Genomic DNA, 53779 nt, shown 5'->3' on the forward strand with positions numbered 1-53779 from the left:
TGCCTGCCGGGCGTGATGACGCCGACCGAGGCCTGCGGCGCGCTCGCGGCCGGCGCGACCGGGCTCAAGCTGTTCCCGGCCGAACTGGCTTCGCCCGCCGTGGTGAAGGCGCTATTGGCCGTGCTGCCGGCCGGCACGCCGGTGATGCCCGTGGGCGGCATCACGCCCGCGAACATGGCCGAATGGCGCGCGGCTGGCGCGGCCGGCTTCGGCATCGGCTCAGCGCTCTATAAGCCCGGCAAACAGGCCGCGGCGGTGCGCGACGATGCGAAGAAATTCATCGCGGCCTGGACGGGCACAACCCTCGCCTGATCTACGCCCTTCCTCCGCAACAAGAAAAATGGAGAGCCCCTCGATGTCCGCCGATGCCACCTACGCCAGCCCTGCCGTCCGCAAGCTGCGCGAAGACCTCGCCCTGGCCCTGCGCGCCGCCGCCCATCACGGGCTGTCCGAAGGTGTCTGCAACCACTTCAGCGTGATGCTGCCGGGCGCGCAAGACCGCTACCTCATCAACCCGCGCGGGCTGCACTGGAGCGAGATCGGCCCCGACGACATCGTGCTGATCGACGTGCATGGCGAGGTGCTCGCCGGGCGCCATCGCGTGGAGCCCACAGCCCTCTTCATCCACGGCGCGGTGCATCGCATCACGGGTCATGCGGTCGTGCTGCACTGCCACATGCCGTACGCCACGGCGCTCACGATCACGGTCGACCGCGCGCTCGACCCGACCGCGAGCCAGAACGCGATGCGCTACATGAACCGCATCGCCGTCGATGCCGAATACAACGGCCTCGCGCTCGACGACGCGGAGGGTGAACGCATCGCCCGCGCCATGGCGGGCAAGGACGTGGCCTTTCTGGCGAACCACGGCGTGATCGTGGCCGGCGGCAACATCGCCCACGCCTACGACGACCTCTACTACCTGGAGCGCGCCTGCCTGCACCAGGTGATCGCGCAGTCGACCGGGCGCCCGCTGGTGCCGGTCAACGCGAAACTGGCCGCGCACGTGGCGGCGCAGATCCAGGGCGAGCGCGAGCAATCGGACCTGTTCTTCGAAGCCCTGCGCCGCATGCTGCCCGCCCCGCGCGGCTGAACTTCCGGCCGATACGGCCAATGGCCTATCCGCGGGACATGTTCCGCGGTGCAAACTCCATTCACAATTGTGTCTTGGCCTTGCTACGTCCTGCGCGCAAGGCGCTTACAGCTCTTCATCCGATTTCGCTCCAGCCTTACACCAACTTCACACAAGGCCGCGAGGATGGGGCTTCCAACCACAACCGGGGGATCACATGAAACAGCTTTCTTTTGCATTCGGCGCCGCGGCCCTTCTGTCGCTGGCCACGCTCACCGTTCCGGCCCAGGCCCATGCGAGCGGAAACTTCATCCAGGCGCAGGTGTATGTCGTGCCCGCACCGCCGCCTCCGCGCCGCTACTACGCACCGCCGCCTCCGCCGCGTCACTACTACGGCCCCGGCTATCGCCGCGACGGCTACTACGACCGCCGCTGGGATGACCGCCGCCACCATGGCGGCCGCCGGGACAACGACGGTGACGGTGTACCCAACCGTTACGACCGCCGGCCCAACAACCCCTATCGCTATTGATGAAGACCCGGGCCGCTTGCCCGGGTTTTTCGTTCAGGTTGCGGAACCCGCATAGGGCGGCGTCGCGCTCGACAGGGTCTGCTTGAGCTGCCGCGAGACTTCGTCCGCCAGCACCTCGGGCTGCCCCGCCTCAATGCCCGCCAGCGCCTGGCGCGCCACGTCGTCCGGCGAAGACTTGTCGCCCTGCACATGCGCTGCCATGTCGGTGTCCATGTAGCCCACATGCAGGCTCGTGACCTGCGTGCCCTGCCCGGCCAGTTCGTTGCGCAGGCCGTTGCTCAGCGACCAGGCCGCCGACTTGGTTGCGCTGTAGGTTGCCACGCTCGGGAAGGTGGTCCAGCTCAGGGCCGACAGCACGTTGATCACACCTCCGCCGCCATTGGCCGCGAGCACGGGCGCGAAGGCCTGCGTCAGCGCCCAGGGGCCGAAGAAGTTGGTTTCGAATTCGGCGCGAGCTGCAGCCAGCGCATCGGGCGAGCCGAGGAAGCTGGAGCCGCGCGAGATGCCCGCGTTGTTGACGAGCAGCGTGACGTCGCCGCAGGCACGCACGGCCGCTTCGATCTGCGCAGGCTGCGTCACGTCGAGAGCCACCGGCATCACGCCGGGCAAGGTGATGCTCTTGGGGTCGCGCGCCGCGCCATAGACCTTGCGTGCGCCTGCTGCCAGCGCTGCCTTCGCAAAGGCGAGACCGAGGCCGCGATTGGCGCCAGTGATGAAGACCACGGAGTCCTTGATTTTCATGATGAGTCTTTCGTTGATGGAAATCGTTGAAAACTGTTCTCAAGCCTGCGCCACGCGCCGCAGCAGGCCGCTGGTGGTGCGCGGCCAGCCCACGCGGCCGAACCAGGCGCCGCCCGCGATGGCCGATGCGATCACGATGCCGTACACCACGAGTGCCACGCCCTGCGCCGCGAACACGCCGGTGAGCCCGCCGCCCCAGCGCAGCGCCAGCCAGCCGCCCGTGCCGGCAACCGCCAGGCGCGCGATGTTGCCCAGCACCGGCCACAGCAGCCGCCCCGCGCCCTGCGACGCGAAATACAGCACCAGCCCGACACCGAAGAAGCCATACAGCGGCCCCACCACGCGCAGGTAGTGCGCGCCGGTTTCGAGCATGGCCGGGTCGTTGCCGAACAGCAGCAGCCATGGGCGCGGGAACAGCGCGGCCGCAATGCCGATGGTCTCGGTCAGTGCAAAGGCCAGCGCCGCGCCGGCCCAGGTGGCACGCAGCGCACGCTCGCGCTGCCCGGCGCCCATGCAGGTGCCGACCATCGCCACCAGCGGCGCGCCCAGCCCGAACACCAGGGGCACCAGCAGGTATTCGAGCCGCGAGGCCGTGCCGTAGCCGGCCAGCGCACCCGAACCGAAGTGCCCCGTCAGCGCGGTGGCAATACCGATCGACAGGTTGGTCGCCACCGTCGACACCGCGCCCACCAGCCCGATGCGCAGGATGTCGCGGAACAGCGGCCAGCGCAGCTTGAGCGCGGCCAGCGTGGGCCGCAGCAAGCTGCGCGGCGAGCGCAGGTAGATGATGAGCGCGATGGAACCCAGCAGGTAGTACAGCAGCAGCGCCATCGCGCCGCCCGCGATGCCCATGCCCGGCAGCGGCCCGACGCCGAAGATCAGCAGCGGCGACGCCGGAATGAGGAACACCACGCCCACCACCGTCACGTTGGCCGGCACCGACATGTTGCCGGTGCCGCGGATGATGGCCGAGAGCGAGTTGAAGAGCCACACCAGCGTCGCGCCCGCGAACACCCAGTTCGAATACGTGAGCGCCGCGTCGAGCGCGGCCCCGGTGCCGCCCATGATTCCGTACAACCAGCGCCCGCCCAGCAGCAACGCCAGCGTGAAGCACAGGCCGAAGCCCAGCGCGATGACGATGGCGTGCCACACCAGCGCGTCGGCATCGGCGCGGCGGCGTGCGCCGAGCGCACGGGCGATCGACGAGGCAATGCCGCCTCCCATCGCGCCGCTCGATGTCATCTGCATCAGCATGACGATGGGGAACACCAGTGCCATGCCCGCGAGCGCATTGGTGCCGAGCTTGCCGACGAAGTAGGTTTCGATGAGGCCAACGGAGGCCTGCGCCACCATCACCAGCACGTTGGGCGCGGCGAGGCGCAGCAGCGTGGGAACGATGGGCGCCTCGAGCAGGCGGCGCGTGCGCGGGTCGAGTTCGGCGGTGCTGTTTGAAGCTGTCATGGAGGGAGCCTCGATGCGTTCAGGCACGTGCCGCTGCGGAAGGCGTGACCGGCGTGCCGGCCTTCGCCGCCGGGCGGCGGATCATCATCACGATCAGCGCCGCCACCAGGCAGGCCGCGCCAGCCGCGTAGAGCGCCGGTGTGTAGGTCAGCAGCAGCGTGCGAGCAAAGCCGGCGCCATAGGCAGCCGTGGCGGCGCCCAGCTGGTGCGCGGCAAAGACCCAGCCGAACACCAGGCCCACCTTGGCGGGGCCGAAGGCGGCGCCCGCGAGCTTGACGGTCGGCGGCACGGTAGCGATCCAGTCGAGGCCGTAGAACATCGCGAAGATGCCCAGGCCGTAGATGGTGAATTCCGAATGCGGCAGCCAGAACAGCGACAGCCCGCGCAGGCCGTAGTACCAGAACAGCAGCTTGCGGTTGTCATAGCGGTCCGACAGCCAGCCCGAGAGGATGGTGCCGACGAAGTCGAAGGCGCCCATCATCGCGAGCACCGAGGCAGCGGGCACCGCGCCCATGCCGTTGTCGCCGCACAGCGAGATGAAGTGCGTCTGCACGAGTCCGTTGGTACTCAGGCCGCAGATGAAGAAGGTGCCGGCCAGGATCCAGAAGGTGCGGTTGGTCGACACCTCCTTCAGCACGCGGAACGGCGTGGCGAAATTCATCGCCGGCGCTGCTGCGGCGGGCGCTGCCGGCTGCGTGCCGGGCAGTTCACCGTAAGGCAGCAGGCCGATGTCCGAAGGCCGGTTGCGCATGAGGCACAGCGCCAGCACGCCGATGAGGATGCTGCCGATCACGATCGGCACGATGGCCGAGCGCCAGCCCCAGTGTTCGATCATCCAGGCCGCGAACGGCAGGAAGGCCAGCTGCCCGGTCGCCGAACTCGCAGTGAGCATGCCGATCACCAGCCCGCGCCGCGCGACGAACCACCGGTTGGCCACCACCGCGCCGAGCACCAGCGCCGTCATGCCGGTGCCCAGGCCCAGCATCAGGCTCCACAGCACGAACAGCTGCCACAGCTGCGAGGCCATGGTGACCAGCGCCATGCCCATGCCGACGAGCGCCAGGCCGGTGCAGATCACCGCGCGCAGGCCGTAGCGTTCCATCAGCACCGCGGCGAATGGGCCCATGAGGCCGAACAGCGCGAAGCGCAGCGCAAGCGCCGACGAAATCTGCTCGGTGCTCCAGCCGAACTCCTTGCCCAGCGGCTGCAGCATGGCGCCCGGCAAGCCCAGCGCGGCCGACATGGTCAGCATGGTCAGGAAGGTGATGGCGGCGACGATCCATCCGTAGTGGATGCCGCGGCGCTGGAGCCATGCGGAAACGGGGGTGGCGAACATGGGACCTCTGCTGTTGGAATGAGATGTGGAGGAGAAGAAAAAAACGGGAGCCGCGCGCGACGGAACGCGTGATGGGATGGGGTCGGGAAAGCGGTTGGAGGCGGGTCAGTCGTCGCCGTCGGGCACGTCTTCGGCGCCCAGCAGTTCCATCGACTCGTCGATCAGCAGGTGCAGCGCCAGCACGCGCTCCACACCCAGCAGCGCATTGAGCTTTTGCTGCGCGGTCTTCCAGTGGGCCAGCGCCTCGCGCCGTTTTTCTTCGCCCTCGGGCGTGACATGCACCAGCCGGCTGCGCGCATCGGCGCCGGCGGTCTGCGCGACCAGGCCCGCGACGATCAGCGGCTGCAGGTTGCGGCTCAGGGTCGAGGCGGTCATCTTGAGTTCGCCCGCCAGGTCGACCGGCCGCGAAGGGCCGAGCCGCGCGAGATTCGACAGCAGCGAGTACTGCGTGGTCTTCAAGCCGCTCTTCGACACCTCGGCGTCGTAGAACTGCGAAAGACGGCGCGAAAGCTGGCGCACCTTGAAGCTGGTGCAGCCGCGTGGCTTGGTGGGGGTGTCCATGGGATATTATTGTATGTGCAACTATTGCATATGCAACTACCACCCTCCGCCAAAGCCCCCAGAAGGAACACAGGCATGACACAAAACCCCAACCAGCTCGAAACCTGGATCGCCGAAGAACGCCGTATCGCCGAGCGCCTTGATGCCGGCCCAGGCCCCGGCCTCGCCCGCCCCGAACAGATCGCGGGCAAGACCGGCCTCGAAGTGATGCAGGCGATGCTGAACGGCGACATTCCCTACGCGGCCATCGCCAAGACGCTGGACTTCACGATCCTCGAAGTGCGCCAGGGCGTGGCCATCTTCCAGGGCACGCCGCTGCCGCAGCACCTGAACCCGCTGGGCACCATCCACGGCGGCTGGGTCGCGACGATGCTCGACTCGGCCCTGGGCTGCTCAGTGCACACGATGATGCCGCCCGGGCGCGCCTACACCACCGCCGAGCTGAGCGTGAACTACGTGAAGGGCCTCACGCCCAAGGTGCAGCGCGTGCGCGCCGAAGGAAAGGTGATCCATTGCGGCAAGCAGCTCGCCACCGCCGAGGCCCGCCTCTACGGACCCGACGGCACGCTGTTCGCGCACGCCACGACTACCTGCCTGGTGTTCGAGGTGCTGCCAGCACGCTGAGCCCCTGCGCCCGGATTGCCATCGGGTTGGGCGAGAGGGCGTCAGCAGGAGGAAGCGGACGCCATCACATGCTGCTGAGCAGCGCAGGCACCGCACTTTGCAACGAGGCAGTAGGCCTTCGACCTGTAAGTCCAAAGGCGTCGCAACTCACACCTCCAGTGATAATTATTCTCATCCGAGATCTGCAACAGGCCTCGGAGCTTTCCAGAACACCCGCCCCCGGAGGATCCTCATGACCGAACGCTCAAGCGTCCAAGGCCGCGCCGCGCGCGCATTGTTCGCCACCAGCGCCGCCTGGCTTGCCGTCGCCGCCCTGCCCGCGCAGGCTGCCGCAGCCGACGAACTCACGCTCTACACGACGCGCGAACCCGCGCTGATCCAGCCGCTGATCTCGGCCTTCAGTGCGCAGAGCAACATCAAGGTCAACACCGTGTTCGTGAAAGACGGCCTGCTGGAGCGCGTCAAGGCCGAAGGCGCACGCTCGCCGGCCGACGTGCTGATGACGGTGGACATCGGCAACCTCATGGACCTGGTCGACGGCGGAGTGACGCAGCCGGTGAAATCGGCCGCGCTCGAATCGGCCATTCCGGCCAACCTGCGCGGTGCCGACGGCCAGTGGTTCTCGCTCTCGCTGCGCGCGCGTGTGCTGTATGCCGACAAGAGCCTGCCCCTCACGAGCTTCCGCTACGAGGACCTGGCCAACCCGAAGTACAAGGGCAAGGTCTGCATCCGCGCCGGCCAGCACCCCTACAACACCGCGCTGGTCGCCTCGCTGATCGCGCACGACGGCGAAGCCAAGGCCGAGCAGTGGCTGCGCGGCGTCAAGGCCAACCTGGCACGCAAGGCCACGGGCGGCGACCGCGACGTGGCGCGCGACATCCTCGGTGGCATCTGCGACGTGGGCCTGGCCAACTCGTACTACGTCGGCCAGATGAAGAGCGCCAAGGAAGGCACCGACGCGCGCAAGTGGGGCGACGCCATCAAGGTCGTGCGCCCGACCTTCGCCAATGCAAAAAGCGGCGGCACGCACGTCAACATCAGCGGCGCGGCTGTGGCAAAGAACGCGCCGCAGCGCGCCAACGCGGTCAAGCTGCTCGAGTTCCTGGTGTCGGAACCGGCGCAGTCGCTGTACGCGCAGACCAACTATGAATACCCGGTGCGCAAGGGAGTGGCACTCGACCCGATCATCGGCCAGACCATCGGCGAGCTGAAGGTCGATCCGCTGCCGCTGACCGAGATCGCGAAGTACCGCAAGCAGGCCAGCGCCCTGGTGGACAAGGTCGGCTTCGACCAGTGACATGGATGGCGGGGCACGCCTTGCCGGCGACTGAATGCTGACAGCGCGGCGCCTGCCGCCGGGCCTGCGCGCCGCGGGCCCGGCGTGGCGCTGCGCGTCGTTCCTGATCGCCATCGGCGTGCTCGCGCCGGTGCTCACGCTGGCTTGGCTCGCGTTCGGTTCGGGCGTCGGCCACTGGGGCCCGCTGTTCGCACATGTACTACCGCAGGCGGCGCTCAACACGGCCTTGCTGCTTACGGGGGTGGGCGCACTGGTGCTGGTGATCGGCACCGGCTGCGCGTGGCTGGTAACGGCGCACGACTTTCCAGGGCGCGGCGTGCTGCACTGGGCGCTGCTGCTGCCACTGGCCATGCCGACCTACATCGTCGCCTTCGCGTACCTCGACTTGCTGCACCCCATCGGCCCTGTCCAGGGCGCGATCCGCTGGGTGCTGGGCTTCGACAGCCCGCGCCAGTTCCGCCTGCCCGACCTGCGCTCGATGCCTGGTGCGATCTTCGTGCTGGGCTTCGTGCTCTACCCGTACGTCTACATGACGGCGCGCGCGATGTTCATGACGCAGCCGGCGCACCTGATGGAAGCGGCGCGCATGCTCGGCGAGAGCCGGCGCGGCGCATTCTTTCGCGTGGCGCTGCCGCTGGCGCGGCCGGCGCTGGCCGTGGGACTGAGCCTGGCGCTGCTCGAAACGCTCAACGACATCGGCGCTTCTGAATTCCTGGGCGTGAGCACGTTGACGGTGGCGGTCTACACCACGTGGATTACGCGCTCCGACCTGGCCGGAGCAGCGCAGATTGCGTGCGCGATGCTGTTCGTGGTGGTGGCGCTGGTCTGGCTCGAACGCAACGGCCGGCAGCACCAGCGCTTCGGTTCGGCACAACGCATGCGCGCGGTGCAGCCACGGCGCCTGCATGGCGGCGCGGCCTGTGCTGCGACTGTGACGGCAGCGACGCCCGTGCTGATCGGCTTCGTGGCCCCTGCGCTCTACCTCGTCTGGGAAAGCGCCAAGCGGCTGCAACAGGGCGGTGGCGTTTCCCGGGGTCTGATAGCGAGCCTCGGCAACACGCTGGCGCTGGCTTCGGGCGTCACCGTGGTCGCGGTGGCGGCGGGGCTGGTCGTCGCCTGGGCTTCGCGCAGCCAGGGCTCAAGCCTCAACCGTGCGCGCTGGCAGGCGCGTGTAGCAACTCTGGGCTATGCCGTGCCGGGCACAGTGCTGGCCATCGGGCTGCTCACGCCTGCGCTGGCCTTCGATGCCGCTCTGGCCACCGCGCTCGGCTGGCAGGGCCTGCCGCTGATGGGCGCCGGCGTCGTGCTGGTCGTGGCCTGCGCGATCCGATTTCTTGCGATGCCCGTGGGCGGTATCGAGGCCGGCCTCGCGCGCATTCCCCCCGCCATCGAGCAGGCCTCGCGCCTGCTTGGCGAAACCACCGCCGGCACGCTGCGCCGCGTGCACCTGCCGTTGCTGCGCCCCGCCATGGCTGCAGCCGCGCTGCTGGTGTTCGTCGACGCGATGAAGGAGCTGCCGGCCACGCTGCTGCTGCGGCCCGCCAACTTCGACACCCTCGCCACCTGGCTCTATGCCGAGGCCGCGCGCGGCACGTATGAAGAAGGCGCAATTGCCGCGCTCGCGATCGTGCTGGCCGGCCTGCTGCCCGTCGTGCTGCTTGCGCGCAACCAGCTGGGCACGCCTTCGCTCACACCCGGCCCCGACAAGACATGAGTTCTCCCCTGCACATCGATGCGATCCAGCTCGCCTACGACACATCGCGCGGCCTGCACACGGTCGTCGATGGCTTCTCGCTGGCATTGAACGCGGGCGACATCGGCTGCCTGTTCGGCCCCTCGGGCTGCGGCAAGACGACGGTGCTGCGCGCCATCGCGGGCTTCGAGCCCGTGCGCGCCGGCACGGTCCGGCTCGGAGACGTGCTGCTGTCGTCCGCGCAGAAGCACCTGCCGCCCGAGCAGCGGCGCGTGGGCATGATGTTCCAGGAGTACGCGCTGTTTCCGCATCTGTCGGCCGCGAAGAACGTGGCGTTCGGGCTGCGTCGCCTGGACCGTGCGGCGCAGCAATCGCGCGTCGCAGAAATGCTTGCGCTGGTCGGCCTGGCCGACGCGGGCGAACGCTACCCTCACGAACTCTCCGGCGGCCAGCAGCAACGCATTGCGCTGGCCCGCGCGCTCGCGCCCTCGCCCGCGCTGCTGCTGCTCGACGAGCCCTTCTCCAACCTCGACGGCGGCACGCGCGAGCGACTGACGGCAGAAGTGCGCGGCATCCTGAAGCAGGCCGGCCAGACCGCCATCCTCGTCACGCACAACGAGGCCGAGGCGCACGCCATGGCCGACCGCATCGGCGTGATGCACGGGGGGCGCATCACGCACTGGCTCGACACGGCGGCCTAGCACACAGGGGCCTTTTCTCGAATGGGCTTATCGGGAAAAGGTTGTTCGGGATCGCAAGAATCGCGGCGTTCCAGACACATCCTTCCCAAAGAACGGAAAGCCCCATGACGCGACAAGCCCTCACCCTCGTCAGCCACCTGCTGTGCCCGTACGTGCAGCGCGCCGCGATTGCGCTGAATGAAAAAGACGTGCCCTTCGAGCGCGTCGTGATCGACCTCGCCAACAAGCCCCAGTGGTTCCTCGACATCTCGCCGCTCGGCAAGGTGCCGCTGCTGAAGGTACAGCGCCCCGATGGCAGCGAGGCCGTGCTGTTCGAAAGCAACGTGATCTGCGAGTACCTCGAAGAAACGCAGCCCGGCGCGCGCCTGCACCCCGAAGACCCGCTCACCCGCGCCGAGCACCGCGCCTGGATGGAGTTCGGCTCGGCCATCCTTGCCGACCTCTGGGGCTACGAGACCACGCAGGACGCAGCCGTGTTCGAGCAGAAGCGCCTCGCGCTCATCGCAAAGTTCGGGCGCGTCGAGGCTGCGCTGGGTGAAGGTCCCTACTTCGCAGGCCGCAGCTTCAGCCTCGTCGACGCGGTCTTCGCACCGGTGTTCCGCTACTTCGAGGTGTTCGATGCGATCAGCGACTCGCACGTCTTCGATGCCCTGCCCAAGGTCGATGCCTGGCGCAAGGCGCTGGCCGCCCGTCCCAGCGTGCGCAACGCCGTGGTGCCTGAGTACCCGCAGCACCTGATGGAATTCCTGAAGCGCCACCAGGCCCACCTGCTGACCCTGGCAGCTTGATCGCCGCGCCGGGAGGCAGACAATAGCGGCCCCCCTTTCCGATCTTTCCCATAACTACACGGCACCACGAGATGCGACTCCTCCACACCATGCTGCGCGTTGGCAACCTCCAGCGCTCCATCGACTTCTACACCAAGGTGCTCGGCATGAACCTGCTGCGCACGTCCGAAAACCCCGAGTACAAATACAGCCTCGCCTTCATCGGCTACGGCAAGGGCAACCCCGACCAGGCCGAGATCGAGCTCACCTACAACTGGGGCACCGAAAGCTACGAACTCGGCACCGCCTACGGCCACATCGCGCTGGGCGTGCCCGATGCATACGCGGCCTGCGAGAAGATCAAGGCCGCGGGCGGCAACGTAACGCGCGAGGCGGGGCCGGTCAAGGGTGGCACCACGGTGATCGCGTTCGTCACGGACCCTGATGGCTACAAGATCGAGCTGATCCAGCGCGACGAAGGCGCCGCTGGCGGCGGCCTGCGCTGAACCTCGGCGGGGCAGCCCATGGCAAGCACGAAGAAGCAGGCCATGACAACCCGCCATGTCGCGCTGCTGCGCGGCGTGAACGTCAACGGCATCACGATCAAGAGCGCCGATCTGAAGGCGCTCTTCGTCGAACTGGGCTTCGGCGCGGTGCGCACCGTGCTCGCCAGCGGCAACGTGCTGTTCGACACCAGCGAGAGCGACTCCGCCGCGCTGCGCACACGCATCGAGCAGGCCCTGCGCAAGCGCTTCGGCTACGACGCGTGGATCGTGCTGCTCACGCAGAAGACCGTGGCCGAAATGGCGGCGAGCTACCCCTTCGAGCGCATCGACGAAGAACGCCATCCCTATATCGTGTTCGGCTCCGACGCCGCAATGCTCGATGAAATCGTGGAGAAGGCCGGCACCGTCGATGCTGACGTTGAACAGCTGAAGCGCGGCAAGGGCGTGCTGTACTGGCAATGCCCGCGCGGCGAGAGCCTCGATACGCCGGTGGCCAAGCTGCTCGCCAAGACCCGCTACAAGTCGAGCACCACCACGCGCAACCTGCGCACGGTAGAGAAGCTGCTCACCGACTGATCAGCAGCCCAGCAGGTCCGCCAGCTCGTTGATGTCGCGCGCGTGCAGGTTGTTGTCCACCTGCGGCGACACATCCTTCGGCCTGGCGCGGCCGAATTCATGCGGGCGCTCGATGTACGCGGTCTTCAGGCCGCAGGTGCGCGCGGCGGCCAGGTCGTCGTGGTGCGCGGCGGCCAGCATCACCTGCCCGGGCGTCGCATCGAACACGCCCGCCACGCCGAGGTAGGTGCGCGGATCGGGCTTGTAGGCCTTGAACACCTCGGCCGACAGCACGCAGTCCCAGGGCAGGCCGGCGCGCTTGGCCATTTCGGTGAGCAGGCCGATGTTGCCGTTCGACAGCGTGCAGATGGTGAACTTCTTCTTGAGCCGCGTGAGCCCGGCCACCGAATCGGGCCAGGCTGGCAGTCGATGCCAGGCGCGGCTCAGGTCGCGCTTGGCGGCGGTGTCGAGGCGGTCGGCCAGGCTGAAGTCGTGCAGCACCTGTTCGAGCATGCTCAGGTGCAGTTCGTCGAGCAGCGTGAAGCCGCCCTCACCCGCGGCGATGCGCTCCATCACTGCCTTCATCGCGGGCTGGTAGCCGGCACGCCATGCCAGCGCAAAGGCTGCGCCGTCCACGCCCGGCAGTGCGCTCTCGGCCTCGGCGGCAATGCCGCTGTGCCAGTCGACCACCGTGCCGAAAACGTCGAACGCGATGACCTTGAGGTCGCTCGCGTCGAAATCAGCGCCGCTCATGGCGATGCTCAGCGCGGCAGCTGGCTCGCGGCGCGTGCCAGTTGCTCGATGCGCGCCCAGTCACCATCGCGGATCGCGTCGGTCGGCACGATCCACGAACCGCCCACGCAGGCCACGTTCGAAAGCGCAAGAAACTCGGCCGCGTTGCCCGCATGGATGCCGCCCGTCGGGCAGAAGGTGACGTCGCCGAACGGCCCCTGCCATGCCTTGAGCATGGGCAGGCCACCAGCCTGCAGCGCGGGGAAGAACTTCAGCTGCGTGTAGCCGTCTTCCTGCGCGGTCATGATTTCGCTGCCGGTGGCCACGCCGGGCAGCAGCGGCAGGCCGAGGTCGTGGCAGGCCTTGCCGACCGCGCGCGTGTAGCCCGGGCTCACGCCGAACTTGGCACCCGCCAGCGCCGAGGCTTGCGCATCGGCCGCACTGCGGATGGTGCCGGCACCGGCCACGGCTTCGGGCACGTCCTTGGCGATGGCCTCGATGCACTGCAGCGCCTGCGGCGTGCGCAGCGTGACTTCGAGCATGCGGATGCCGCCGGCCACCAGCGCGCGCGCCAGAGGCACGGCGTCTTTCACGTCGTTCAGCACGATGACCGGAATGACCGGGGCGTCGCGCATCACATCCAGCGCGGTGAGTTTTTCGTTCATAGCCATGAGCAGGCTCCTTCTTCTGCGGTCAATGCATTGCGGCGCATGCCGGCGAACAGTTCACGGCCGAGGCCGTGTCCGTCGGCGATGCGCTGCGCTTCGGGTTGCGTTGCGGTCTCGCGCGCTGCCCATTCGTCTTCGGGCAGCAACACGGCGAGCGTACCCGCGACGGAGTCGAGGCGGATCAGGTCGCCGTCGCGCACCTTGGCGAGCGGGCCGCCCGCTGCCGCTTCGGGCGAGACGTGGATCGCGGCCGGAATCTTGCCCGACGCGCCGCTCATGCGGCCATCGGTGACCAGCGCCACGCGGAACCCCTTGCCCTGCAGCACCGACAGCGGCGGCGTGAGCTTGTGCAGCTCGGGCATGCCGTTGGCCTGCGGGCCCTGCCAGCGCACCACGCAGACCACGTCGCGCTCGAGTTCCCCGGCCGTGAATGCCTTCTGCAGCGCGGCCTGCGAGTCGAACACGCGCGCCGGGGCTTCGATGACGTGGCGGTCGTCGGGCACCGAGGACACCTTGATGACGCTGCGCCCGAGGTTGCCACTCAGCAGCTTCAGGCCGCCAGTGGCGCTGAACGGGCTCGCGACCGTGCGCGTGACGGCTTCGTTCTTCAGGGGCGCGGCGGGGGTCCATTGCAGGCGGTGCTCGCCCGCATCGCCTGCCAGCGCCGGAATGTTCGCGAATTCACGGATGCCACCCGAACGCACCGTCAGCACGTCGGCGTGCATGAGGCCGGCATCGACCAGTTCGCCGATCACGAAGCCGGGGCCGCCCGAGGCCTGGAACTCGTTCACGTCGGCGCTGCCGTTGGGGTACACGCGGCTCAGCAGCGGCACCACGTCGGAGAGCGTGGAGAAGTCGTCCCAGTCGATCAGGATGCCGGCGGCGCGCGCCACGGCCACCCAGTGGATCAGGTGGTTGGTGGAGCCGCCCGTGGCGAGCAGGGCGACCATGGCGTTGACGATGCAGCGCTCGTCGACCATCTCGCCGATGGGCGGGCAATTGAATGCTGTCTCGCCCGCCTTGCCGAGCACCGTGCGCACGGCCTCGCGCGTGAGCGTTTCGCGCATCGCGTCGCCGGGCTGGATGAAGGCCGTGCCGGGCACGTGCAGGCCCATGGCTTCGAGCAGCATCTGGTTGCTGTTGGCGGTGCCGTAGAAGGTGCAGGTGCCCACCGTGTGATAGGCGGCCATCTCGGCGTCGAGCAGGCCCTGGCGGCCCACAAGGCCCTGCGCCGCCTGTTCGCGCACCTTCGACTTGGCTCCGTTCGACAGGCCCGAGGGCATCGGGCCAGCCGGCACGAACACGGTCGGCAAGTGGCCGAAGTGCAGCGCGCCGATCAGGAGGCCCGGCACGATCTTGTCGCACACGCCGAGCAGCAGTGCCGCATCGAACATGTCGTGCGTGAGCGCGACCGCGGTGCTCATGGCGATCAGGTCGCGGCTGAACAGGCTCAGCTCCATGCCGGGCGTGCCTTGCGTGACGCCGTCGCACATGGCGGGTACGCCGCCGGCCACCTGCGCGGTGGCGCCGAGGCGGCGGGCCTCCTGCTTGATGATGTCCGGGTAGCCTTGGTACGGCGCGTGGGCCGAGAGCATGTCGTTGTAGGCGGTGACGATGCCGATGTTGGGCGCGCGCTCGGTCACCACGCGGAACTTGTCGTTGGCCGGGATGCCGGCCACGGCGTGCGCCACATTGGCGCAGCCCATGCGGTCGGAGCCGCGGTCGCGGGCGCGGATTTCGGCAAGGCGGGTGAGGTAGGCGCCGCGCAGCCCCTGGCTGCGCTCGCGGATGCGATCGGTAACGTCGCGGACGGTGGGGTTTGTGCTGCTGCTCATGGGGGTACGTGGCTCTTGCTGCATGTCGCCAGGGCGACTGTGGGCCTGGAGGCCCATGGTAACAAGCCGGGCGCGAAAGCCCGATGAAATCCGGGCGCCAGGCAATACGAATTTACCCATTCGCGCCTTGCAGGGAGGCGCACGCAAAAAAGCCCGGCGTTACCGGGCTTCTTCTCTGATCTGGCAATCGGAGCGCGTGGCGCTCAGTCGACCAGCTTCACCTCGACGCGGCGCGCCTCGGCGTTGTTGCCAGTGCCGGCCGTCACGGCGGGCTTCTGCAGGTCGACCTTGGCCGCCGGAACGCCCAGGCCCACGAGCACGTCGCGCACCATCTCGGCGCGCTTCTTCGCGAGCTGTTCGTTGATGGCGGCGTCGCCGGTGGTGTCGTGGAAGCCCGAGATCACCGCCTTGCGGCCGCTTTCGACGCCCTTGATGACCGCGGCCAGTGCTTCGGCGGCGCCCGGTGCGAGATCGGCGCTGCCGGTCGCGAAGTAGAAGCTCACCACGCCGTCGACCACGCGGACGCTGGCGCCGTCGGGAATCGTGACCGTCACCGTCTCGGTGACTTCGGCCACCTTGGGTGCCGCACTGGGGGCCGGCGCCGAGATCGTCACTGCCGCAGCGGGCTTGGCGGCCGCCGGGTTGTGCCCCTTGTGCCAGAGCACGATGCCCACCACGAAGAAGATCACCAGGGCGATCAGCGCCATGACGAATCCGATGATGAAATTCTGCTGGCTGTCGTCGTCGCTCATTGCGGGTCTTGCTCCGTAGGAAAGAGGTCGGTAAATAATGGTGCGGTGAACCATGATCAGGAAATTGTAGGCGTCGGCCCTGACACCCCCGTGTCGGACCCTGCGCCGAACCCCGGTCCGCCGGGACTCGACCCCATGCCCAAGCCCCTGCGCGACCCGCAGCCGATGCTCGAGCGCGCCATCGCCGACTGGGGCGGGCATGAGGACCTCTGGCTCTTCGGCTACGGCTCGCTGATATGGCGGCCCGAGTTCGGTTTTACCGAGCGCCGGCCGGCCTGGGTGCACGGCTGGCACCGCGCGCTGAAGATGTGGAGCCGCGTGAACCGCGGCAGCGTGCAGACACCGGGCCTCGTGTTCGGACTGCTCTCGGGCGGCAGCTGCCGCGGCATGGTGTTCCGCGTGCCGAAGGCCGAGGGCCTCGAAACCCTGCGCCGGCTCTGGCTGCGCGAGATGCCGACCGGCGTGTACGACCCCAGGTGGCTGCAATGCGGCACGGCCGAAGGCCATGTGCGCGCGCTGGCGTTCACGCTGTCGCGGCGCAGCCCCAACTTCACGGGCGAACTCAGCGACGAGCGCTACCGCCACATCTTCGCCCACGCGGTGGGCCGCTACGGCAGCTCGCTCGACTACGCGCAGCAGACGCTGCTGGAGCTGCAGCGGCATTCGATCCACGACGCCGCGCTGGCGCGGCTGGTGGCGCTGGCCGCGGCGAAGGAACAGGAGCAGCGCCAGTCAGGGAACGCTGCTGATTGCGATGCACCGCAGGCTCCGGTATATGTTCCGGGGTCTCCAGACAAATCCGAATCATCCCAATCTTCCGGACCTTCCAAGGAAAACACATGAACCAACGTCGTCTCATCGCCACCGGCACCGCCCTCCTCGCCTCGGCCCTCCTGGCCGCCTGCGGCAGCATGGGCGGCAAGCCGAGCACGGCCGTCGAACTGGTGCCGACAGCCGCGATCACGCCCAACCCGACGCGCGGCACGGTGACCTTCACCGCCCTCGAGCACGGCGTGCGCGTGTCGGGCGAGGTGCGCGGCCTGGTGCCGGGCACCGAGCACGGCTTCCACATCCACGAAAAGGGCGACTGCGGCGACAACGGCAATGCCTCGGGCGGCCACTTCAACCCGACCGGCGGCACGCACGGCAAGTTCGCCGCGCCAGGCAGCCATGCCGGCGAACTGCCGAGCCTGCGCGCCGACGCCAACGGCATGGCACGCTTCAGCGTGGAAGACCACGCGATCTCGCTGACCCCGGGCGCTGCCAACAGCGTGGTCGGCCGTGCGCTGGTGGTGCACCGCGACCCCGACGATTTCACGACGCAGCCGGCAGGCAACTCGGGCCCGCGCATCGCCTGCGCCGTGATCGCCAAGCCCTGATCGAATAGAAAAGGCTAGGCGTTCACGCGCGCCAGCCACAGCGCCTCGGCCTGCGCCAGCGCCTCGGGCGTGTCGATGTCGGTGACCACGCCGACATCGTCCACCGCCAGGTCGGCGACCGAATCGATGGCGCGCATCGACCGCAGGATGGACGATGCGCCGAGGCCTCCCTCCAAGGTAGCGAGCTGCGCGCCGCACCCGGCGGCAAAGCCCACCGGATGCCCGCGCTCTCCCCGGTACTGCGGCTGCACGGCATTCACCCGGCCGCCAAGGGCGGCTGCAACCGCCTGCAGCGTCGCGGGCAGCACCAGCGGCAGGTCGCCCGGCAGGATCAGCCAGCCCTGCGCATCGGACGTGGCGCGCACGGCAGCCGCGATCGAGTCGCCCATGCCGGGGTGCCCCGCGTCTTCCACATGCCACGGCAGGCCGCTGGCGCGCACCGCGTCGAGCGTGCGCTCCAGCACCGGCTTGCCGGCGAGCAGCGCCTTCAGCTTCGATCCCGTGCCGCCGGCCGCGATGAAGCGCTCGCCGCGGCCCGAGGCCAGCACGATCACTACCGGGGAATTCGCCTTCTGTGTCGTCATGGGCCGAGTATGTGCGCAACAATCCCGGCATGACTTCTCCTCTCTCCAATGACGCACTGGCGGCACTGCGCAAGAGCTACGAGCGCGCAGAACTCGGCGAGGCCCACAGCGCCGGCGATCCGCTGAAGCAGTTCGAACGCTGGCTCACCGAAGCCATCGACGCGCAGGTGCCCGAGCCCAACGCGATGACGCTGTGCACCGTGGGCAGCGACCTGCGGCCGTCGAGCCGCATCGTTCTCATCAAGGGCTACGACGCGCGCGGCATCGTCTGGTACACCAACTACGAAAGCCGCAAGGGCCGCGAGCTGTCGGGCAATCCGTATGCGTCGATGCAGTTCCACTGGGTCGAGCTGGAGCGCGTGGTGCGCATCGAGGGCCGCGTCGAGAAGGCGGGCGCCGAAGAGAGCGACGCCTACTTCGCAAGCCGACCGCTCGACTCGCGCATCGGCGCCTGGGCCAGCCCGCAGAGCGAAGTGATCAGCGGACGCGACGTGCTGGTGAAGAACGCAGCCGTGTTCGCCGCCAAGCACCTGCTCTCGCCGCCGCGCCCGCCGCACTGGGGCGGCTATCGGCTGGTGCCCGACCGCTGGGAATTCTGGCAAGGCCGCAAGAGCCGGCTGCATGACCGGCTGCGCTACCGGCTCGAAGGCAGCGACTGGGTGCGCGAGCGCCTCGCCCCCTGAGCCGCCGCGTCGTCAGGCCTCGCAGCCTACGACCTTGAATTCGACGCGCCGGTCCAGCGCGTCGCTCGCATCGTCGGCCCCTGTGCCGACGATGTTCTCGCGAAAGCCCATGCCCGATTCGCGCAGCTTCTTCGACAGCGGCGGCGCCTCGCCCACCAGCCGGGCCTTCACGCTCACCGCGCGCTGCAACGACAGCCGCTCGTTCACCGCTTCCGAGCCCGTGCGGCTCGTGTGGCCCGTGACCACCACGCACGAATCGATCTGCGCCGCCTGCCGCGCGATCTGGCGCAGCCACATCGGATAGGCAGTGCTGATCTTCGGGTCGGAGAGGAAGTCGGTCGAGCCCGGCTTGAACAGGAACTTCACGCTCAGGTTGTTGGTTTCGAGCCCCAGGCGCGCGATGGTGCCGAAGGTCTTCTCGGCATCGGCAGTGCGGCCGAGCTGCGATTGCGTGAGGTACAGCCCGCTGTAGATGCGCAGCTGCTGGCCGTCGGGCCGTTTCGACGCGGCCTCGTAGCGGCTCAGCGCCTCGCTCATGCGGCCGGCCTCGTAGGCAGCGGTGGCTTCCTGCAGCACGGTCGAGGTCGGCAGGCGCTCCAGGTACAGCGCGTCGGCGGCCTGGCCGGGTTGGGTCTCCGCGGTGCGGATGTAGCCCTCGACGCCGCGGTCCTTGCCGTTCACTGGACTGTCGCGGAAGAAGGCGGTGGGCCGCGTGTCGAGCGTGGCATCGCTGATGCGCGTGACCGACTGAGCAATCACCACGCCGCTCTTGATCTCGGTCAGCGCAAGGTTCAGCCGGTACGGCCCGCCCGAGGCGTCCTTGTCGCGCACCAGCGTGCCGTTCAGCACGTACTGTGCGTTGCCGATCTCGCTGGCGTTGAACGGCGTGACGGTGAACTGCTTGAACTGCGCCTGCATGCGCTGGACGATGCGCTGTTCCGCCACGCGCGTCACCTCGGTCTGCTGGCCGCTCGCGCCTTCGAGCAGCGGATCGATCACGATGCGGCGCTGCGTGAGCGTCGACTCCACCTTGGCCAGGAAGGCCGGCAGCTTCTGCGTCTGCACCATCAGGTCATCCACCGCCTGGTTCATGGCCTGGTCGAAGGGCATGGCGTTGCCGGGCGCGGGGCGGTGCGCGCAGGCGGCGGCAAGTACGGCGGCTGCGCACAGCGTGAACACGCGCAGTGCCACGCGGACTCGTTGGGTGGTGGTCGTCATCAGCATTGGCTCCTCAATGTCTTCATGTCCTGGTCCGACAGCGGCTCGCCGACGGCGGCGCGCATGTTGATTTCGCTGCAGCGCTTCGATGGCGCGGCGCGCGGCGCGGCGGCTTCGCGTTGCACTGGCGGCGGTGACGGCGGTGCGGCCGGCTGCTGTGCGCGCGTCCTGATCACCGGCTTCGACTTCGATGGCGCCTCGTCGGTCTTTTCAGACTTCTCGGCGGGCGACGGCTCGGCCGGCTCGCGCGGCACGTTCGCCGACAGGCACGGCGTGCGGCACGGCTTGGCCGCGCCAGCGGGCTCCGCGGCCTGCGCGGGACGGCCGTGCAGCGCGATCACCGTCGCGACCACCGCCATAGCAAGAAGGGGCGAAGAGCGCGCCGGGTGAATCATCAGCCGGCAAATGTAGGGTGCCAGCGGCCCCGCGCCATCTCGCCAAACGGCCACCCTGCCAAACGGCATAGGCACGCGGCGAAGCGCTCTAAGGCGAAAGTCCGCTCAACGCCAAGGAGAAGAGACCGAAGGACTCAGGGCAGCCACTGCACACACATCATCACGAGCGTGAGCGTGACGAGCCCCAGCACCGTCGACACAGCGACGCTGGCCGTCACCAGGTCTTCGGACGTGCGGTAGCGCTGCGAGAACAGGAACACGTTGGCGCCAATGGGCAGCGCCGCTGCCACAACCATCACCGTGAGCGGAATGCCGCGCACGCCCAGCAGCCAGCCGATGACAGCCACCAGCAGTGGATGCAGCAGGTTCTTCACAAGCGCCTGCACCAGCGCGCCGCGCCAGTGCCGGCCGATGGGCGTGAGCGCGAGCGTGATGCCCACCATCACCAGCGCGATCGGCCCGAAAGCCTGGCCCAGCAGCTGGATCGGCTTGTCGATGACCTCGGGCATGACCAGCCCGGTCTGCGCGAACAACAGGCCCGCGATGATCGGCATCGGCACGGGGTGAATGATGGCGTTGCGCAGCGCGCGCATCACGGTGCGCGCCATCGACGGCCGCTTGTCTGCGCCAGCGGCGCCGGCCTGCTCGCGCGCGACGGCCAGCTCCAGCACCACCGTAGCGCTCGTCAGCAGCACCAGCGAATGCAGCGAGATCAACGTGAGCAGCACCACCATGCCCTCCTCGCCGTATGCGAGGCCGATCAGCGCGATGCCGATCATCACGGTGTTGCTGTAGGTGTTGGCCAGCGCGAGCACCGCCGCCGTGCGGTTGAACCCGCGCAGCGCCAGCGTGCCCGCGAACAGCAGGCCCGAGGCGAGGAAGTACGCCGCCACGGGCTTGAGGCTCAACTGCTCGACGTGCACCGTGCTCATCGCGCGGAACAGCAGCGCAGGCGCGAGCAGCAGGAAGATGAGGTGCGACAAGTCTTTCACCGCATTGCCGCCGATCCAGCGGCGCTTGCCTGCCAGATAGCCGACAGCAATGAGTAGGACGACGGGGAGGAGCGAGGAGATGACGATGGAATTCACTCGGCGAGGATAGCCGAGGGACTCTTTCGTCCTCGCCGCCGCCCTCCTTCCCCAACGCCCTTAGAACGTCACGCGCAGGCCGACCTTCAGCGTCCGCCCCGGCAACGGCGCGTTCGGATACACCGTCGTCGTCAGGATCGAGGTCGCGCTGTAGGCCAGCTTGTTCGTGATGTTGTCCATGCGCGCATACCAGGTGAGGTTGGCGCGCTGCACCTTCATGCGGTAGGTGATGGCCGCATTCCACAGCGTGTATGCATCGGTTTCGCGCGCACCCACCGACGGAATGCGGTGCTGCGCCGCGTTGTAATCGAAGCCGAAGCGCGCGCCCCACGGGCCGTTGGCATAGGCCAGCGTTGCGCCCAGGCGCAGCGGCGCGATGCGCGGCAGCGGCTCGCCGGTGTCGAGGTTCTTCGCGCGCACGATGTCGCCGCGCCACTCGAGGTCGAGCGTGCCCGCATCGCCCATGCGTGCGAAGCCGTCAGTGCCCAGCAGGCGCAAGTTGCCGTTGGCCTCGATGCCGGTGAAGCGCGCGCGCACGCCGCTGTAGACGTACTCGGCCAGCGTGTCGGTGGCGCCAGGCTCGGCCACATTGCCCTCTTCATCGAGGTTGCGCCCCGATGCCGTCAGGCCGATGTAGTTGCTGAAGCGCGTGACATACGCGTTCACGCGGGCCGTGTTGGGGCCCGACTTCCATTGCGCGCCCAGGTCGAGGCCGGTCGACTTTTCCTTCTTCAGATTGGGGTCGCCCACCTCCCATGCGGCCGTTGCCACGTGGGGGCCGTTGGCCAGCAGCTCGTAGTCTTTCGGCGCGCGCTCGGTGTAGGCGAGGTTCGAAGTCAGCTGCCACTGCGGCGCGAGGTTGACCAGCGCACCGAAGGCCGCACTGTGCGGATTGAAGGTGCGCTCGCCGACTGCAAAACGCGTGACCGTCGGATCGTCCGGGTAGCCCAGCGAGCGGATGCGGACCTGCTCGGTGCGCGCACCGAAGCTCAGGCGGCCCCATGAAGTGCCGTATTCCTCGTACATGAACAGCGCATTGGAGCGCGTGCGGCTGTGCGGCGCAAAGGCCTCCTCGCCGTCGGCGGCGAAGCGGTTGGTTTCGCTGCTGAAGCCGACCAGGCCTTCGAAGTTGCCGATCTTCTGGTGGCGCGCCTCGATGCGCAGGTCGTTGCTCATGTTCGAGAACGTGGTGCCGGCTTCGCCGCCCTCGAACTCGGTGTGGCGGTAGTCCGTATGACTCAGCTTCGCGTGGATGCTGCTGATGAAGCCGCCCGGGCGCCACTCGCCTTCGATCGCATAGCGGTCGGACTTCATGCCGATGGTCACGTCGTCTTCAGCCACGGTGCCGTACTTGCTGCGATAGGTGCTGACCGAGGCGCCGATGTAGCCCTGGTCGAAGAACATCGTGCCGCCGACGGCGCCGCCGTGCGCTTCGTTGGCCGAGTTGCAGATCTTGCGCGCAGTCCACGGCGAGCCGGGCTTGCTGCATTCGAGCGTGATCGGCACCGACACGTCTTTCGAGTCGCGGTTGAAGGCGTCGACGTGGATCGCCAGGCGGTCGTTGCCGCCTTCGAGCACCACGCCGCCGTTCTTCTCCTTGTTGCCGGTGGAGTAACCCAGGTCGGCGCGGCCGCCGAAGCCGTTGATCGGTTCCGTCGGAATGCGGTTGTCGATCACGTTGACCACGCCGCCGACGGCGCTGCCGCCGTACTGCAGCGCCGAGGGGCCGCGCAGCACCTCGATGCGGTCGGTCACCAGTGCATCGACCGGCACGGCGTGGTCGTAGCTCAGCGCCGAGGCGTCGGGCGCACCGCCGCCGTTCTGCAGGATGCGGATGCGGTCGCCGTCCTGGCCGCGAATGATCGGGCGGCTGGCGTTGGGGCCGAAGTAGCTGCTGCTCACGCCGGGCACGTTGTCGAGCGTTTCGCCGAGCGTCGATTGGGAGCGCAGCAGCAGCTTGTCGCCCGACAGCGTGGTGGTCGGCGCGATCAGGTCGCTGGCGCCGAGCGGGTTGCCGGTGACGGTGACTTCGCGCAGGCTGGTGGCGTCGGCGGGTTGGGCCTGGGCAGCATCAGGAGTCTGCGTCTGGGCCTGGGCCTGGCTCGCGAAAGCGGCGAGCGAAAGAACGGCAACGCCAATGGCGTTGCGACGGAAGTTATGGGACATGAATGGACACTCGTTGAATCAAGGGACGACCAGCCGCCACCACGCAAGAAGCGGGTGCAGCAGTCGGAACACAGGGGATTCAGCGAGTGGAAGGCGGGCCGCGCGCGTCGAACAGCGCGACCCAGCGGGCGATGACCTCGCCCTGCAGGAAAGCAAAGGTGGCCGACGGCAGCAGCATCGGCAGCACCACCAGCGGCACGCCGGGCACACTGGAGCCGTGCGAGAGCTGGTCGTACAGGCGGCACTCGGCGTCGGTGTGCTCGCCGAACAGCCCGGCCAGATGGTGGCCCGCATGCTTGTGGGCAACCTGCGCGGCCTGCTCCGCAGCGGCCGGCAGGCCCGGAACATGCAGCGAGCGGTGCATCAGCCCCAGCGTGCCCGCGAACCACACCGCGACCATCAGCGCGATGACGAGCGCGCGGGTCGAACGGGTCCGGGGTTGATGGATGGCGAGGTGCACAGGGCGCGAGTCTTGATGGCCGGTCAGGCTTTCAGGCGCGAGGCGAAGGTCTTCTGGAACTTCTCGACCTTCGGACCCACGACGAATGCGCAGTAGCCCTGGTTCGGGTTGTTCAGGAAGTAGTCCTGGTGGTAGGCCTCGGCTGTCGAGTAGTTGGCGAGCTTTGCCACTTCGGTGACGACGGGCGAGTGATAGGTCTTGCTGGCCTCGATCTCGCGGATGACCCCTTCGGCCACCTCTTTCTGGGCGTCGCTGGTGTAGTAGATGCCGCTGCGGTACTGGGTGCCGACGTCGTTGCCCTGGCGGTTGAGCGTGGTCGGGTCGTGCACGACGAAGAAGATTTCGAGGATTTCACGCAGGCTGATCTGCGCCGAGTCGAAATCGAGCTTCACCACCTCGGCATGGCCGGTGCGGCCGGTGCAGACCTGCTCATAGGTCGGGTTGACGGTCTGGCCGTTGCAATAGCCCGATTCCACGTCCAGCACGCCCTGAACCCGGTCGAACACCGCCTCGGTGCACCAGAAGCAGCCACCGCCCAGCACGATGGTTTCGGTCGGCGACGGTGAAGTGGACATGGTGCTGCTCCGGCAGGTTGGAAAAAGACGAACCCGATATTGTCGCGGCTTGACGTGACGGATGCCGGTCACTACATTACTAACCCGCGAGTCATTAACACCATGCCCACGCCCCGCTCCTTCGTCGAAAAGATCTGCCCGGTGCACGCCAAGCGCGAGCGCCGGAAAGAGGCGCGTCCCGGCGAGCTGCTGGCCGCCGCGCTCGATCTGTTCGTCGAAAAGGGCTTTGCCGCCACCCGTTCCGAGGAAGTGGCGGCGCGCGCCGGCGTCTCCAAGGGCACCCTCTTTCTTTACTTTCCGAGCAAGGAAGAGCTGTTCAAGGCCGTGGTCATGGAAAACCTCGGCGGCCGTTTCACGGAGTGGAATGCCGAGTTCGAGGCCTTCGAAGGCACCACGGCCGAGATGCTGCGCTACTGCATGAGCGTGTGGTGGGAGCGCGTCGGCAAGACCCAGGCCTCGGGCCTGACCAAGCTCATGATGAGCGAGGGCGCCAACTTTCCCGAACTGGCGGAGTTCTACCGCCGCGAGGTGGTCCGGCCCGGCCACGAGCTGCTGCGGCGCATTTTCAAGCGCGGCATCGACAGCGGCGAGTTCGCGCCGATGGACATCGACCACGCGATCTATTCGGTGGTGGCGCCCATGGTCTTCCTCATGCTCTGGAAGCATTCGGCCATGGTCTGCGTCGACGGCGCATCGGCGCTCGACCCCGAAAAGTACGTCGCCGTGCAGGCCGACGTGGTGATCAACGGGCTCAGCGCGCACCCCGGAAGGCCGAGCGTGCCGCCGGTGTCACCGCCGGCACCTAAAATTGAAGGTTTGTCCTGAGCCCACTAGGAAAACCACGCCATGAACCCCACCCCCACCCTCGAGCGCTTGCGCTTCAACATGATCGAACAGCAGATCCGCCCCTGGGATGTGCTGGAAACGGACATCCTCGAACTGCTGGCCGAAATCCACCGCGAAGACTACGTGCCGGAAGAACACCGCACGCTGTCCTTCTTCGACATGGAACTGCCCCTGCTCGACGGCTCCGTGCCTGGCGAATTCATGCTGTCGCCCAAGGTCGAGGCACGCACGCTGCAGGACCTGCACATCCAGAAGCACGAATCGGTGCTCGAGATCGGCACCGGCTCCGGCTTCATGGCCGCCCTGCTGGGCGCCCGCGCCGCCCAGGTGCTGTCGCTTGAAATCAACCCCGTGCTGGCCGCCCGCGCCGCCGAGACGCTGCGCCGCAACGGCGTGACCAACGTCGAAGTGCGCAATGCCGACGGCGCCGTGCCCCTGGCCAGCGGCCCGAGCTTCGACGTGATCGTGCTCAGCGGCTCGGTCGCACGCATTCCGCAGAACCTGCTGGGTTCGCTCAAGGTCGGCGGCCGCCTCTCGGCCATCGTGGGCGAAGAGCCGATGATGCGCGCCCACTTCGTCACCCGCTCGAGCGAAAGCAAGTGGGACACCATCCAGCCCTGGGACATCGTGGCCCCGCGCCTGCTGAACTTCCCCGAGCCCTCGCGCTTCTCGTTCTGAGCCGGCGGTTGACCGAATGATCGACCAAGTCCGCCCCGCCGACCTTGCCGCCTGGTTCGCCCAGAACGCCGATGCCACCCCCGTGCTGCTCGACGTGCGCGAGCCCTGGGAACTGCAGACGGCGAGCGTCGCGCCCCAGGGCTTCACCCTGGTGGCGATTCCGATGAACGAGATTCCCGGGCGGCTGGCCGAACTGAATGGCGGCCAGCCCGAACTTCGAATTGCATGCCTGTGCCATCACGGCGCGCGCAGCCAGCGCGTGGCCGCCTTTTTGAACCAGAACGGCTTTGACCAGCTCGCCAACGTGGCGGGCGGCATCGACGCCTGGTCTTCGCACGACCCCTCGGTCCCGCGCTACTGATTCTTTCTTCAAGGACGTTCAATGCCTTCCAGGCCCCGGCTTTCGCCTCTTTCCGCAGCGCTCGCAAGCATCTTCGCAGCCCTGCTCGCAACGCCGGCCCTGACCCAGGCCCAGACACTGAACGAACTCTATGACGCCGCCCGCGGCTACGACGCCACCTACCAGGGCGCACGGGCCCAGTACGAGGCCAACGTCGCGCGTGCCGCGCAGGCCAAGGCCGGCATCCTTCCCGCCGTGGGGCTCACGGCCGGCGTGACGCGCAGCGACCTCGACATCGACACCCTCACGGGCAGCGGCCGCGGCACCACCACGCCGCGCGACTTCAACACGCAGAACGTCGGCATCAACGCCACGCAGCCGCTTTACCGGCCGGCCAACTGGGCCACGTACGAGCAGGGCAAGCGCCAGGCCGACATCGCTCAGGCGGTGCTCACCATTGCCGAGCAAGACCTGATCGTGCGCGTGAGCCAGGCGTATTTCGACGTGCTCGCAAGCCAGGACAGCCTGGCGCTCGTGCGCGCGCAGAAGGTCGCCGTGGCCGAGCAGCTGGCGTCGGCCAAGCGCAACTTCGAGGTCGGCACCTCCACCATCACCGACTCGCGCGAGGCGCAGGCCCGCTACGACCTCGTGATCGCGCAGGAGATTGCGGCCGAGAACGACCTGCAGGTGAAGAAGATCGTGCTCGACCAGTTGGTCGGCCGCCCCGGCAGCGTGCCGGTGCCGCTGCGGGTGCCGGTGGTGCTGCCCGCCGCCGTGCCCGCGGACATCAACGCCTGGGTCGCACAGGCCGACGAGGTGCATCCCTCGATCCAGCAGGCCCGCCTGGGCCTCGACGTGGCCGGGCTCGAAGTGGACAAGGCCAAGGCCGGCCACAAGCCCACGCTCGACGCCAACCTGGGCTACAACGTCACGCGCAACCCGACGGGCACCAGCACCAGCACCGTGGGCACCCGCGTCAACGCGACCACGGTCGGCGTGACCTTCAACCTGCCGCTGTTCGCAGGCTTCGCCACCGAAAACCGCATCAAGGAAACACTGGCGCTCGAAGACCAGTCGCGCAGCGTGCTCGACGGCACCCGCCGCAGCGTGGCGCAGGCCACCCGCGCGGCCTACCTCGGGCTCGTCTCCGGCGCGGGACAGGTGAAGGCGCTGGAAGCGGCCGAGGCGTCGAGCCAGAGCGCGCTCGACGCCAACCGGCTCGGCTACCAGGTGGGCGTGCGCATCAACATCGACGTGCTGAACTCGCAAAGCCAGCTGTACCAGACCAAACGCGACCTGGCGCAGGCGCGCTACAACGTGCTGCTTGGCAACCTGAAGCTGCGCCAGGCCAACGGCACGCTGACGACCGACGACATGAATGCGATCAACGCGACGCTGGCGAGCAACGGCAGCGTGCCGGCCGTGCCTCCGGCCACCGGGCCTGATCGCAGCACCTCGGTGCCGCCTGCGACAACCGTGACGCCGCCGAGCATTCCGGTGATCCCGCCGGTGCCGGTGCAGCCGTTCAATCCGCCGGCGCCGACGATGCCGACAGCACCCGTGCCGCCGGTGATCCTGAACCCGCCGGTGCGCTGAGCGCGCGCCGCAGTCAGTCCAGCGTGGGCTCGGCCCGCGTTGGCTCTTCGTCCAGCGGCTCGCCTGCCGCCGTCACCGGCTCCGCCGCCTGCGCAATCGCCAGCACCGCGGCCGCTGTGCGCTCGGCAGCCCCGCGGTTCGATGAAGAGAACGCTAGCGCGGCCTGCGCCATCGTGGCGCGGCGCTCGGGGTTCTCGACCAGCTTCAGCGCGGCCGTCACGGCCTGTTCCATGCCCTCGACCCGCAGCGACGCACCGGCCGCCAGCGACAGCTGCGCCGCCTCGGCGAAGTTGAAGGTCGACGGGCCCATGATCACCGGGCAACCGCAGGCCGCCGGCTCGATCAGGTTCTGGCCGCCCAGCGGCTCGAAGCTGCCGCCCAGCAGCGCCACGTCGGCCAGGCCGTAGTACAGCGCCATTTCGCCCAGCGAATCGCCGAGCCAGATCTCGGCGTCGGAAGGCTGGCCCGCCGCGCTGCGGCGCGCGACGGCAAAGCCCTCGACCTCGATCAGCGCCGCCACTTCGTCGAAGCGTTGTGGATGGCGCGGCACGATCATCCATTGCACGTCGTGCACGCGCTTGGCAATCGAGCGGATCGCGCCCTGCTCGGGCGGCACGGGCGAGGTTGCGCCGAAGCGCTTGAGCACTTCGAGCAGCAGTCGCTCTTCGCCGTCGCGCGAGCTTGCGAGCACGACCATCGGCTTGGGCAGGCGCTCGCGCAGCGACACGGCCGCGTTCAGCTGGCGCGCATCGGGCGTGGCGTCGAATTTGAGGTTGCCGTAGATGCCGGCCACCTTGGCGCCGAGCGACACCAGGCGGTGCGCATCGGCCTCGGTCTGCGCCCACACGGCGGTGAGCGCCGAGTACGCGGGCCGCGCCAGCCATGCAAGCCGTTCGGCCGAGGCCAGCGATTTCTCGTTGAGCCGCGCGTTGGCCAGCACCAGCGGAATATGGCGCTCGGCGCACGCGGCGGCCATCTCGGGCCAGACCTCGGTTTCCATCAGCACGCCGATGCGCGGCTGGAACTTGTCAAGAAAACGCGCCACCGCGCCCGGCGTGTCCCACGGCTGCCAGACCTGCGTGTCGCCGGGTTCGAGCAGCTTGGCGCCTTCTTCGCGGCCGGTGGCGGTGCCATGCGTGAGCAGGATCGGAATGCCCGGGTACTGCCGCCGCAGCTCGGCGATCAGGATGGCGGCCGCACGCGTCTCGCCGAGCGAAACCGCATGCACCCAGCACTGGGCCTGGCCGGTGGTGGCTTCGTCGTAATGGCCGAAGCGCTCTTCCACAGCCACGCCATAGCCCGGCTCGGCCTCGGCGCGGCGCCGCAGCTTGCGGCGCACGAGCGGTTGCACGACGGTGGTGAAGACGCCGTAGAGGCGAAGCAGCAGGGAACGCACGGGCTCAGTTCAATGAGAGGCTTCAGCCAGCTTGGCGTCGGGCTTGACGGTTCTCAACAGAGCCAGCATCTCGGCTTCGATGCGCTTCAATGCGGCATCGGTCTGGCCTTCGAAGCGCAGCACCAGCACGGGGGTGGTGTTCGAGGCGCGGATCAGGCCGAAGCCATCGGGCCAGTCGACGCGCAAGCCGTCGATGGTCGAAACCTTGGCGGGGGCCGCGAAGCTCGCGCCCTTCACGAGCTTGTCGACCACCACGTGCGGCTCGCCTTCGGCGCAGGCCACGTTCAGTTCGGGCGTCGAGAAGCTGGTGGGCAGCGCGTTGAGCACGTCACTCGCGTTCGGGCTCTTGCTCAGGATCTCGAGCAGCCGGCAGCCCGCATAGGTACCGTCGTCGAAGCCGAACCACCGCTCCTTGAAGAAGATGTGGCCGCTCATCTCGCCGCCCAGCGGCGAATCGATTTCCTTCATCTTCGCCTTGATGAGCGAATGGCCGGTCTTGAAGATCATCGGCACGCCGCCCGCTGCCTCGATGGCCGGTGCCAGGCGCTGCGAGCACTTCACGTCGTAGATGATGGTGCCGCCGGGCACGCGCGACAGCACGTCCTGTGCAAAGAGTTGCATCTGGCGGTCGGGGAAGATGTTCTGGCCGTCCTTGGTGACGATGCCCAGGCGGTCGCCGTCGCCGTCGAAGGCCAGGCCCAGTTCGGCGTCGCCGGTGGCCAGCGCGGCCATCAGGTCCTTGAGGTTCTCGGGCTTGCTGGGGTCCGGGTGATGGTTGGGGAAGTCGCCGTCGACTTCGCTGAACAGCTCGGTCACTTCGCAGCCGATGGCGCGGAAGATGGCAGGGGCCGACGCACCCGCGATGCCGTTGCCCGAATCGACCACGATCTTCATCGGCCGCGCCAGCTTGATGTCGCCGGCAATGCGCTTGACGTAGGCCTCGGTCACGTCGACCTTGCGCACGCTACCGCCTGGGGCGAGCTGAGCGGTGCCAGCTTCCATGGTCTTGCGCAGGCCCTGGATCTCGTCGCCGTAGATCGCGCGGCCGGCCAGCACCATCTTGAAGCCGTTGTAGTCCTTGGGGTTGTGGCTGCCGGTGACCTGGATGCCGCTCTTGCACAGCGTGTGGGCCGCGAAGTACAGCATCGGGGTGGTGACGGCGCCCACGTCGATCACTTCGACGCCGGTGGCCACCAGGCCCTTGATCAGCGCCTCTGCCAGCGCGGGGCCCGACAGGCGGCCATCGCGACCTACGGCCACCGACTTCTCACCGGCGGCGCGGGCTGCGCTGCCGAAGGCCCTGCCGAGCGCTTCCGCCACCTCCGTATCGAGAGTGACGGGCACGACGCCGCGAATGTCATAGGCCTTGAAGATCGACGCGCTGAGCTGCATGAAAGGCGTTTCCCTGTTGGTTTTGTAAACGGGGCATTGTAGGCAAGGCTCCAGATGCCCACATGTCCGAAAACGGCCAGTTGAAACGAGTCGAAACCGTATCATTTCCCCATGCCTACCAGCCACACCCCTACCGAAGCGCTCGAGAGCGACGCCTGCTACCTGGCGATGAAGACGCATGATGCGCGCTTCGACGGGTCGTTCTTCACCGCCGTGACCTCCACCGGCATCTATTGCCGCCCGGTCTGCCGCGTGAAGCTGCCTCGGCGCGAGAACTGCCGGTTCTTCCGCCACGCGGCACAGGCCGAGGCCGCGGGCTTTCGCCCCTGCCTGCGCTGCCGGCCCGAGCTGGCCCCTCGTGCTTCAGGCGCAGCCAGCTGGTCGACCGAAGACGCCTCGCGCATCCTCGCGCTGCAGGCGGCACGGCTGATCGACGAGCCCGACGCCTGGTCGGAAGACGGCCCGGGCGCGGCGCAGATCGCGGCGCGGCTCGGCGTGAGCGACCGCCACCTGCGGCGCATCTTCGAGGTGCAGTTCGGCGTCTCGCCCCTTCAATATCTGCAGACGCGCCGCCTGCTGGCCGCCAAGCAGCTCATCGCCGACACCCGCCTGCCGATGACGCAGGTGGCGCTGGCCAGCGGCTTCGCCAGCGTGCGGCGATTCAATGCGGCCTTTCTGGAGCACTACGGCCTGAACCCGAGCGCCCTGCGGCGCGCCGGTGGCGCCACCGTCGAAGGTGGCGAAGGCAAGGCCATCGAGGTGCGGCTGGGCTTTCGCCCGCCCTACGACGCCAACGCGATGCTGGGCTTCTTCGCGCGCCGTGCGTTGCGCGGCGTCGAAGTCGTATCCACGGCAGACGGCAAGGAGCCCGCCAAGGGCAGCACGCCCACGTATGTAAAGCTGAACCGCACGCTGCGCGTCCAGCAAGGCGGACAGGCGCATGCGGGCTGGCTGCAACTGCGCTTCGACCTCGAACGCGAGCAACTGCTGCTGTCGGTCAGCGATTCACTGGCCGCGGTGCTGCCCATCGTCATCAGCCGCGCACGCGCGCTGTTCGACCTCGACGCCGAGCCGATGGCCATCAATGCAGCGCTGCATGCGGCCTTTCCGCACGGCGACGGGCTGCGCGTGCCGGGCACGGTCGATGGCTTCGAGCTGGCGGTGCGCGCGGTGCTGGGCCAGCAGATCACGGTGGCCGCGGCGCGCACGCTGGGCTCGCGGCTGGTCGAGGCCTTCGGCGAGCCACTGGCTACGCCCATCGAGGGGCTGAACCGCCTGTTTCCCACGCCCGCGACCATTGCCGCCGCGAGCGGCGATGCGCTGGGGCAGCTCGGCATCGTGCGGCAGCGGCAGACGGCCCTGCACGCCATCGCACGCGAAGTCGCGTCCGGCAAGCTGACGCTGCATGCGGGGGCCGACGTGCCTTCCACCATCGCGGCGCTGCAGGAGCTGCCCGGCATTGGCGCCTGGACCGCGCAGTACATAGCGATGCGCGCGCTGCGTTGGCCCGATGCATTTCCGGCCGGCGACGTGGCACTGCAGAAGGCGCTGGGCGTAACCACAGCGCGCGCTGCCGGCGAGGCCTCGCAAGCCTGGCGGCCGTGGCGCAGCTATGCGGTGCTGCGGGCATGGCACGCGCCCTCTTCCACTCCTGCGACCGCCACCGAAACGGCGGCCGCGGAACTCCCTCTCATCACTACGGCAGGCCTCGCCGCCTGAAACGTCATGAAATTCAAGAGCAAAGTCATCTACACCTCGCACATCGACACGCCGCTCGGCGGCATCACGATGGCGGCCACAGACCAGGGCCTGGCCGGCGTCTGGTTCGACCAGCAGCGCCACTGGCCCGACACCAGCGGCTGGATCACGAAGGACGACCACCCCGCGCTGGTCGAGGCGGCCGCGCAGCTGCACGACTACTTCGCCGGCAAGCGCGACAACTTCGACATGAAGCTCGACCTGTCGCACGGCACCGCGTTCCAGCAGAGCGTGTGGCAGCAACTGCTGGCCATTCCGGCGGGCGCCACCACGAGCTATGGCGCGCTCAGCGTCAACGTGGGCAACCCGGCCGCGGTACGCGCCGTTGGCGCGGCCGTGGGGCGCAACCCGATCAGCGTGATCGTGCCCTGCCACCGCGTGCTGGGGTCGGACGGATCGCTGACCGGTTACGCTGGGGGGCTCGACCGCAAGACCGCCCTTCTGGAGCTCGAAGGCGCGTTGTAAGAACATCCAACGAAGAAGAGACAGAGAGCGAAAGACGCATGACCTCAACGAACAACAACATCGCAGCCACCAAGCCCCTCGCACCCACCGCCTGGCTCATCGACCTGGTGCTGCTGGGCGCGCTCTGGGGCGCGTCTTTCCTCTTCATGCGCATCGGCGCGGCGGAGTTCGGCGCGCTGCCGACGGCCGCGGTGCGGGTGGCCATTGCCGCGCTGTTCCTGCTGCCCATCGCGCTGCTGCGCGGCCAGGGACCGTCTCTCGCCAAGCACTGGAAGGCCAGCTTCGCGGTCGGCGTCTTCAACTCGGGCATGCCGTTCGCGCTGTTCTGTTTCGCGCTGCTGACCATCAACACCGGCCTGGCCGCCGTGCTCAATGCCACGACACCGATGTTCGGCGCGCTCGTCGCCTGGGCCTGGTTCCGCGAGCGGCCTGCGGGTTCGCGCATCGTCGGGCTGGTGATCGGCTTTGCCGGCGTGGCAATGCTCGCCAGCCGCAGTGCCGGCCTGCATGCGGGCGCCAGCGGCAATGCCGCGCTCTTCGCGGTGCTGGCCTGCCTGGGTGCGTGCCTTTGCTACGGCATCTCGGCCAGCGCCACGCGGGCCCATCTGGGCGGCGTGCCCGCGCTGACCACCGCCACCGGCAGCCAGATCGGCGCCACGCTGTTCCTCGCCCTGCCCGCCTTCTGGCTCTGGCCCGCGCAGATGCCCAGCCTGCGCGCGTGGCTCGCGCTGCTGGCGCTCGGCATCGCTTGCACGGGCGTCGCCTACATCCTGTTCTTCCGGCTGATCGAACGCGCCGGCCCGGCGCGCGCGCTGACGGTGACCTTCCTGGTGCCGGTGTTCGCGCTGTTCTACGGCGCGGTCTTCCTCGGCGAGAACATCACGCAGTGGATGCTGATCTGCGCGGCCGTCATCGTCTGCGGCGTGGCGCTGTCGACGGGCATCGTCAAGCTGGGCTCGCCCCGCAAGGCCTCGGCCTGAGCGCGCTTCGGCGGGGCGCCTACACGGCGCCCGCGACGACGTTCACCGAGAGTGCGAGCACCAGCATGTTGAACGCGAAGGCCAGCACGCTGTGCAGCAACGTGATGCGCCGCATCTCCTTCGACGTCGCCTGCACATCGGACACCTGCGAGGTCATGCCGATCACGTACGAGTAGTAGAGAAAGTCGAAGTAGTCGGGGGCGTCGTCCTTGCCCGGAAAGTCGAGCCCGCCGTCGGGCGTGCCGCTCTTCTGGTCGATGTAGTAGCGGTGCGCGTAATGAAAGGCATAGATCGTGTGCATCATCAGCCACGAGCCCGCCAGCGCCACCAGCCCGAGCGCCACGTGCGCCGCGCGCTCCCAGCCGCTCAGCGCCTTCACCTGCTGCAGCAGCATGGCGATGGCCACCACGCTGGCGCCGACCACCACCAGCATCGAGACGAGGATCACCACGTTGGGCTGGTCGAGCGACTGCGCCCGTTCGCGCGTGCGCTTCGCATCGAAGGTATCGGCCAGCCACCACGACAGCACCTGGTAGACCACCACGGCCACGCACCACCCGGCCAGCGCGCGCGCCATGCCGCTCATGGGCACCGGCATCAACGCCGCGGCGGTAGCGCAGCCTGAGACAGCGCCGTAGAAAAGACGTTGGGGACCGGTGGTTGTGGAAAGGTGTTTGCGCATGGCGGCACTGTAGCGCCGTGCAGTCTCCCGCCGTCGGCGTTCAAGGGAGTCATGCCCGGAGACATTCGCTTCTAGCGCCGTCTCTGCCCTTCTCCGTCCGACAGCAACGCTGCGCGCACTTCCTTCTTCAGCACCTTGCCCACCTTGGAGCGCGGCAGGTCGAGCCACACCTCGATCTGCTTGGGTGCCTTCACGCTGCCGATGCGCGACTTGACGAAGGCCTTGATCTCCTCCACGTCCAGTTGCCGCCCGGCATGCAGTTGCAGCACTGCCACCACGCGCTCGCCCCACTTCTCGTCGGGCAGGCCGACGACGGCGCTGTCCTGCACGTCGGGGTGCTGCATCAGCACCTGCTCGACCTCGGCAGAGTAGACGTTGAAGCCGCCCGAAATGATCATGTCCTTGGCGCGGTCCACGATGTAGAGAAAGCCGTCTGTGTCGAGGTAGCCGATGTCGCCGGTGTGGTGCCAGCCGTGGCGCGAGGCCTCTTCGGTGGCGCGCGCGTCCTTGTAGTAGCCGAGCATCACGAGCGAGCCGCGCACCACGATCTCGCCGCTCTCGCCCGTGGGCAGTAGCGCGCCGTCGCCGTTCATCACGCCTACCTGCACGAGTGGCCCGGGCCGGCCGGCCGATGACAGGCGTTGGTGTGCGATGGTGCCGTCATTGTTGAAGTGGTCGCGCGGCGACATCATCGAGATCATCATCGGCGCCTCTGTCTGGCCGAAGAGCTGGGCCATGACGGGGCCGATCTTCTGCAGCGCCTCTTCGAGCCGCGCGGCCGACATGGGCGCCGCGCCGTACCAGAAGCATTGCAGCGAATCGAGCTTCGCATCTGCCAGCTGTGGGTGCTGCAGCAGCATGTAGATCAGCGTGGGCGGCAGGAAGGTGTGGGTGACACCGTGTTCTTCGATGAGGCCGAGGAACTCGCCCAAGTCGGGCTTGGGCATGATCACGACCTGCCCGCCCAGCGCCATCACCGGCAGGCACAGCACGCCGGCCGCATGCGTGAGCGGTGCCAGCGCGAGGTAGACGGGCCGGCCCTCGAAGGGGTAGCCCATCAGCGTCAGCGCCGACATCGCCTCGAGGTTGCGCCCCGACAGCATCACGCCCTTGGGCTGGCCGGTGGTGCCGCCGGTGCCGGCGATCATCGCAACGTCGTCGACCACCGGCACATCGATGGACGCATCGCCGGCATCCCCCAGCCATTGGTCGAGCGATGGCGCGAAGGGCTGCGCCTTGTCGAGGCAGACCAGCGTCGTCACCTTGGGCAGGTCGGCCCGCATCTGCTCGACCAGCGGTGCGTAGTTGCTGTGGAAGATCAGGCAGCTGCAGTCGAAGGCGTCGAGCACGTAGCGGTTCTCGGCAGCCTCGTTGCGCGGATTGATCGGACACCACACGGCCGCAGCGCGCGACAGCCCGAAGACGCATGCAAAGGCGACCGGGTCGTTGCCCGACAGCACCGCCACCTTGCTGCCCGGGGCGATGCCGCTGCGCTGCAGCGCCCGCGCCACGCGGTAGCTGAAGCGCTGCACGTCGCCGTACGACAGCAGCACGGCCCCCATGCGCAGGCAGGGCGCCGCGGCTCCCAGCGAAGCGCCCTTGTCCAGGTAGTCGATCAGGCGCATGGGAGTCAGCCCAGCCGGGTGAGCACGGGCTCCTGCACCAGTCCGAAGCTGCGCAGCGCGCCCAGCAACTCGCGGTGCCCGAAGGCCTGGCAACCCGAGGCGAAGCCGGCGCGGCGCGGTGCCTGCTGCAGCAGCGAGGCCGCCGCATAGGCCTGCAACAAGCCGGTCTGCTTGTAGTTGCAATTCCCGAAGATCACGCAGTGCATGCGGCCCAGCGGACCGGAGGCATGCACCGAATCGACGGACTTGTTGATGCGCGGGTTCTCGCGCGGGGGCATGGTGTTCATCACGCCTGCCGCCGTCTGGGCCAGTGCGGCGTAGCGATCCTCGTCGTTCATGCCCTCGGTGGCCTTGAGCGCGGCTGCCACGATGTGCGGCACGCCCTGCATCAGCGCCTTGTTGAAGACCCCGCCGAGCACCTTCACATTGGCCACGCGCGGATCGCGCTTGAACCATACCGGGTGCGAGGTGCCGCCCCAGGGCAGCGCCAGTGCCGCCTCGTGCTGGCCGGGAATCGACAGGTGGTACAGGCCCGCGTCGGGTTGCCACTCCACGTACTCGTTCTGCTCCAGGTAGTAGGCCTTGGACGTGGCTGCGTTGACCAGGATGGTCTGGGTGGACGCGATGGTCGGGCTGCCGCCCCAGAACACGGCAATGTCCAGCGTGTCGAGCCCGGGCGTCTCCAGGCACAGCTGCGCCGCGATCTCGCCGGTGGTGTACATCTGCGCCAGGCCGGGCGAGAGCAGCAGCCCCGCGGCGGCGAACTTGGCGCCGTACTTCTGTTCGAGCGTGATGAGCCAGTCCTGCTCGCCGGTGGTGTCGGTGTAGTGGCATCCGGCGGCCAGGCAGGCCTCGACCACCTCGGGGCCGAACTTGGCGAAGGGCCCCACCGTGTTGAGCACCACCGAGGCACCGGTGAAGAGCTCGGTGAGCGCCGTCACCGAATGCTTCACCTCCACCACTTCGTAGCTCGCAGTCTCGATGCCGGGCACGTTGGATTTCATCGCCGCTTCCAGCTTCTGCGCGCTGCGGCCCGCTGCAACGAAGGGGATGTTGTATTCGCGCAGGTATTCGCACACCAGTCGCCCGGTGTAGCCGGAGGCGCCGTAGACGACGACGGGCTTCTTCTTGCTGCTGCTCATGTTGTGTCTCCTTTTTGTGCGCTCACATGCCCATGCCGCCGTCCACCGCGATGCCGGCGCCGGTGATGAACCGGGCCGCATCGGAGCAGAGGAAGACCACCACGTCGGCCATGTCGCCGACTTCGCCGAGACGGCCCAATGGCGTCTGGCCGATCACGTCGCCCACTGCCGCCTCGACGCTGAGCGCGAGCCCCGCAGCGACGATGTCGCTGGCGAGCTTCATGCCCATGTCGGTGGGCACCAGCCCCGGGTAGATGCAGTTCACGCGCACGCCGTAGCCCAGCTTGCCGGACTCCATGGCCGCGACGCGCGTGGCGCGATCGACTGCGGACTTGGTCGCCGAGTAGCCCGCAATGGCCGGGAAAGCGATGGTCGCCGCGACCGATGCGATGTTGACCACCGCCCCGCCGCCACCCGCGCCGCCACCGGGACGCATCGCACGGAACGCGTGCTTCATGCCGAGCAGCGTGCCGGCCACGTTCACGTCGAGCATGCGGCGCAGGTCGTCACCGTCGACGTCGATCACCAGCGAAGTGATCTCGATGCCGGCGTTGTTGACGAGGATGTCGAAGCCGCCGAGTTCCTTGACGGTGGTCTCGGTGGCCGAGGCCCAGTCGCCGTCTTTCGTGACGTCGAGCGGCACGAAGCCCACCTTCGCTCCAGACGCAGACAACCTTGAAGCGGTTTCGCGCCCCAGGTCGGCGAGCACGTCGCCAATCATCACGGAGGCGCCGGCCACCGCCAGCGCTTCGGCAATGCCCGCACCAATGCCGCGCGCACCGCCCGTCACCAGGGCCTTGCGCCCTTTCAAGTCGAACTTGGCCATCACTTGTCTCCTGTAGATGTGTTGTGAGATGGAGCGGTCATCGTAGAAATCGACTTTACGGGTGTCAAGTTTTTCTTTGACGATTGTCAAAACTTCGTAAAATGACATGCGTGGCACGCCGGATGCGGGTTCTTCCGCTTGCGTGCTATGGTTTGGAATCACGAAGAACACAGGGGCCGGCATGCGTGCGGTCCGGCTTTCAATGACGACACATCAACGGCTAAAGAAACACGCTGAACGAGTGCCCAAGACGCGGGTCGACAAATTCTCGGAACGGCGCGCCGAACTGGGCGAAGCCGCGCTGACCACGCTGGCAGCACTGGGCTATGCACGCACCAGCCTGCGCGAGATCGCCCAGAACTCGGAGTTCTCTCACGGCGTTCTGCACTACTACTTCAGCGACAAGGTCGACCTGATCATCTGCAGCGTCAAGCAGTACAAGGCGCGCTGCGTCACGCGCTACGACCACGCGGTGGAAAGCGCCACCACCTACGACGAGCTGATGGAGGGCTTCCTGCAAAGCCTTGGCGACACGCTGTGCGACGAAGGCCACGTGCATCGCCTCTGGTACGACCTGCGTTCGCAGGCGCTGTTCGAAGAAGCCTTCCGCGCCGATGTCGTGCAGATCGACAAGAGCCTCGAAGACATGATCTGGCGCATCATGAGCCGCTTTGCCGAGCTCTCGGGCGAAACGCCCGGCATGCCGCCCTCGGCCACCTATGCGCTGTTCGACGGGCTGTTCCAGCAGGCGCTGCTGAAGCACCTGTCGGGCGATGCGAAGGCCATCGACAACATGCAGGCCGATGTGCGCCAGGCCATCTCGCGCCTGTTCGCTGCCCCTGCCAAAGCCGCAGCGCCGGCCCGCAAGCGCCGCGCCTGAAACGAAGGGCCGGGCGTCAGGGCCTTGGCCCTTTCGCCGGCGCGACGGCACGTGCGCCCGCCCACTGCCCGCTCTCGCACAGATCGCGCACCACGTCGCCGATCAGCGTGCACACGGCGCGCTTCGCGTTCGTGGTCGGCAGATGCACCGACACGCACAGCCCGAGCGTGCGAAACATCGATGGCGAGTCGATGCGATGCGCGACAAGCCGGCCTTCCTGCACTTCGCGCTGCGCGAGCCCGAACGGCATGATGGTCGGCCCGAGCCCCGCTTCCACCGCCGCCTTCAGCGTGTAGACCGAATTGATCTCCGCGGCCACCTGCGCCGTGGAATGCCCCTCACGCTCCAGCACCGCATCGACCAGCCAACGCGTGCAGTGGCCGTGCGCATTGGCGGGCCACACCAGCGGCCGCGCAGTAGCCTGCGCAATGCTCACGTCGCCGGGCGGCAACGCATGCGGGCTCTGCGGCGATTCGAGGAACACGAAGTCTTCTTCCACCAGCGGGACGAACCGGATGTCCTCCGCCGGCATGGCGGGCGAGAACACCGCCACGTCGACCCGGCCGCGCAGCAGCTGGTCGGCCATGTTGCCGGTGAGTTCCTCGTTCAGATGCAGCACCACGTCGGGGTAGCGCCGGGCCGCTGCACGCATCAGCGGCAGCGCGATCATGGGCGACACGCTTTGCGGCAGCGCCGCCACCACCGAGCCCGCCACCGAATCGGCCGCGACGTGCACAGCGGCCTTGGCGTCGCTTACCTGCTTGGTGATGCCCTGCGCGTACTCGTAGAAGACCTTGCCTGCCTCGGTCATCGCCACGCCGTTGCGGCTGCGAAGCAGCAGCTGGGTGCCGAGCTCGGCTTCGAGCTCGGCCATCTGCTTGCTCAATGCCGACTGTGCAATGAAGAGTTGCTGCGCGGCGCGCGACAGGCTGCCGCAATCCACGATGGCAACGAAGTACTTGAACTGACGCAGCTCCATCGAAGGGCCTCCGGCCGCGCACTGCGGGGTGCAGGCGAGGCCGGGGATTCTAGGCCGCACACCTGCGCTCAGACCGGACCGACAACCTTTCCAGGGTTGAAGATGTTGTGCGGGTCCAGTGCTTGCTTCACGGCACGCATCAGCGCCACCGTGTGCTCTCCGTGCTCCTCGACCAGGTACTTCATCTTGTGCATCCCCACGCCGTGCTCGCCGGTCGAAGTGCCGCCATGGCGCAGCGCGCGCTGCACAAGCCGGTGGCTGAAGGCCTCGGCGGCTTCGTTCTCCGCCGCGCTGTTCGGGTCCACCAGCACCAGGCAATGGAAGTTGCCATCGCCGACGTGGCCGAACACCGGCACCAGCAGGCCATGTTCGGCGATGTCGGCCTGCGTCTCCTCGATGCACTGCGCGAGCGCGGACAGCGGCACGCACGCGTCGGTGGTCAGGCTACGGCTGCCCGCCTTCAGCTGCAGGCAGGCGAAGTAGGCGTGATGGCGCGGCGTCCACAGGCGCGAGCGCTCCTCGGGCCGGTTGGCCCATTGAAAGGCGCCACCGCCGTGGTTGCCCGCAATCTCCCGCACGATGCCGGCCTGCTCGTCGATCTGCGCCTGGCTCGCGCCGAACTCCAGGAACAGCGTCGGGTTCTCGCCCAGGTTGGTGTGGCTGTACGCGTTCACGGCGCGGATGGTCAATGCATCCAGCATCTCGGCGCGCGCCAGCGGAACGCCCATCTGGATCGACTCGATCACGCAGTCGACCGCCGCGCGCACCGACGGAAAGTGCACCACCGCCGCCGCGTACGCCTCGGGGTGCGGGTGCAACCGCACGGCGGCCTCGGTGATCAGCCCCAGCGTGCCTTCGGAGCCGCAGTACAGCTGCGTGAGGTTGTAGCCCGCCGAGCTCTTGCGTGCCCGCGAAGCGGTGTGCGTGATGTCTCCGTTGGCCGTGACCACCGTCAGGCTCACGAGGTTGTCGCGCATGGTGCCGTAGCGAACGGTGTTGGTGCCCGATGCGGCCGTGGCGATCATCCCGCCGATGGACGCATTGGCACCGGGGTCGACCGAGAAGAAAAAGCCGGTGCCCATCAACTCCGCGTTCAGCTGCCCGCGCGTCACGCCGGCCTCGACCGTGGCCGTGAGGTCACCGGGGCGAATTGCCAGCACCTTGTTCATCTGCGAGAAGTCGATGCACACGCCCCCCTCGACGGCCAGCAGGTGCCCTTCCACCGACGAGCCCACGCCGAAGCCGATGACCGGCACGCGCTCGCGTGCGCAGGCCCGCACCACGAACGCCGTCTCTTCGGTGCTGCGCACGAACACCACCGCATCGGGCGGCTGCGGCAGATAGGTCGACTCGTCGGTGCCGTGCTGCAGCAGCACGGCCGGGCTGGTGGAACAGCGCTCGGCAAACTCGCGCTGCAGCAGCGCAATCAGCTCATGCGACGGGGAACGCCGCGTGTTCGAACTCACGACCGTATCCATGGGGTTCCTTCAAGGAGGCAGATAAACGGATCAGCGCTTCGGCTTGACGAACAGCACCAGCACCGCGCCAGTCACCAGCAGCCCGGCGAGCATGTGCAGGCCGGCATCGGTGCTCTGCGTCGCGTCCTTGATGAGTCCGATGAGAAATGGCGCGCTGAAGCCCGAGAGGTTGCCGAAGGAGTTGATGAGCGCAATGCCCGCCGCCGCAGCAGCACCGCCGAGAAAGGCCGTCGGCATGCCCCAGAAGACCGGAAAGGTCGACATGATGCCCATCGTGGCCAGCGTGAGGCCGGCCATCGCGAGCGTCGCGTTGCCGTGGAAGGCCACGCTCAGCACCAGGCCGATCGCGCCGACGATGGCGGCCAGCGCGCTGTGCCAGCGGTACTCGAGCCGGCGGTCGGCGCTGCGGGCCACGAAGTACATCGCGACCACACCGAAGGTCCACGGAATGGCGCTGAGCAGGCCGATGTCGAGCGCGCCCTTCACGCCGATCGCCTTGATGATGCTCGGCAGCCAGAACGAGATGCCGTACAGCCCCGAGGTGTACGCAAAGTACACCAGCGCCAGCAGCCACACGCGACCATTGCCCAGCACGCTGAGGATGCGCGGCTCGGCCTTGCCGGCGTCTTCGGCGGCGATGTCACGGGCGATGAGTTCGCGCTCGGCGGGCGTGAGCCACTGCACGTCCTTCACGCGGTCATCGAGGTAGCGCCACACGACCAGGCCCAGCGCCACGGTCGGCAGCCCCTGCAGCAGGAACAGCCACTGCCAGCCGGCCCATCCGTTGACGCCGCTCATGCCCTGCAGGATCCAGCCCGAGATCGGCCCGCCAAGGATGCCCGCGAACGGAATCGCCGCGAGAAACAGCGACGTGGCCTTGCCGCGCCGCGCGGCCGGATACCAGTAGGTGAGGTACAGGATGATGCCGGGGAAGAAGCCCGCCTCGGCCGCGCCGAGCAGGAAGCGGATCACGTAGAACGACACCGGCGAACTCACGAACATGGTGGCCGCCGAGAGCAGGCCCCAGGTGATCATGATCCGCGCGATCCAGCGGCGCGCACCCACGCGGTGCAGCACCACGTTGCTCGGCACCTCGAACAGGAAGTAGCCGATGAAGAAGATGCCCGCGCCCAGCCCGTATACCGCGTCGCTGAACTGCAGGTCGCCCTGCATCTGCAGCTTGGCGAAGCCGACGTTCACGCGGTCGAGGTACGCCACGATGTAGCAAACGAATAGCAGCGGGATCAGCCGCCATCCGACCTTGCGGTAGACGGAGTCGGAGGTGCTGTCGAAGCGGCCCCTGTAGGGCGGCGTTGCGATGGTGCTGGTGCTCATGGGTACGTCGCTTTCGTTCGTTCTGGCCCGGTTGCAGCCAATAGTCTCGTTCGCACCCCGCCGCGCCGGTGCGGGTTTCTACGCAAGATTCATATGGATTGAAGATCCGCGTATCTCCGAACGAGATGCGCACGCCGCCGGTTCGCCGAAGTGTTGTTTCATCAGGGCTAACCCTGCGGTCAGGGCCCTATTCCTCCGCCCCGATGAATGTAATAATTTAGTTACAACATTACCCATCAACTGGAAGAAGGCCTCCATGAATCACCGCACTCTTCGTCCTTCGCTTCGCACCGTCGCTCGCGGTACAGCGGGGTTGCTTCTGGCAGTTGGCGCCTCGGCGCATGCCTTCGTGATCGGTGTCAGCGAAGGCGTGAGCTACAACGTGTCCGACGCGCAGGTCAGCGCCCGCTTCGAGCCCATCGCCGAAGTGCTGTCCAAGGCGCTCAAGCAGCCGGTGACGGTCAAGGTGCTCAATTCGTACAACGGCGCGCGCGACGCGCTGAAGCAGCAGCAGGTCGACTTCGCCTTCGTGCACCCGTCGCACGTGGCGCTCGCCGCCATCAAGAGCGGGCAGTACAGCGCCTTCGCCTGGACCACCGGCTACACCGACTACAAGGTGTCGTTCCTGTGCAAGGAGCAGCAGCCGATCTCCGACTGGAAAAGCGTGGCGGGCAAGCAGCTGGTCATGCCTGATGCCGACTCGATCACCGCGGTGATCACCCGCGCGATGCTGCGCGAGCAGGGCCTGCAGGGGCCGACGGCGGTCAAGGTCACCAACACGCGCTTCCAGGAGGCCGTGCCCTTCTACGTGCAGAACGGCTTCGCCGCCTATGGCGCAACGGCAGCCTCCAGCGTGGTCAAGACCTGGAAGGACGGCGGCGGCAAGGTCTGCGCGGAATCGCGCGCGGTGCCAATCAAGCAATGGCTCGCGTCGCGCAAGCTCGACGCGGCCACGGTGAGCGCGGCGCGCGATGCCCTGCTGAGCCTGGGGCAGACCGACGCAGGCAAGCGCGCGCTCGCGGCATCGAGCTACGTCGGCTTCGTCGCGCCTTCGGCTGACGTCGAGGCCTCGCTGATGAGCTGGCTGGGAATCTGAGGGCCAGGCAGAGGGTAAAGCCGCACGCGCACGCCATCTGCCCGACGCGGGCAGAATCCGGCGCTTGCAGTTTCCTCCCTCTCAAGGACTCCCTCCATGACCGATCTCTCGAGCTTCCCCATCACGAAGAAATGGCCCGCGCAGCACCCTGACCGGCTGCAGCTGTACTCGCTGCCCACGCCCAACGGCGTGAAGGTGTCGATCATGCTGGAGGAGACCGGCCTGCCCTACGAGCCGCACCTCGTGAGCTTCGAGACCAACGACCAGATGTCGCCGGAGTTCTTGTCGCTCAACCCGAACAACAAGATCCCGGCCATCATCGACCCCAACGGCCCCGGCGGCAAACCGCTGGCGCTGTTCGAGTCAGGCGCCATCCTCATGTACCTTGCCGAGAAAACCGGCAAGTTCATTCCGCAGGACGCCGCCGGCCGCTATGAAACCCTGCAGTGGGTGATGTTCCAGATGGGCGGCGTCGGCCCGATGTTCGGCCAGCTCGGCTTCTTCAACAAGTTCGCCGGCAAGGACTACGAAGACAAGCGCCCGCGCGACCGCTACGTGGGCGAATCGAAGCGCCTGCTCGGCGTGCTCGACAAGCACCTGGCAGACCGCGCATGGATCATGGGCGACAGCTACACCATCGCCGACATCGCCACCTTTCCGTGGATCCGCAACCTGATCGGCTTCTACGAGGCTGCGGATCTGGTGGGCTTCAAGGATTTCAAGAACGTGGCGCGCGCGCTCGAAGCCTTCGTGGCGCGCCCCGCCGTGGTGGCGGGGCTGGGCATTCCGAAGCGGGGCTGATCCGGTCAGTTCGCGATCAGTTCGCGGACAGGTCCATCAGCATGCGCGAGAGCAGATAAAGCCGCGGCACCACGCTCTCGACCTCCGCGTATTCCTCCGGCGTGTGGATGCCGCCACCCACAATGCCGAAGCCGTCGAGCACCGGCACGCCGACGCCTGCCACAAGGCTTGCGTCGGCCGCGCCGCCGCTACTCTCGATGGTGAGCTTCTTGCCGATCTCGCCGTAGATGCCTTCGGCCATGCGCACCAGCTTGTCTGACGCGGGCAAACGCGGCATCGGCGGCAGGCCACGGATCAGGCGCACGCGCACTTCGGTCTCGGGAATGAGCTTGTTCTGCGAGATGCGGATCAGGTCTTTCTCGACGCGATCGAACTCTTCAGGCGTGGCCGCGCGCACGTCGCCCTTGGCGCTGGCCGTCGCGGGAATCACGTTGGTCGGGCCGTTGGCCGTGAGCACCGTGAAGTTGACCGTGGTCTTCTTCGCCGCATCCGCCGTCTTCGACAGCTGCAGCACCTGGTGCGCCACCTCCATCGCCGCGTTGCGGCCCGCCTCGGGCGCCACGCCCGCGTGAGCGGCCACGCCCTTCACCTCGATGAGTGCGGTGGCCGAGCCCTTGCGCTCGACCACGAGGCCGTCGGCCGGTCGGCCCGGCTCCAGGTTCAGCGCCACGTCATGCTGCTTGGCAATGCGCTCGATGAGCGCGCTGGTGCCGACGGAGCCGACCTCTTCGTTGGTGTCGAGCAGGAAGGTGATCTGCCCATAGTCCTTGAAGCCGATCTGCTTCAGGATCTTCAGCGCATACAGGCCGGCCACCACGCCGCCCTTGTCGTCCATCACGCCGGGGCCGTAGGCGCGGCCATCCTTGATGTAGAAAGGTTTGGCTGCAGCCGTGCCTTCCTTGAAGACGGTATCCATGTGCGCGAGGATCAGGATCTTCTTCTTGCCCTGGCCCGTCAGCGTCGCAACCACGTTGGTGCCGGGGTGCGGATCGGCCGGAAAGGTCTCGATGCGCGCGCCAAGCTTGCGCAGTTCGTCCACGGCTATCTCGCGGACCTTTTCCAGGCCCGCGGTGTCGGCCGAGCCCGAGTCGATGTTGACCATGCGCTCCAGCATCTTGACCGCCTCGTCCTTGCTTTGCGTAGCTGCGTCGAGCACGCCCTGATGCGGCTTCTGGGCCGCGGCGTTGCCGGCAAGCAGCATGGCGCACGCGAGTACGGCGCCGTGGCAGGCGGTGCGCGCCCAGCGGCGGGTGGATGTGGGGGCCGAAGGAACCGGGAAGAGATGGCGCGAATGAATCGTCATGTTGTGCGTTCTGTGCTTTCTGTGGAGGGACGGGGAAGCGGCGGCAGGCTATCACCCGCTTCGAGAGCGGGTCAAGCACGATGCGGGCCGCGGCACACCGCACCGGCACGCACCTCTAGCCGGGGAAGTCTTCGCCGCGCAATTCGATCGGCTGGCCGTGCGGCGTGCGGTCTGCCGCGTGGTCCCAGGCGTGGCGGTAGCGGGCCAGTTCGTCGTCGGAGCTGGCGCCCTTGCGGGCCACGATGCCTTCGAGCGCGGCGAGCCAGTGGCGGTAGTAGGTCTCGCCGGTGTCGGGGTCGCCCGCGGCCTGTGCAGCGGCAATCTGCCCGGCCAGCGCCTCGGCCCATTCCGGCCAGGTGAAGAGGCCGCGTTCATGCAGAGCGAGCGTCATCGCGAAGGCCTGCGCCTCCCACGGTGCATTGAACACGGGCCCATCGGCATCGCGCGGCATGCCGGGCGACAGGGGCATGTCGCTCACGACGTGGCCTCCAGATAGCTTTCCCACGCATCGACCGACACCGACAGGTTCTGGCGCGGCGCTTCGTCGCCCCAAAGCTCGGCTTCATCGAACTCCACCGTGTAGAGCCACTGCGGCTGCTCGCCGAGCCCCTGCGCATGACTGTCGGCGAACACATGTGCGCCATGTACGTGCACGATGGTGCCGCGCTTGCCCTGCACATAGCCCGGTAGCCGTGTGTGATGGTCGACCTTGCCGAGGTAGTGCATGCGCACCGGCTGGCCCATGGCGAAGCGCGCCGGGGCCGATGCCGGCCGCTCGGTCGGCGAGCCCTTGGCGAGAACGGCTGGCACGTTGGCCACCTGCAGCACGCGGGCCACGGGCGTGGGCGCGTGGCGCATTTCTCCGCTCGTGAGCTCGTCGGGAAAGACCTGCCCGCGCTGCAGCATCAGTTGCTCCAGTGCACTGAGCCAGATCTGGTAGTAGCTCAGGTCGCGATAGTCCGGCAGCGTCTCGCGCACGGCGCGGCTCGCATCGATGTTCCATGAACCGGTCGCGCCCATGGCCAGCACGAGCGCCAGGGCGCGTGGCTCCCAGGCCGCATGAAAGAGTTCGCCCTCGGACTCCGGCACCACCTTGCCGAAACCCGGCTGGCCGCCGAGGTCGGCTTTCGTGACGTAGCTCATGCCGCGCTCCCCTCTTCGGCAGGCGCCTCGACCAGCCGCGTGCCGATCATCGAATCGCGCGAGACCAGCGCGGCGAGTTCGTCTTCGCCCAGGCTTTCGGTTCCGACGGGGCGCTGCGGAATCACGAGGTAGCGCACCTCGGCGGTCGAGTCCCACACGCGGATCCGCGTGGCCTCGGGCAGCGTCGTGCCGAAATCGGCAAGCACGCCGCGCGGGTCTTTCACCACGCGCGAGCGGTACGGCGCGCTCTTGTACCAGGTGGGCGGCAGGCCCAGCACTGGCCACGGGTAGCAGCTGCACAGCGTGCAGACCACCATGTGGTGCAGCTCGTCTGTGTTCTCCACCGCCACCATGTGCTCGCCCTGCCGGCCCGTGTAGCCCAGCGAGGCGATCGCCGCCGTGGCATCGGCCAGCAGCCATTGCCGAAAGGCCGGATCGACCCAGGCCCGCGCCACCACGCGTGCGCCGTTGCGCGGGCCGACGCGGGTCTGGTAGGTGTCGATCAGCGCATCGAGTGCGGCGGGGTCGATGTAGCCTTTCTGGGTGAGCACGCTTTCGAGGGCGCGGACGCGCAGGTCCATCTCGCCGAGTTCGCTGTGTCCGTGGGAGTGGTCATGGCCGGTCATCGGCCAATGCTAGCGCCGCCCCGTAAAATTCCCAACATGACCTCGCCCACCCGCCCCGTCCGCTCCCAGTACGAAGATTTCATGCGCCATGTCGACACTCACGGTGTCTTCAAGAGCGACCGCACGGGTACCGGCACCAAGAGCGTGTTCGGCCACCAGATGCGCTTCGACCTGAACGAGGGCTTCCCGCTGGTCACCACGAAGAAGGTGCACCTCAAGTCCATCATCCAGGAACTGCTGTGGTTCCTGACCGGATCGAGCAACAACAACTGGCTCAAGGAGCGCGGCGTCACCATCTGGGACGAATGGGCGCGCGCAGACGGCGACCTGGGCCCGGTGTACGGCGTGCAATGGCGCAGCTGGCCCACGCCCGATGGCGGCCACATCGACCAGATTTCCGACGTCATCAAGACCCTCAAGACCAACCCCGATTCGCGCCGCATCATCGTGAGCGCATGGAACGTGGCCGAGCTGTCGAAGATGGCGCTGATGCCTTGCCATGCCTTCTTCCAGTTCTACGTGGCGCCGCCGCAGGCCGAAGGCGAGCGCGGCAAGCTCAGCTGCCAGCTCTACCAGCGCAGCGCCGACATCTTCCTGGGCGTGCCCTTCAACATCGCAAGCTACGCGCTGCTCACGCACATGGTGGCGCAGCAGTGCGACCTCGACGTGGGCGACTTCATCTGGACCGGCGGCGACTGCCATATCTACAGCAACCACGCCGAACAGGTCGCGCTGCAACTGAGCCGCACGCCGTACCCGTACCCGACGCTGAACATCAAGCGCAAGCCGGCGTCGATCTTCGACTACCAGTACGAAGACTTCGAAGTGCTGGACTACCGGCACGGCGATCCGATCAAGGCGCCCGTGGCGGTGTGAGCGGGATGAACAAGCCCAGCATCAACATCATCTTCGCCCGCGCCGCCAACGGCGTGATCGGCGCGAACAACACGATCCCCTGGCACATCCCGGAGGACATGGCGCACTTCAAGCAGCAGACCGCTGGCGCACCGGTGATCATGGGCCGCAAGACCTGGGACTCGCTGCCGCCGCGCTTCCGGCCGCTGCCGGGCCGGCAGAACATCGTGGTGACGCGGCAGGCCGATTGGCAGGCCGAAGGCGCACTCCGCGCCAGCAGCCTGCAAGAGGCGCTGTCGCTTTGCGAATCGACTTCATCGAAGCCCGAGGCCGTGTGGGTCATCGGCGGCGCGCAAATCTACGCCGAGGCCGAGCCGCTTGCGCAGCGCGCAGTAGTGACAGAACTCGCGCGCGACTACGAAGGCGATGCCTACGCTCCTGAACTCGACGCCGCCGCGTGGCGCGAGACACAACGCGAATCGCATGTCTCGGCCAAGGAAGGCCTGGGCTTCAGCTTCGTGACTTACGAGCGCGTCGCCCCCACGAAGAAATGAGCGACAGCGCTCCGCACCGACTGCCCGTGCCGGACTTGCGGCGCCGGTCGCTGGTGGCGGGCGCAGCGCTGCTCGCAGGCCTTGCGCCACTGCAGGCGGTGCAGGCAGCAGAGCCGCTGGAGCCCGACGAAGAAGCGCTCTTCATGACCGGCACGGCGCGCCCCACCGTCGACGGCAGGCTCGAAGTCGATATCCACGCGTGGATCTTCGAGCGCGAGCATCGCTGGGGGCTCAACACAGCCCTCGCACGCTACCTCGGCCTGAGCCTGAAGAAGCTCTCGCCCGCCGCGCGCCTGCGCTTCAACCAGCGCACCGCGCTGTTCCATGCGGAGTCGGAAGAAGACAAGGTGATCGACGTCGACTTCGACGGCAGCCCCGCGCGCGTGACGATGCCGCCATCGGGCAAGGACGGCCGCAGCAATCTGCGCATCGTGATCGACGCACCGCGCACGCCACTGCTGCCAACCTCGCCATCACCGCAGGAGTGGGTGCAGTTCCATGGCGTGACCGGCCCGGGTGAGCTGCTGCATCGCTTCAGGGGCCATGCGCTGGTCGTGCCCGCGCAGGGCGTGTCGGTCATCTCGGACATCGACGACACCATCAAGCGCACGCAGGTGCGCGACCGGCGCGAGATGCTGCTCAACACTTTCGCGCGCCGCTTCGAGGCCGCGCCGCGCATGGCGGCCTGGTATCGCGCGCTGGCGAAGACGCCCGACACGCGCTTTCACTACCTTTCGGCGAGTCCGATCCAGCTCTACCCGGCGCTCTCGGATTTCATCCGCAGCGCCGACTTTCCCGCGGGCAGCATGCATCTGCGCGAAAGCACCACGTGGCGCACGCTGATTCCCGGCGAGCAGGATTCGCGCGAGCACAAGCTCGGCGTGATCAACCGGCTGCTCACCGAATTTCCGCAGCGCCGCTTCGTGCTGGTGGGTGACTCTGGCGAAGCCGACCCCGAGATCTACGCGCAAACGTTTCACTCGCATCCGCAGCGCATCGACAGCATCGTGATCCGCGACGTGACGGGCGAAGGCCGCACCTCCGATCGCTATCGCGCAACCTTCGATGGCATCGATCCGGTGCGATGGCACATCGTGATGCCGGACACCACGGCGTGGCCCGTGCAAGCGCTCAACTAGCTGCCGAGTTACCGGAAACAAACTGGTGCCTTCGTGGCTCCAGCAGCGCGAAAGGAACACTTCGGTACACCCGAGGAAAGGCATGCGCGGCGCAGGGTTTAGACAGCGCTAATTGTTTGTGCGCACAATGCCGTAAACGCCCTCAACCAAAAGGAGACGGCTCATGTCCATGGAATTTCTACGGGTTATCGCCGAGCAGAAATTGCCATACGTTATTCACACGCCGGCTGACATCGACAGGCTGCGCGTGCTGCGTGCGGCAGAGTTGGTGACTGCATTCATTCCGCCTTCGGACCGCGCCCCCGATGCGCGCGCGATCCGCCAGTTGGCCCAGGTCGAATCGATCACCGCCAAGGGCAAGCTGGCACTCAACAAAGCCACTTCGGCATTCATCGAGCTCTAGCAAGGCGCCCTCGCGGCTTCGCACGAAGCCCGCGACGTTCGCGCCATTGACGCGGCCTCGCGCTGCGCTCACCCGGGTTCCCCGGGTCGTCCATTCCGGTTACACATCGCGCCATCCCGCGCACGCGGGAGCACGCGCGCGACAGCAACCGCCCCCGCCTTCCTGTCATTGAACTTTGGTCCGATGCGCCGGCGGGCGCGTCTGCCTAGCAATCGGCTGCCTATTTGCGTGACAAAACCCTCATTTATGTAACTTTACAAAGCTCAGGCACTTGTTTTTGTTGAAGTTTGTCCAGCGCATGTGGGACCCCTCCCCAATTCTGGGGATTGTTAGCAAATATCTCGATTTGTATCTTCCGTCCGTCTTTGATGCATGCCGGGACTGCAACGGCAACGGACCGCGCACCGCCCCAACCAGGCGACGAGCGTCGAGAAATTTCAACGTGTGTTCTTGTCAATTCAACCTTTTCTGAGAGCGAAAAATGTCGAATAGCCTGCAAAACTGGGTAGGACGCAATCGTCCGCCGCGCGTCCAGATCACCTATGACGTGGAGATCGGCGACGCCGTCGAAAAGAAAGAGCTGCCGCTGGTCGTGGGCCTGCTGGCCGACCTGTCGGGCCAGCCCGCACAGCCGCTGCCGAAGCTCAAGGAGCGCCGCTTCGTCGAGATCGACCGCGACAACTTCGATGAAGTTCTCGGCAACATCACCCCCCGCCTCGACCTCTCGGTGCCCGACACCATGAAGGGCGAAGGCAACCTGAAGATCGAACTGAACTTCAAGGAGTTCAGCGACTTCCACCCCGAAGCCATCGTGGACCAGGTGCCCCGCCTGGCCAAGCTGCTCGAAGCCCGCCAGCAACTGCGCGACCTGCTCGCCAAGCTCGACGGCAACGACGAACTCGACGACCTGCTCGAGCGCGTGCTGCTGAACACCGAAGACCTGAAGACGGTCCAGAGCCAGGCCAGGGCCGAAGCCGGCAGCGCACCAGCGCAAGCCGCCCCGGCCGCAGCTGCAGTCCCGCAAGCGGCTGCGGAAACCCAATCGTCCCCCGAAGCCGAAGCACCGGCAGCGTGATCAACCACGCCGGCCGCAGCCCTTCGGGCGCGACCCGGCAACTTTTGAATGGTGATAGAGATGGCCAACAAATCCAAAGCCGCTGAAGCCGGCAGCGCAGCAACCACCGTCACGACCAGTGACCTCGGTCTGCTCGACAAGATCGTCCTCGAAGGCAACATGACGACCGAGCCTTCGCAGGGCGCCTACGCGAAGAAGCTGATCGGTCAGCTGGCTTCGCAGATCCTCGACGAAGGCATGAAGACCAGCCCCGACAAGGGCGTGGTCACGCTGATCAACGAGCGCGTCGCCGAAATCGACCGCCTGCTGACCGACCAGCTCAACGCGATCCTGCACGCCCCCGAGTTCCAGGCCCTCGAAGCCTCCTGGCGCGGCCTGCACGACCTGGTGACCGGCACCGAGACCGGCAGCAACCTGAAACTGCGCCTGCTCAACGTGAGCAAGAAGGACCTGCTGAAGGACCTGGAGACCGCCGTCGACCACGACACCAGCGTGCTCTTCAAGAAGATCTACGAAGAGGAATACGGCACCTACGGCGGCCATCCCTATTCGCTGCTGATCGGCGACTACTACTTCGGCCGCCACCCGCAGGACATCGCCCTGCTGGAGCGCATCTCCCGCGTGGCCGCCGCCGCACACGCGCCTTTCATCGCAGCAGCCGCGCCCGCGCTGTTCGACTTCAAGTCGTTCACCGAACTCGGCATTCCGCGCGACCTGTCCAAGACCTTCGAGAGCGCCGAGCTCGCCTCGTGGCGCGGCTTCCGCGAATCGGAAGACTCGCGCTACGTCTCGCTGGTGCTGCCGAGCTACGCGGCTCGCCTGCCCTACGGTGCCAAGACCATTCCCGTCGAGAACTTCAACTACGAAGAAGACGTGGACGGCACCGACCACGGCAAGTACCTGTGGGCCAACGCGGCCTACCAGCTGGGCCTTCGCATCACGCAGGCTCACTCGCTGTACGGCTGGACCACGGCCATCCGCGGCGTCGAAGGCGGCGGCAAGGTCGACGGCATGGTGGCTCACGCCTACAAGACGGACGAAGGCGACATCGCCCTGAAGCCGCCGACGGAAGTGACCATCACCGACCGCCGCGAAAAGGAACTGAGCGACCTCGGCTTCATCGCCATCGTCAACTCCAAGGGCTCGAACACCGCGGCCTTCTTCGGCGGCCAGACCGTGAACAAGCCCAAGGTGTACGACAAGGATTCGGCCAACGCCAACGCGGCAGTCTCGGCTCGCCTGCCCTACATCCTGGCGGCCTCGCGTTTCGCGCATTACCTGAAGGTGATCGTGCGCGACAAGATCGGCAGCTTCCAGACGCAGGCCGACATGCAGAAGCACCTGAACAACTGGGTTGCCAACTACGTGCTGGTGAGCCCCTCGGCGCCGCAGGCCATGAAGGCCAAGTACCCGCTGAGCCAGGCCCGCGTGGACGTGACCGAAGTTCCGGGCAAGCCGGGCTCGTACCGCGCCATCGCCTTCCTGAAGCCGCACTTCCAGCTCGAGGAACTCTCGGCCTCGATCCGCCTGGTGGCCGACCTGCCGGCTGCCGCCGCCTGATCGCCCCCTTCATTCATCTGCATCGACAGACGAACCAACAGATTTACTGAAAGAACATTCACATGCCTATCTATCTCAAGATCCCAGGTGTCACCGGTCAAACCCAGATCGAGGGCCACAAGGACGAACTGGAAGTCCAGAGCTTCCAGTTCGGCGCCGGCCTCGCCGTGACGGCGGGCACCTCCAACCAGGAACGCACCGCGGGCAAGCCCAGCTTCTCCGAAATCACCGTGACCCGCACCAGCGACTCGGCCACGCCCCAGCTGCTGCAGAAACTCGCCGGTGGCGAGGTGTTCGCGGGCGACACCATCATCACCTTCCCGCGCGAAGACAAGAGCGGCCTGCTGCCCTTGATGGTCGTGACCCTGACCGACGTCATCCTCAGCGGCCTCTCCGTTTCCAGCGGCGGTGACCTGCCGCAGGAAAGCGTCTCCCTGAACTACGC

58 protein-coding genes (2 of these 58 only partly in view) are annotated in these 53779 nt (G+C 67.5%); 30 read left to right on the forward strand and 28 right to left on the reverse strand.

Annotated elements, in window-relative coordinates; all coding sequences use genetic code 11:
• From BMW87_RS22930 to BMW87_RS22940, 3 genes are all read left to right on the forward strand, one after another.
• Positions 1 to 312 carry the end of a 2-dehydro-3-deoxy-6-phosphogalactonate aldolase gene (locus tag BMW87_RS22930; protein ID WP_093078815.1) on the forward strand. Its footprint begins 336 nt before the window's first position, so 312 of the gene's 648 nt are visible here — the last part of the coding sequence; its start codon lies off the left edge, out of view; the stop codon is at positions 310 to 312.
• A gap of 28 nt (positions 313 to 340) precedes the next feature.
• Positions 341 to 1093 carry an aldolase gene (locus tag BMW87_RS22935; protein ID WP_093058269.1) on the forward strand — a complete coding sequence of 251 codons (753 nt, stop codon included), beginning with the start codon at positions 341 to 343 and terminating at the stop codon, positions 1091 to 1093.
• Between the two features lie 196 nt (positions 1094 to 1289).
• Positions 1290 to 1604 (forward strand): hypothetical protein, encoded by a 315-nt coding sequence (locus BMW87_RS22940; protein ID WP_093078816.1) that lies wholly within the window; start codon positions 1290 to 1292, stop codon positions 1602 to 1604.
• A gap of 33 nt (positions 1605 to 1637) precedes the next feature.
• Here the strand turns inward: BMW87_RS22940 and BMW87_RS22945 are convergent, their stop codons facing one another.
• The 4 genes from BMW87_RS22945 to BMW87_RS22960 form a co-directional block, all read right to left on the reverse strand.
• Complete coding sequence (locus BMW87_RS22945) at positions 1638 to 2345, reverse strand: SDR family oxidoreductase (RefSeq protein ID WP_093078818.1); 708 nt, start codon at positions 2343 to 2345, stop codon at positions 1638 to 1640.
• A 39-nt stretch (positions 2346 to 2384) separates the two neighbouring features.
• Positions 2385 to 3806, reverse strand: a complete 1422-nt coding sequence (locus tag BMW87_RS22950; protein ID WP_093078819.1) for an MATE family efflux transporter — start codon at positions 3804 to 3806, stop codon at positions 2385 to 2387.
• A 19-nt stretch (positions 3807 to 3825) separates the two neighbouring features.
• Positions 3826 to 5142: an MFS transporter gene (locus BMW87_RS22955; protein ID WP_093078821.1), complete on the reverse strand. Its 1317-nt coding sequence runs from the start codon at positions 5140 to 5142 to the stop codon at positions 3826 to 3828.
• Positions 5143 to 5247: 105 nt separating this feature from the next.
• Positions 5248 to 5703: a MarR family winged helix-turn-helix transcriptional regulator gene (locus tag BMW87_RS22960; protein ID WP_093058264.1), complete on the reverse strand. Its 456-nt coding sequence runs from the start codon at positions 5701 to 5703 to the stop codon at positions 5248 to 5250.
• A 75-nt stretch (positions 5704 to 5778) separates the two neighbouring features.
• Between BMW87_RS22960 and BMW87_RS22965 the strand changes: the two genes are divergently transcribed.
• The 7 genes from BMW87_RS22965 (at position 5779) to BMW87_RS22995 (ending at position 11867) form a co-directional block, all read left to right on the forward strand.
• The gene (locus BMW87_RS22965) at positions 5779 to 6327 is read left to right on the forward strand and encodes a PaaI family thioesterase (protein WP_093058263.1); all 549 of its coding nucleotides are present in this window, start codon (positions 5779 to 5781) and stop codon (positions 6325 to 6327) included.
• A 232-nt stretch (positions 6328 to 6559) separates the two neighbouring features.
• Positions 6560 to 7624 carry a Fe(3+) ABC transporter substrate-binding protein gene (locus tag BMW87_RS22970; protein WP_093078822.1) on the forward strand — a complete coding sequence of 355 codons (1065 nt, stop codon included), beginning with the start codon at positions 6560 to 6562 and terminating at the stop codon, positions 7622 to 7624.
• 34 nt (positions 7625 to 7658) lie between these two features.
• Positions 7659 to 9338 carry an ABC transporter permease gene (locus BMW87_RS22975; RefSeq protein WP_093078824.1) on the forward strand — a complete coding sequence of 560 codons (1680 nt, stop codon included), beginning with the start codon at positions 7659 to 7661 and terminating at the stop codon, positions 9336 to 9338.
• Entirely contained in the window at positions 9335 to 10018 is a 684-nt protein-coding gene (locus BMW87_RS22980; protein ID WP_093078825.1) for an ABC transporter ATP-binding protein, read from the forward strand. The genes BMW87_RS22975 and BMW87_RS22980 overlap by 4 nt, the downstream gene beginning before the upstream one ends.
• A 104-nt stretch (positions 10019 to 10122) precedes the next feature.
• Positions 10123 to 10806 (forward strand): glutathione S-transferase family protein, encoded by a 684-nt coding sequence (locus BMW87_RS22985; protein WP_093078827.1) that lies wholly within the window; start codon positions 10123 to 10125, stop codon positions 10804 to 10806.
• Between the two features lie 71 nt (positions 10807 to 10877).
• Positions 10878 to 11291, forward strand: coding sequence for a lactoylglutathione lyase (gloA, locus tag BMW87_RS22990; RefSeq protein WP_081268016.1), 414 nt, complete (start codon positions 10878 to 10880; stop codon positions 11289 to 11291).
• A 42-nt stretch (positions 11292 to 11333) separates the two neighbouring features.
• On the forward strand, positions 11334 to 11867 hold the full coding sequence (locus BMW87_RS22995; protein ID WP_256216871.1) for a DUF1697 domain-containing protein: 534 nt from the start codon (positions 11334 to 11336) through the stop codon (positions 11865 to 11867).
• Here the strand turns inward: BMW87_RS22995 and BMW87_RS23000 are convergent, their stop codons facing one another.
• The 4 genes from BMW87_RS23000 to BMW87_RS23015 form a co-directional block, all read right to left on the reverse strand.
• A complete protein-coding gene (locus BMW87_RS23000) occupies positions 11868 to 12599 on the reverse strand; it encodes a haloacid dehalogenase type II (protein WP_093078830.1) in 732 nt (243 codons plus the stop codon). It lies immediately after the preceding gene.
• A gap of 8 nt (positions 12600 to 12607) precedes the next feature.
• A complete protein-coding gene (gene eda / locus BMW87_RS23005; protein ID WP_093058255.1) occupies positions 12608 to 13249 on the reverse strand; it encodes a bifunctional 4-hydroxy-2-oxoglutarate aldolase/2-dehydro-3-deoxy-phosphogluconate aldolase in 642 nt (213 codons plus the stop codon).
• Positions 13240 to 15081 carry a phosphogluconate dehydratase gene (gene edd / locus BMW87_RS23010; protein WP_093078831.1) on the reverse strand — a complete coding sequence of 614 codons (1842 nt, stop codon included), beginning with the start codon at positions 15079 to 15081 and terminating at the stop codon, positions 13240 to 13242. The genes eda and edd overlap by 10 nt, the downstream gene beginning before the upstream one ends.
• A 203-nt stretch (positions 15082 to 15284) precedes the next feature.
• Complete coding sequence (locus tag BMW87_RS23015) at positions 15285 to 15833, reverse strand: OmpA family protein (RefSeq protein ID WP_093078833.1); 549 nt, start codon at positions 15831 to 15833, stop codon at positions 15285 to 15287.
• A 135-nt stretch (positions 15834 to 15968) separates the two neighbouring features.
• Here BMW87_RS23015 and BMW87_RS23020 point away from each other — a divergent pair, with 135 nt between their 5' ends.
• Positions 15969 to 16676, forward strand: coding sequence for a gamma-glutamylcyclotransferase (locus BMW87_RS23020; protein WP_093078912.1), 708 nt, complete (start codon positions 15969 to 15971; stop codon positions 16674 to 16676).
• Entirely contained in the window at positions 16673 to 17212 is a 540-nt protein-coding gene (locus BMW87_RS23025; protein WP_093078834.1) for a superoxide dismutase family protein, read from the forward strand. Before BMW87_RS23020 ends, BMW87_RS23025 begins: the two co-directional genes overlap by 4 nt.
• Positions 17213 to 17226: 14 nt before the next feature.
• Here the strand turns inward: BMW87_RS23025 and BMW87_RS23030 are convergent, their stop codons facing one another.
• Positions 17227 to 17796 carry a nucleotidyltransferase family protein gene (locus BMW87_RS23030; protein ID WP_093078836.1) on the reverse strand — a complete coding sequence of 190 codons (570 nt, stop codon included), beginning with the start codon at positions 17794 to 17796 and terminating at the stop codon, positions 17227 to 17229.
• 29 nt (positions 17797 to 17825) lie between these two features.
• Between BMW87_RS23030 and pdxH the strand changes: the two genes are divergently transcribed.
• A complete protein-coding gene (pdxH, locus tag BMW87_RS23035) occupies positions 17826 to 18479 on the forward strand; it encodes a pyridoxamine 5'-phosphate oxidase (protein WP_093078837.1) in 654 nt (217 codons plus the stop codon).
• A gap of 12 nt (positions 18480 to 18491) precedes the next feature.
• Here the strand turns inward: pdxH and BMW87_RS23040 are convergent, their stop codons facing one another.
• From BMW87_RS23040 to msrA, 6 genes are all read right to left on the reverse strand, one after another.
• Positions 18492 to 19703 carry an OmpA family protein gene (locus tag BMW87_RS23040; RefSeq protein ID WP_093078839.1) on the reverse strand — a complete coding sequence of 404 codons (1212 nt, stop codon included), beginning with the start codon at positions 19701 to 19703 and terminating at the stop codon, positions 18492 to 18494.
• Entirely contained in the window at positions 19697 to 20092 is a 396-nt protein-coding gene (locus BMW87_RS35150; protein WP_218149767.1) for a hypothetical protein, read from the reverse strand. The genes BMW87_RS23040 and BMW87_RS35150 overlap by 7 nt, the downstream gene beginning before the upstream one ends.
• A gap of 134 nt (positions 20093 to 20226) precedes the next feature.
• Positions 20227 to 21180: an AEC family transporter gene (locus BMW87_RS23050; RefSeq protein WP_093078842.1), complete on the reverse strand. Its 954-nt coding sequence runs from the start codon at positions 21178 to 21180 to the stop codon at positions 20227 to 20229.
• A gap of 60 nt (positions 21181 to 21240) precedes the next feature.
• The gene (locus tag BMW87_RS23055; protein ID WP_093078843.1) at positions 21241 to 23346 is read right to left on the reverse strand and encodes a TonB-dependent receptor; all 2106 of its coding nucleotides are present in this window, start codon (positions 23344 to 23346) and stop codon (positions 21241 to 21243) included.
• A 79-nt stretch (positions 23347 to 23425) separates the two neighbouring features.
• Positions 23426 to 23806, reverse strand: coding sequence for a hypothetical protein (locus BMW87_RS23060; protein WP_093058246.1), 381 nt, complete (start codon positions 23804 to 23806; stop codon positions 23426 to 23428).
• Positions 23807 to 23829: 23 nt separating this feature from the next.
• Complete coding sequence (msrA, locus tag BMW87_RS23065; protein WP_093078845.1) at positions 23830 to 24381, reverse strand: peptide-methionine (S)-S-oxide reductase MsrA; 552 nt, start codon at positions 24379 to 24381, stop codon at positions 23830 to 23832.
• Positions 24382 to 24483: 102 nt separating this feature from the next.
• On the opposite strand from msrA, the gene BMW87_RS23070 reads away from it, so the two are divergent.
• The 4 genes from BMW87_RS23070 to BMW87_RS23085 are packed head-to-tail and all read left to right on the forward strand — an operon-like array spanning position 24484 to position 27841.
• Positions 24484 to 25206 (forward strand): TetR/AcrR family transcriptional regulator, encoded by a 723-nt coding sequence (locus BMW87_RS23070; RefSeq protein WP_093078846.1) that lies wholly within the window; start codon positions 24484 to 24486, stop codon positions 25204 to 25206.
• A gap of 21 nt (positions 25207 to 25227) precedes the next feature.
• The gene (locus BMW87_RS23075) at positions 25228 to 25905 is read left to right on the forward strand and encodes a protein-L-isoaspartate O-methyltransferase family protein (RefSeq protein WP_093058243.1); all 678 of its coding nucleotides are present in this window, start codon (positions 25228 to 25230) and stop codon (positions 25903 to 25905) included.
• Positions 25906 to 25921: 16 nt separating this feature from the next.
• Positions 25922 to 26266, forward strand: coding sequence for a rhodanese-like domain-containing protein (locus BMW87_RS23080; RefSeq protein WP_093078848.1), 345 nt, complete (start codon positions 25922 to 25924; stop codon positions 26264 to 26266).
• Positions 26267 to 26287: 21 nt separating this feature from the next.
• The gene (locus tag BMW87_RS23085) at positions 26288 to 27841 is read left to right on the forward strand and encodes a TolC family outer membrane protein (RefSeq protein ID WP_093078850.1); all 1554 of its coding nucleotides are present in this window, start codon (positions 26288 to 26290) and stop codon (positions 27839 to 27841) included.
• A 13-nt stretch (positions 27842 to 27854) separates the two neighbouring features.
• Here the strand turns inward: BMW87_RS23085 and BMW87_RS23090 are convergent, their stop codons facing one another.
• Entirely contained in the window at positions 27855 to 29237 is a 1383-nt protein-coding gene (locus BMW87_RS23090) for a 3-deoxy-D-manno-octulosonic acid transferase (RefSeq protein WP_093078851.1), read from the reverse strand.
• A gap of 9 nt (positions 29238 to 29246) precedes the next feature.
• Positions 29247 to 30629, reverse strand: a complete 1383-nt coding sequence (locus BMW87_RS23095; protein ID WP_093058239.1) for a phosphomannomutase/phosphoglucomutase — start codon at positions 30627 to 30629, stop codon at positions 29247 to 29249.
• 111 nt (positions 30630 to 30740) lie between these two features.
• On the opposite strand from BMW87_RS23095, the gene BMW87_RS23100 reads away from it, so the two are divergent.
• From BMW87_RS23100 to BMW87_RS23110, 3 genes are read left to right on the forward strand one after another with little or no spacing between them, the layout of a single operon-like run.
• Entirely contained in the window at positions 30741 to 32348 is a 1608-nt protein-coding gene (locus BMW87_RS23100; protein ID WP_093078853.1) for a DNA-3-methyladenine glycosylase 2 family protein, read from the forward strand.
• A 6-nt stretch (positions 32349 to 32354) separates the two neighbouring features.
• Positions 32355 to 32852: a methylated-DNA--[protein]-cysteine S-methyltransferase gene (locus BMW87_RS23105; protein WP_093078854.1), complete on the forward strand. Its 498-nt coding sequence runs from the start codon at positions 32355 to 32357 to the stop codon at positions 32850 to 32852.
• Between the two features lie 38 nt (positions 32853 to 32890).
• Complete coding sequence (locus tag BMW87_RS23110) at positions 32891 to 33832, forward strand: DMT family transporter (RefSeq protein WP_093078855.1); 942 nt, start codon at positions 32891 to 32893, stop codon at positions 33830 to 33832.
• Between the two features lie 19 nt (positions 33833 to 33851).
• On the opposite strand, the gene BMW87_RS23115 is transcribed toward BMW87_RS23110, so the two are convergent.
• The 4 genes from BMW87_RS23115 to BMW87_RS23130 all read right to left on the reverse strand — a co-directional run bounded on the left by BMW87_RS23115 (position 33852) and on the right by BMW87_RS23130 (position 38107).
• Positions 33852 to 34514: a DUF1345 domain-containing protein gene (locus BMW87_RS23115; RefSeq protein WP_093058235.1), complete on the reverse strand. Its 663-nt coding sequence runs from the start codon at positions 34512 to 34514 to the stop codon at positions 33852 to 33854.
• Between the two features lie 71 nt (positions 34515 to 34585).
• The gene (locus BMW87_RS23120) at positions 34586 to 36139 is read right to left on the reverse strand and encodes an AMP-binding protein (RefSeq protein WP_093078857.1); all 1554 of its coding nucleotides are present in this window, start codon (positions 36137 to 36139) and stop codon (positions 34586 to 34588) included.
• Positions 36140 to 36144: 5 nt separating this feature from the next.
• A complete protein-coding gene (locus tag BMW87_RS23125) occupies positions 36145 to 37281 on the reverse strand; it encodes a DUF5938 domain-containing protein (protein WP_093078858.1) in 1137 nt (378 codons plus the stop codon).
• A gap of 22 nt (positions 37282 to 37303) precedes the next feature.
• Complete coding sequence (locus tag BMW87_RS23130) at positions 37304 to 38107, reverse strand: SDR family NAD(P)-dependent oxidoreductase (RefSeq protein WP_093078860.1); 804 nt, start codon at positions 38105 to 38107, stop codon at positions 37304 to 37306.
• 241 nt (positions 38108 to 38348) lie between these two features.
• On the opposite strand from BMW87_RS23130, the gene BMW87_RS23135 reads away from it, so the two are divergent.
• Positions 38349 to 38987, forward strand: coding sequence for a TetR/AcrR family transcriptional regulator (locus BMW87_RS23135; RefSeq protein WP_218149768.1), 639 nt, complete (start codon positions 38349 to 38351; stop codon positions 38985 to 38987).
• Positions 38988 to 39003: 16 nt separating this feature from the next.
• Here the strand turns inward: BMW87_RS23135 and BMW87_RS23140 are convergent, their stop codons facing one another.
• The 3 genes from BMW87_RS23140 to BMW87_RS23150 all read right to left on the reverse strand — a co-directional run bounded on the left by BMW87_RS23140 (position 39004) and on the right by BMW87_RS23150 (position 42779).
• The gene (locus BMW87_RS23140) at positions 39004 to 39966 is read right to left on the reverse strand and encodes a LysR substrate-binding domain-containing protein (RefSeq protein ID WP_093058230.1); all 963 of its coding nucleotides are present in this window, start codon (positions 39964 to 39966) and stop codon (positions 39004 to 39006) included.
• 68 nt (positions 39967 to 40034) lie between these two features.
• Positions 40035 to 41444: an FAD-binding oxidoreductase gene (locus BMW87_RS23145; RefSeq protein WP_093078863.1), complete on the reverse strand. Its 1410-nt coding sequence runs from the start codon at positions 41442 to 41444 to the stop codon at positions 40035 to 40037.
• Positions 41445 to 41474: 30 nt separating this feature from the next.
• Positions 41475 to 42779 (reverse strand): MFS transporter, encoded by a 1305-nt coding sequence (locus BMW87_RS23150; RefSeq protein ID WP_093078864.1) that lies wholly within the window; start codon positions 42777 to 42779, stop codon positions 41475 to 41477.
• Positions 42780 to 43035: 256 nt separating this feature from the next.
• Between BMW87_RS23150 and BMW87_RS23155 the strand changes: the two genes are divergently transcribed.
• Positions 43036 to 43875, forward strand: coding sequence for a phosphate/phosphite/phosphonate ABC transporter substrate-binding protein (locus tag BMW87_RS23155; protein ID WP_093078866.1), 840 nt, complete (start codon positions 43036 to 43038; stop codon positions 43873 to 43875).
• A 96-nt stretch (positions 43876 to 43971) separates the two neighbouring features.
• Entirely contained in the window at positions 43972 to 44676 is a 705-nt protein-coding gene (locus BMW87_RS23160; protein WP_093078867.1) for a glutathione S-transferase N-terminal domain-containing protein, read from the forward strand.
• Positions 44677 to 44692: 16 nt separating this feature from the next.
• Here the strand turns inward: BMW87_RS23160 and BMW87_RS23165 are convergent, their stop codons facing one another.
• The 4 genes from BMW87_RS23165 to nthA all read right to left on the reverse strand — a co-directional run bounded on the left by BMW87_RS23165 (position 44693) and on the right by nthA (position 47748).
• Complete coding sequence (locus tag BMW87_RS23165) at positions 44693 to 45979, reverse strand: M20/M25/M40 family metallo-hydrolase (RefSeq protein WP_093078869.1); 1287 nt, start codon at positions 45977 to 45979, stop codon at positions 44693 to 44695.
• A 115-nt stretch (positions 45980 to 46094) separates the two neighbouring features.
• A complete protein-coding gene (locus BMW87_RS23170; RefSeq protein WP_093078913.1) occupies positions 46095 to 46448 on the reverse strand; it encodes a nitrile hydratase accessory protein in 354 nt (117 codons plus the stop codon).
• A 5-nt stretch (positions 46449 to 46453) separates the two neighbouring features.
• The gene (nthB, locus tag BMW87_RS23175; protein WP_093078870.1) at positions 46454 to 47122 is read right to left on the reverse strand and encodes a nitrile hydratase subunit beta; all 669 of its coding nucleotides are present in this window, start codon (positions 47120 to 47122) and stop codon (positions 46454 to 46456) included.
• Positions 47119 to 47748 carry a nitrile hydratase subunit alpha gene (gene nthA, locus BMW87_RS23180; protein ID WP_093078872.1) on the reverse strand — a complete coding sequence of 210 codons (630 nt, stop codon included), beginning with the start codon at positions 47746 to 47748 and terminating at the stop codon, positions 47119 to 47121. Before nthA ends, nthB begins: the two co-directional genes overlap by 4 nt.
• A gap of 36 nt (positions 47749 to 47784) precedes the next feature.
• Here nthA and BMW87_RS23185 point away from each other — a divergent pair, with 36 nt between their 5' ends.
• The 7 genes from BMW87_RS23185 to BMW87_RS23215 all read left to right on the forward strand — a co-directional run.
• Positions 47785 to 48624 carry a thymidylate synthase gene (locus BMW87_RS23185; RefSeq protein WP_093078873.1) on the forward strand — a complete coding sequence of 280 codons (840 nt, stop codon included), beginning with the start codon at positions 47785 to 47787 and terminating at the stop codon, positions 48622 to 48624.
• A gap of 5 nt (positions 48625 to 48629) precedes the next feature.
• Positions 48630 to 49157 carry a dihydrofolate reductase gene (locus tag BMW87_RS23190; protein ID WP_093078875.1) on the forward strand — a complete coding sequence of 176 codons (528 nt, stop codon included), beginning with the start codon at positions 48630 to 48632 and terminating at the stop codon, positions 49155 to 49157.
• Positions 49154 to 50296, forward strand: coding sequence for a phosphatidate phosphatase App1 family protein (locus tag BMW87_RS23195; protein ID WP_093078876.1), 1143 nt, complete (start codon positions 49154 to 49156; stop codon positions 50294 to 50296). Before BMW87_RS23190 ends, BMW87_RS23195 begins: the two co-directional genes overlap by 4 nt.
• A 163-nt stretch (positions 50297 to 50459) precedes the next feature.
• Positions 50460 to 50699 carry a hypothetical protein gene (locus BMW87_RS23200; RefSeq protein ID WP_007829428.1) on the forward strand — a complete coding sequence of 80 codons (240 nt, stop codon included), beginning with the start codon at positions 50460 to 50462 and terminating at the stop codon, positions 50697 to 50699.
• 481 nt (positions 50700 to 51180) lie between these two features.
• Entirely contained in the window at positions 51181 to 51774 is a 594-nt protein-coding gene (gene tssB / locus BMW87_RS23205) for a type VI secretion system contractile sheath small subunit (protein ID WP_093078878.1), read from the forward strand.
• A gap of 60 nt (positions 51775 to 51834) precedes the next feature.
• The gene (gene tssC, locus BMW87_RS23210; protein WP_093058321.1) at positions 51835 to 53334 is read left to right on the forward strand and encodes a type VI secretion system contractile sheath large subunit; all 1500 of its coding nucleotides are present in this window, start codon (positions 51835 to 51837) and stop codon (positions 53332 to 53334) included.
• 62 nt (positions 53335 to 53396) lie between these two features.
• Positions 53397 to 53779, forward strand: the 5' portion of a protein-coding gene (locus tag BMW87_RS23215; RefSeq protein WP_093058217.1) for an Hcp family type VI secretion system effector. The gene runs 100 nt beyond the window's last position; the window shows 383 of its 483 coding nt (coding positions 1-383); its start codon is at positions 53397 to 53399; the stop codon falls past the right edge of the window.

The organism is Variovorax sp. OV084, from assembly GCF_900111625.1.
Taxonomy (GTDB): domain Bacteria; phylum Pseudomonadota; class Gammaproteobacteria; order Burkholderiales; family Burkholderiaceae_C; genus Variovorax.

What these genes read in the sequence shown, in the direction of transcription:
- BMW87_RS22935 (WP_093058269.1), top strand. Translation starts at nt 341, where the DNA reads ATGGAGAGCCCCTCGATGTCCGCCGATGCCACCTACGCCAGCCCTGCC.
- BMW87_RS22940 (WP_093078816.1), top strand. Translation starts at nt 1,290, where the DNA reads ATGAAACAGCTTTCTTTTGCATTCGGCGCCGCGGCCCTTCTGTCGCTG.
- BMW87_RS22945 (WP_093078818.1), bottom strand. Translation starts at nt 2,345, where the DNA reads ATGAAAATCAAGGACTCCGTGGTCTTCATCACTGGCGCCAATCGCGGC.
- BMW87_RS22950 (WP_093078819.1), bottom strand. Translation starts at nt 3,806, where the DNA reads ATGACAGCTTCAAACAGCACCGCCGAACTCGACCCGCGCACGCGCCGC.
- BMW87_RS22955 (WP_093078821.1), bottom strand. Translation starts at nt 5,142, where the DNA reads ATGTTCGCCACCCCCGTTTCCGCATGGCTCCAGCGCCGCGGCATCCAC.
- BMW87_RS22960 (WP_093058264.1), bottom strand. Translation starts at nt 5,703, where the DNA reads ATGGACACCCCCACCAAGCCACGCGGCTGCACCAGCTTCAAGGTGCGC.
- BMW87_RS22965 (WP_093058263.1), top strand. Translation starts at nt 5,779, where the DNA reads ATGACACAAAACCCCAACCAGCTCGAAACCTGGATCGCCGAAGAACGC.
- BMW87_RS22970 (WP_093078822.1), top strand. Translation starts at nt 6,560, where the DNA reads ATGACCGAACGCTCAAGCGTCCAAGGCCGCGCCGCGCGCGCATTGTTC.
- BMW87_RS22975 (WP_093078824.1), top strand. Translation starts at nt 7,659, where the DNA reads ATGCTGACAGCGCGGCGCCTGCCGCCGGGCCTGCGCGCCGCGGGCCCG.
- BMW87_RS22980 (WP_093078825.1), top strand. Translation starts at nt 9,335, where the DNA reads ATGAGTTCTCCCCTGCACATCGATGCGATCCAGCTCGCCTACGACACA.
- BMW87_RS22985 (WP_093078827.1), top strand. Translation starts at nt 10,123, where the DNA reads ATGACGCGACAAGCCCTCACCCTCGTCAGCCACCTGCTGTGCCCGTAC.
- gloA (WP_081268016.1), top strand. Translation starts at nt 10,878, where the DNA reads ATGCGACTCCTCCACACCATGCTGCGCGTTGGCAACCTCCAGCGCTCC.
- BMW87_RS22995 (WP_256216871.1), top strand. Translation starts at nt 11,334, where the DNA reads ATGACAACCCGCCATGTCGCGCTGCTGCGCGGCGTGAACGTCAACGGC.
- BMW87_RS23000 (WP_093078830.1), bottom strand. Translation starts at nt 12,599, where the DNA reads ATGAGCGGCGCTGATTTCGACGCGAGCGACCTCAAGGTCATCGCGTTC.
- eda (WP_093058255.1), bottom strand. Translation starts at nt 13,249, where the DNA reads ATGGCTATGAACGAAAAACTCACCGCGCTGGATGTGATGCGCGACGCC.
- edd (WP_093078831.1), bottom strand. Translation starts at nt 15,081, where the DNA reads ATGAGCAGCAGCACAAACCCCACCGTCCGCGACGTTACCGATCGCATC.
- BMW87_RS23015 (WP_093078833.1), bottom strand. Translation starts at nt 15,833, where the DNA reads ATGAGCGACGACGACAGCCAGCAGAATTTCATCATCGGATTCGTCATG.
- BMW87_RS23020 (WP_093078912.1), top strand. Translation starts at nt 15,969, where the DNA reads ATGCCCAAGCCCCTGCGCGACCCGCAGCCGATGCTCGAGCGCGCCATC.
- BMW87_RS23025 (WP_093078834.1), top strand. Translation starts at nt 16,673, where the DNA reads ATGAACCAACGTCGTCTCATCGCCACCGGCACCGCCCTCCTCGCCTCG.
- BMW87_RS23030 (WP_093078836.1), bottom strand. Translation starts at nt 17,796, where the DNA reads ATGACGACACAGAAGGCGAATTCCCCGGTAGTGATCGTGCTGGCCTCG.
- pdxH (WP_093078837.1), top strand. Translation starts at nt 17,826, where the DNA reads ATGACTTCTCCTCTCTCCAATGACGCACTGGCGGCACTGCGCAAGAGC.
- BMW87_RS23040 (WP_093078839.1), bottom strand. Translation starts at nt 19,703, where the DNA reads ATGCTGATGACGACCACCACCCAACGAGTCCGCGTGGCACTGCGCGTG.
- BMW87_RS35150 (WP_218149767.1), bottom strand. Translation starts at nt 20,092, where the DNA reads ATGATTCACCCGGCGCGCTCTTCGCCCCTTCTTGCTATGGCGGTGGTC.
- BMW87_RS23055 (WP_093078843.1), bottom strand. Translation starts at nt 23,346, where the DNA reads ATGTCCCATAACTTCCGTCGCAACGCCATTGGCGTTGCCGTTCTTTCG.
- msrA (WP_093078845.1), bottom strand. Translation starts at nt 24,381, where the DNA reads ATGTCCACTTCACCGTCGCCGACCGAAACCATCGTGCTGGGCGGTGGC.
- BMW87_RS23070 (WP_093078846.1), top strand. Translation starts at nt 24,484, where the DNA reads ATGCCCACGCCCCGCTCCTTCGTCGAAAAGATCTGCCCGGTGCACGCC.
- BMW87_RS23075 (WP_093058243.1), top strand. Translation starts at nt 25,228, where the DNA reads ATGAACCCCACCCCCACCCTCGAGCGCTTGCGCTTCAACATGATCGAA.
- BMW87_RS23080 (WP_093078848.1), top strand. Translation starts at nt 25,922, where the DNA reads ATGATCGACCAAGTCCGCCCCGCCGACCTTGCCGCCTGGTTCGCCCAG.
- BMW87_RS23085 (WP_093078850.1), top strand. Translation starts at nt 26,288, where the DNA reads ATGCCTTCCAGGCCCCGGCTTTCGCCTCTTTCCGCAGCGCTCGCAAGC.
- BMW87_RS23095 (WP_093058239.1), bottom strand. Translation starts at nt 30,629, where the DNA reads ATGCAGCTCAGCGCGTCGATCTTCAAGGCCTATGACATTCGCGGCGTC.
- BMW87_RS23100 (WP_093078853.1), top strand. Translation starts at nt 30,741, where the DNA reads ATGCCTACCAGCCACACCCCTACCGAAGCGCTCGAGAGCGACGCCTGC.
- BMW87_RS23105 (WP_093078854.1), top strand. Translation starts at nt 32,355, where the DNA reads ATGAAATTCAAGAGCAAAGTCATCTACACCTCGCACATCGACACGCCG.
- BMW87_RS23110 (WP_093078855.1), top strand. Translation starts at nt 32,891, where the DNA reads ATGACCTCAACGAACAACAACATCGCAGCCACCAAGCCCCTCGCACCC.
- BMW87_RS23115 (WP_093058235.1), bottom strand. Translation starts at nt 34,514, where the DNA reads ATGCGCAAACACCTTTCCACAACCACCGGTCCCCAACGTCTTTTCTAC.
- BMW87_RS23120 (WP_093078857.1), bottom strand. Translation starts at nt 36,139, where the DNA reads ATGCGCCTGATCGACTACCTGGACAAGGGCGCTTCGCTGGGAGCCGCG.
- BMW87_RS23125 (WP_093078858.1), bottom strand. Translation starts at nt 37,281, where the DNA reads ATGAGCAGCAGCAAGAAGAAGCCCGTCGTCGTCTACGGCGCCTCCGGC.
- BMW87_RS23130 (WP_093078860.1), bottom strand. Translation starts at nt 38,107, where the DNA reads ATGGCCAAGTTCGACTTGAAAGGGCGCAAGGCCCTGGTGACGGGCGGT.
- BMW87_RS23140 (WP_093058230.1), bottom strand. Translation starts at nt 39,966, where the DNA reads ATGGAGCTGCGTCAGTTCAAGTACTTCGTTGCCATCGTGGATTGCGGC.
- BMW87_RS23145 (WP_093078863.1), bottom strand. Translation starts at nt 41,444, where the DNA reads ATGGATACGGTCGTGAGTTCGAACACGCGGCGTTCCCCGTCGCATGAG.
- BMW87_RS23150 (WP_093078864.1), bottom strand. Translation starts at nt 42,779, where the DNA reads ATGAGCACCAGCACCATCGCAACGCCGCCCTACAGGGGCCGCTTCGAC.
- BMW87_RS23155 (WP_093078866.1), top strand. Translation starts at nt 43,036, where the DNA reads ATGAATCACCGCACTCTTCGTCCTTCGCTTCGCACCGTCGCTCGCGGT.
- BMW87_RS23160 (WP_093078867.1), top strand. Translation starts at nt 43,972, where the DNA reads ATGACCGATCTCTCGAGCTTCCCCATCACGAAGAAATGGCCCGCGCAG.
- BMW87_RS23165 (WP_093078869.1), bottom strand. Translation starts at nt 45,979, where the DNA reads ATGACGATTCATTCGCGCCATCTCTTCCCGGTTCCTTCGGCCCCCACA.
- BMW87_RS23170 (WP_093078913.1), bottom strand. Translation starts at nt 46,448, where the DNA reads ATGCCCCTGTCGCCCGGCATGCCGCGCGATGCCGATGGGCCCGTGTTC.
- nthB (WP_093078870.1), bottom strand. Translation starts at nt 47,122, where the DNA reads ATGAGCTACGTCACGAAAGCCGACCTCGGCGGCCAGCCGGGTTTCGGC.
- nthA (WP_093078872.1), bottom strand. Translation starts at nt 47,748, where the DNA reads ATGACCGGCCATGACCACTCCCACGGACACAGCGAACTCGGCGAGATG.
- BMW87_RS23185 (WP_093078873.1), top strand. Translation starts at nt 47,785, where the DNA reads ATGACCTCGCCCACCCGCCCCGTCCGCTCCCAGTACGAAGATTTCATG.
- BMW87_RS23190 (WP_093078875.1), top strand. Translation starts at nt 48,630, where the DNA reads ATGAACAAGCCCAGCATCAACATCATCTTCGCCCGCGCCGCCAACGGC.
- BMW87_RS23195 (WP_093078876.1), top strand. Translation starts at nt 49,154, where the DNA reads ATGAGCGACAGCGCTCCGCACCGACTGCCCGTGCCGGACTTGCGGCGC.
- BMW87_RS23200 (WP_007829428.1), top strand. Translation starts at nt 50,460, where the DNA reads ATGTCCATGGAATTTCTACGGGTTATCGCCGAGCAGAAATTGCCATAC.
- tssB (WP_093078878.1), top strand. Translation starts at nt 51,181, where the DNA reads ATGTCGAATAGCCTGCAAAACTGGGTAGGACGCAATCGTCCGCCGCGC.
- tssC (WP_093058321.1), top strand. Translation starts at nt 51,835, where the DNA reads ATGGCCAACAAATCCAAAGCCGCTGAAGCCGGCAGCGCAGCAACCACC.